The following is a 57,449-nucleotide window of genomic DNA, read 5'->3' as shown; positions in this document are numbered from 1 at the left end:
GGCGAGGCCGATCCGCCCTGGTTCTTCGTCCTGATGATGACCGCGGGCGGTCTCGCCTTCGCCGCCGTCACCGGGCTGGTGACCTACGCGGTGCGCCGCGACCGGCGCGAGCGGATCAGAGAGTCCAGCGAGAGGTAGGGCGCCCCGGCGAGGACCAGCGGGGTCCAGGCCATGAGGTAGATCAGGTCGTTGCCGTAGTAGTACGGGGTCACCGCCCAGGACACGGTGAGCCACAGGCTGAGCGAGATCAGGGCTCCGCCGACGGACGCGATCCGGGTGAGCAGTCCGGCCAGGACCCCGAGGCCGACGAGGAGTTCCCCGATGGCCAGGGCCACGGCGAAGCCGACGGGTGCCTTCAGGGCCATGTCCACCATGGCCGGGATCGCCGAGGTGTCGCGCACCCCGTTCATCAGTTCACCGATGGATCCGCTGCCGGTGGCGGAGAGGAACGCCGAGTCGGTCAGCTTGTCCAGGCCGGCGTAGACGAAGGTCACGCCGAGGAAGATCCGCAGGGGCAGGAGCGCGTGGCGGGCGGCGAGCTCGCGCAGACCGCTCGGTCCGGTAGGAGCGTCAGGGCCGCCGGAGGGGACGTCAGTTCGGGTCACGCGCTATGTGTACCCGCTTCACTCCGCCACGTCGATGGTGCACCGGTTGGATTCCACCCCCGCGGCGGTGACGACCTGGATCTCGATCCGCCCCGGCTCCACTTCCGCCGGGACCGGCACGGTCAGCACGGCGTCGGACGGGTTGGTGAAGCCCCCCGCCACCGGGACCAGCGGTACGTGCACATGGACCGCACCCACCCGGACCACCAGCCGGGCCAGCATCTCCGGCGTCTGCGCCCCGGGCGGGACGAAGCCGACCCCGCGGATCTCGATGTCGTCCCCGGGGCGGATCGCCGCGTCCAGGTCCCCGGGCTCGCGCCTGCGCACCACCGACAGGACCAGCGGGCGGCTGCCCTCCGCGTACTTCGCCGCCAGGTACACGGCCGCCGAGAGCGCCACCAGCAGCGCCAGTGCCCACGGCAGCGCCGGCAGCCGGTCCGGGAACCGGGCCAGGGAGACCGCCGCGAAGGCCAGCACCACCGTGGAGACCAGCACGTACTGGGCGTCCGCGAAGGAGCCCCGGCCCGCGTCGTCCGTCAGCAGGTCCGCCCCGGTCGGGCGGTCCGCCGGCAGCTTCTGCAGCCGCTGCCCCATGATCCGTACGGAGACCACCCGGCGCACCAGCACCGCGACCCCCGAGGTCAGCCCGAGCACCGCGAGCAGCGGCAGCGCCCGGTCGAAGGCGAGCCCCTCGTACAGCGCCTGGCGTTCGGGTCCCGGCGAGGAGGCGGCCAGCCGCAGCGCGGGCAGCAGCGTCGCGAAGGCGGTGAGCACCAGCCAGGCGCTCGGCACCGTCTTCGAGGTGGACAGCCGGTTGTCCTCACCGACGAGCGGGGCCAGCAGCCCGCCCCGGAGCGTCTGCGCGCGGGCCGCCATCGTCAGCAGCGCGGCCAGCACGAGCGCGGCCAGCAGCCCGGCGGTGCGCGCCGTGGACCAGCCGGTGCCGAGCGCGGTGCCGACCTGGACCAGGAGCAGCACCCCCGCGGCGATCCACACGGCGAGGACCGCCCGCCGGGAGAACAGGTGGAGCCAGGAGCTGCCCGCTTCCCGGCCCCGGTCGGCGACCGTCCGGGCCGACAGGGTCAGCTCGTCGGAGACCCACTGGCGGGAGGCTCCGAGGGAGTGGGCCACGGCGGCCGGCACTCCCTGCCCGGAGGCGAACTCGTCGCGCTTCTCCAGGAACGCCGCGACCGCGCGGCGGTGCCCCTCACGTGTGCAGTCCTCGCAGGCGCAGGCCGCGGTATGGGTGCTTCTGGACATCTCTTGGACAGCCACGAACGTGCCGCCTCTCTGAACTACGGTGCGATGCCAGCGAATTGTGCACCACTGCGGCAGTGTTCCGGATTGCGCACGATGTCAGAGCAGGTGATTAACCGTTCATGATGTTGACGCACCCGCTCAGGCGCCCTCCAGCAGCGGCTGGCAGTTCACCCAGGCCGCCAGATCGGAACCGAACCGCTCCCGGGTCGCGAGCGCACTGTGGTGGCTGATGAGCACCGCCTTCCCGGCCGCCCGCGCGATCAGCTGCACCTGCGCGGCCCGCTCCGCCGCGATGAACCACCAGGCGGCGGCCTCCACGGAGTCGCCGACCGTCAGCAGCCCGAGGTTCCGCAGGACCAGCGCCTTGTAGGGGCCGAGCGCGCTCGCGATCCGCCCGGCGTCCCCGCCGGCCGCGGCCCCGCCGCCCGCGGCCCCTCCGCCCGCAAACTCGTCGAGCAGTGCGTGGTCCTCGTAGAAGGCGCAGGCCTCCTGGGTGACGGGGGCGAGCAGTTCGCCGAGCGCGGCGAGCGCCCTGCCGTACGGGGCCTGCGTGCGGACGACGGCCACCACGCCGGGCCGGGCCCGGTGGACGGCCGCGTGCACGGCGAAGGCCAGCTGGTTGACCCGTCGCTCCCCCTGCCGGACCCGCCCCTCCCCGTCGACCAGCAGCAGGTCCTCGGGGCCGATCGCGCCGAAGGCCCGGCCGAAGGGGTTCACCCAGTAGCAGTCCTCGAACTCCGGGTCCCGGGCGCTGACGTGCCCGCCCACCCCGTCCTCGTAGCCGAGCCGGCCCAGCAGCCGCAGCACCCCGGCGAGCCGCTCCTTGCGGTGGGCCCGCTCCTCCTCGGGGGTGGCGAACACCGGCGGCATGTCGAAGCCCAGCCGCTCGGCGGGCACGGGTGCGGGTGGCTCGGTCATGGCCCCTCCTTCAAGGTCGCGGCGCAAAGTACCGGCGACCGGCCGAAGAGGCCATACACGCGGCGAGGCCGCCGCTCCCTGCGCGGGAGCGGCGGCCTCGTCACGTACGACTGCGACTGACGGGTGGGACTACTCCCACTCGATGGTGCCCGGGGGCTTGCTCGTGCAGTCCAGGACCACGCGGTTGACGTCCGGGACCTCGTTGGTGATGCGGGTGGAGATCCGCGCGAGCACCTCGTACGGCATGCGCGTCCAGTCCGCGGTCATGGCGTCCTCGGAGGAGACGGGGCGCAGCACGATCGGGTGGCCGTAGGTACGGCCGTCACCCTGGACGCCGACGCTGCGGACATCGGCCAGCAGGACGACCGGGCACTGCCAGATCTCCTTGTCCAGGCCGGCCGCCGTGAGCTCGTGGCGGGCGATGGCGTCGGCCTCGCGGAGCAGGTCCAGACGCTCCTTGGTGACCTCGCCGACGATGCGGATGCCGAGGCCGGGGCCGGGGAACGGCTGGCGCTGGACGATCTCGGCGGGCAGGCCGAGCTCCTGGCCGACCATCCGGACCTCGTCCTTGAACAGCTGGCGCAGCGGCTCGACGAGCTCGAACTCGATGTCGTCGGGGAGCCCGCCCACGTTGTGGTGGGACTTGATGTTGGCGGTGCCGGTGCCGCCGCCGGACTCGACGACGTCCGGGTACAGGGTGCCCTGGACCAGGAAGGCCACCGCCGGGCCGTCCTCCTGGAGGATCTCCAGCTGGGCCTGCTCGAAGACGCGGATGAACTCGCGCCCGATGATCTTGCGCTTGGTCTCCGGGTCGGAGACCCCGGCCAGCGCGTTCAGGAAGCGCTCCTGGGCGTCGACGACCTTCAGCTGCACGCCGGTGGCGGCGACGAAGTCCTTCTCGACCTGCTCGGTCTCGCCCTTGCGCATCAGTCCGTGGTCCACGTACACGCAGGTCAGCTGCGAGCCGATGGCCTTCTGCACGAGGGCCGCGGCGACCGCGGAGTCCACGCCGCCCGAGAGGCCGCAGATGGCGCGCTTGTCGCCGACCTGCTCGCGGATGAGGGCGACCTGCTCCTCGACGATGTTGCCGGGGGTCCAGGTGGGCTGGAGGCCCGCGCCGCGGTAGAGGAAGTGCTCCAGGATCTGCTGGCCGTGCGTGGAGTGCATCACCTCGGGGTGGTACTGCACGCCGTAGAGCTTCTTCTCGTCGTTCTCGAAGGCCGCGACCGGGACCACGTCGGTGGACGCGGTGACGGTGAAGCCCTCGGGAGCGGCGGAGCAGGCGTCGCCGTGGGACATCCACACCGACTGGTTCTCGGGGGTGCCCTCGAAGAGGGTGGAGCCGGTCTTGGAGACGGCCAGCGGGGTACGGCCGTACTCGCGCGAGCCGGTGTTGTCGACGGTGCCGCCGAGGGTGACCGCCATGAGCTGGAAGCCGTAGCACATGCCGAAGACGGGGACTCCGGCCTCGAAGATCGCGCCGTCGAGCTGGGGGGCGCCCTCCTCGTACACGGAGGACGGGCCGCCGGACAGGATGATCGCCTTCGGGTTCTTGGCGAGCATCTCGGCCACGGGCATCGTGCTGGGCACGACCTCGGAGTAGACCCGTGCCTCGCGGACGCGGCGGGCGATCAGCTGCGCGTACTGGGCGCCGAAGTCGACGACGAGAACCGTGTCCGGGGCGCTGTCGTGGGTGGCGAAGGTGGCTTCTGGCACGGGGCAGGCCTTCCGGCGGAAGAGGGGGTTGTTTTGTCGATTCTAACGGGGGACGGATACCCCTCTTCGTCTCAGTGTCCGAACCGGGTTGGCACGGAGCGGGACAGAGGGTCATAATCCCTCCATGCGCAAGCAGCTGAGCTTCCTCTTTACCTATGGCACCGGCCGGTCCGGTCGCCATGGGTCCTCGTGATGCTCGCTTGAGCCACTGACTTCCCAGAGCGCCCCGGTCCGACAGGACCGGGGCGCTCTGGCGTTCCCGCTCCTGCCGGGCCCACACCCCCAGGAGAACACCATGTCCGTCACCACCCCCGAGCAGCTCATCACCGACTCCCGCGACCGCATCGACGCCCTCGACGACCGGATCATCGGCCTGATCCAGGAGCGGATGGCCGTCTCGACCGTCATCCAGGAGGCCCGGATCGGCTCGGGCGGGCGCCGGGTGCACCTGTCGCGGGAGATGGAGGTCCTCAAGCACTGGAGCGACGCCCTCGGCAAGCCCGGCACCGCGCTCGCGATGACCGTGCTGGAGCTGTGCCGCGGCCGGGTCTGAGGCCGGGTCCGAGGCCGGCTCCGGGACCCGCCGCGGCGACCGTGACGCCTGTTCGTCACCCGTCCGGACCGTGACCGCCCCCACGGCCCTTCGTTGATGCCGATGACCGTGCCAGCCAGGTGCGGGACCGCAGCACCACGCGTGGCTCCGCTGGAGCGATGAGACGCACCCCCTGCCGGGCGTGCGTCGTGGGACCTCGCTCCTTCATGTGACCGGACGGCAGGGGACAGCAGCCCGGTCACCACACAGGGAACGGCCGGCCCGGGGGACGCCCCGGACCGGCCGTTCTTCTGCTGTCCTGCTGTTCTACGGTCCTTACGCGCGGCCGTTGGCCCGCCGGCGGAAGGCCAGGAACACCGCGCCACCGGCGGCGACGAGCGCGATACCGGCGATCAGCACCGGCCCGGTCGCGGCGCCGGTCTCGGCGAGTCCGCCCTGCGGCGACTTGCCGCCGGTACTGGCACCCGGGCTCGGAGTGGCGCTCGTACCCGGCGTGGCCCCCGGGCTCGTGGAAGCCGTCGGCGACGGGCTCGCGGTGGTCGGAGCCGGGGTCGGGGTGGGGACGGGGGCCTTGCCGTTGATCACGACGGCGGCCTTGTTGTTGGCGTGGTTCGGGTCCCAGGACTGCGGGTCGGCGCCCTCGGGGGTCCACTGCCCGACCGAGACGGAACCGGTGGCGTCCGCGATGACCTTCTCGATCTTCAGCTCGAACGGGAAGCCGTACTGCTGGTTCTCACCGATGACGTGCTTGGTCGAGCAGAAGTAGCGCGGGGCGCCCAGCTGCTGCTCGCGGTAGCCGCCCTCCGCCGTGACGCCCGTGCAGCGGTTCGGCTTCTTGGTGACCTTCGCGCCCGCCGGGATCACGATGTCCGCCATGGCCACGTCCTCGCCGGAGCGGAGGTAGGCGACCCAGGCCGGACCGTCGTTGCGGAAGCCGAGCTGCGCCTTGACCGTGTCGCCCGCCTTGCCCTTGAGGAAGGTGGGCGAAGCCACGAGGTCGGCGGTGTTCCTCACCTGGAAGTCGAACTCGTGCTGGTTGTTCCACGGGTCGAGGTCGGACGTCTGCGGCGCGGCCTTGGCCGAGCGCGTCTTGAGGCCCAGCTGCTTGCCCGTTCGGGGGGTGCTGGACTTCTGGACGGACTTCGCCTCGGAGCCCGCCTGGTGCACCCCGTAGATGAATCCCTCCATGAAGCCGTGCGGAGCGGCCTCGAGCGTCAGGGAGCCGGCGATCTCCCAGACCTCGCCCGGCTTGATCTCGTTGTCGAAGGTGCAGACCGTCGTGCCCCAGCCCACGTTCCAGGGCTGGTTCGCGCTGTCGTCCTGGCTGTAGGCGCAGTTGTCGTACTGCTCGACCAGTCCCAGGCCGTGCGTGGTGCGCAGTTCCAGCGCCACGCCCTTGACGGACTCGGTCCCCTTGTTGCCGAAGACGATCGGGACGGGCTGCCTCTCGCCCGGATCGACCTTCGCCTTGAGGCGGGCCTTCTCCATGGCCAGGTCGGGGCCACCGATCTTGACCTTGGTCGTGGCCGGCGTGAAGGTGGCGCCCTCCGCCGCGCCGGTCATCGTCAGGTCGACGACCGTGCCGGTCCTGCTGCCCTTGGCCGCGGTCAGGTCCAGGGACACGATCTGGCCCCCGGGCCAGATCCCCCAGTCCTTGCAGGTGACCGCCGTCGCGGCGAGGGTGCAGCCCTGGGCCTGCTCCCGCGTGAGCGCCACGTCGACGACGCCCTTGAGCGCGCTCAGGTCGATCGTGTAGGTGGCCTCGTTGTCGAAGGGCGCACCGCCCTTGTTCTCGACGCGGAAGTCGACCGTGGCCTTCTTCGGCTTCCCGGTGTCCCCGGGGTGCGGGAACAGGCCGACCTCCGCCGGGCTGGTCAGCGTGAGCACCGGGTCCGCGGCGTTCGCGGGGGTGGCGGCCAGCCCGACGGCCACCAGGCCGGCTGCCGCCAGCAGGGAGATGCGCTTTCTCATGCCGTGTTGACCAGCGAATGCCCCCCACGGTTGCCCCAGCCACCCTGTGACGGACGCCACACTTCCACGGCCGGATTTCGCTACAACCATCGGGGGCGGACGGCAGTCATCCATATCGTTCGGCGGGTAGCGCGCTCGGAGGGGGAGTGCGGTGCCCGCCGAAAGTCATTCCCCGGCGGACGCCTTGCGCGGCGGGACCTCCGGTACCGCCAGGAACGGCAGGCGCAGCGCCCCGAAGGCCTCCTTCGGCACGGCCGGGCGGGCCGGTTCCACGGCCGCCAGGCGGGTGTAGGCCGCCCCCTGCTCCGGGCGCGGGTCGCGCTCGCCGTTGTTCGGCCAGTAGGACATCGCCCGTTCCGCCTGCGCGGTGATCGTCAGCGACGGGTTGACCCCGAGGTTCGCGGAGACCGCCGAGCCGTCCACCACCGAGATGCCCGGGTGCCCGTAGAGCCGGTGGTACGGGTCGACCACGCCCTCCTCGGGCGAGGCGCCGATCGGGCAGCCGCCGAGGAAGTGGGCCGTCAGGGGGGTGCCCATGAGCTCGCCGATGTTGCTGCCCGGGAATCCGTTGATCTCCTCGGCGAGCAGGGTCGCCGCCTGCGTGGCCTCGGCGATCTGCACGGGGTTGGGGGCGCCGTGGCCCTGGCGGGCGGTGAGCAGGCCCTTCCCTATGCCGCCGGGCTTGCGGTAGGTGGTCAGGGAGTTGTCCAGGGACTGCATGACCAGGCCGATGATGGTCCGCTCCGACCAGCGCCGGTTGGACAGCGAGCGCAGCAGCTGCACGGGGTGCCGGGCGGTGCGCCCGAACCAGGCGCGGACCCGGTGGGTGGAGTACGGCACCTGGAGGATCGTCATGAACCCCATCGCGTTGGAGCCCTTGCCGTAGCGCACCGGCTCGATGTGCGTGTCGGCGTTGGGGTGCACGGAGGAGGTGATGGCCACGCCCCGCGTGAAGTCGGCGCGCTTGTCCTTGCCGTGCCGCTTGCGGTAGCGCCGGTCATCCGTCTGCGCGCCTACGAGGCCTTCGGAGTTGGTCCGGGTCAGATCGCCGAGCCGGTCCGAGAGGCGGGGCAGCTCGCCGAGGTCCTTCATCGTGTGCAGGAGGGTCTGGGTGCCGTAGGTGCCCGCGGCGACGACCACGTAGCGGGCGCGCAGCACCTTCGCCTTGCCCCGGCGCCTGCCGTCGGTGGGGACGGTGCGGACGCGGTAGCCGCCGTCGGGGTGCTCCGAGAGGGCGGTGACGGTGGTCATGGGGTGGATGACGGCCCCGGCCCGCTCCGCGAGGTGCAGGTAGTTCTCGTTCAGGGTGTTCTTCGCGCCGTGCCGGCAGCCGGTCATGCACTCGCCGCACTCGGTGCAGGCCTTGCGGGAGGGGCCGGCCCCGCCGAAGTACGGGTCGGCGACCTCCTCGCCCGGGCGGACCCTGCCCTGGCCCTCGGCATCGTCGCCGTCCCCGAAGAAGACGCCGACCGGGGCCATGTGGAAGGAGTCGGCGACGCCCATCCTGGCGGCGGCCGCCTTGAGGTGGACGTCGGAGGGGGTCGTCGTCGGGTTGAGCCGGACCCCGAGCATCCGCTTGGCCTGGTCGTAGTAGGGGGCGAGCTCGTCGTGCCAGTCCGTGATGGACGCCCACTGCCGGTCCTCGAAGAAGGCGGTGGGGGGCACGTAGAGGGTGTTGGCGTAGTTGAGGGAGCCGCCGCCGACCCCGGCGCCCGCGAGGACCATCACGTTGCCGAGGAGGTGGATGCGCTGGATCCCGTACAGGCCGAGGGCCGGGGCCCACAGGTAGTTGCGCAGGTCCCAGCTGTTCTTCGGCAGGCTCTCGCGGGTGAACCGGCGTCCTGCCTCCAGGACGCCGACCCGGTACCCCTTCTCGGTGAGCCGCAGCGCCGAGACCGACCCTCCGAAACCCGATCCGATGACGATGACGTCGTAGTCGTACGACACTGCGGTGCCTCCCGGGCGGAACGGACGCGGAACGGACTAGCGGAGTCGGAGCGCCTTCATGACCTGGAGGCTGCGGGTCATGAACGCCGCGTACTTCTCGTCGTCCATCCCGAACGAGGGCGCCATCGGCAGCAGCCTCTGGTGGGCGACGGTCTGCGCCTCGGTGTACTTGAGGATGCCCTCGGAGCCGTGGCGGCGGCCGAGGCCGGATTCCTTCATGCCGCCCATGGGCGCCTGGGCGCTGCCGTAGGCCGGGGCGTAGCCCTCGTTGATGTTGACGGTGCCGGTGCGCAGGCGGGCCGAGACGGCGTGGCCGCGGCGGGCGTCCTTCGTCCACACGCTGGAGTTCAGGCCGTAGGAGGTGCCGTTGGCCTCCTCGATGACCTGGTCCTCGTCGGTGAAGCGGTAGATGGAGACGACCGGGCCGAAGGTCTCCTCCCCGCACACCGCCATCGCCTCTTCGACGCCGTCCAGGATGGTCGGCTCGTAGAAGAGCGGGCCGATGTCGGGGCGGGCCGTGCCGCCGGTGACGAGGGTGGCGCCCTTGGCCACGGCGTCGTCCACGTGCCGCTGTACGGCGGCCAGCTGGCGCTCGCCGGCCAGGGAGCCCATGTCCGCGCCGTAGGCGAGGGAGGAGCCGAGGCGCATGGCCTTCGTACGGGCGGCGAAGCGGGCTACGAACTCGTCCGCGATCGAGGCGTGGACGTACAGCCGCTCGATGGAGATGCAGAGCTGGCCGGCGGAGGAGAAGCAGGCGCGGACGGCGCCGGCGGCGGCCTTCTCCACGTCGGCGTCGCGCAGGACGAGCATGGCGTTCTTGCCGCCGAGTTCGAGGGAGACCCCGACCAGGCGGGCGGCCGCGCCCTGGGCGACCTCGCGGCCGGTACGCGTGGAGCCGGTGAACGAAACGTAGTCGGCGTGCCGGACCACCTCGGGGCCGACGACCGGGCCCTCGCCGAGCACGATCTGGAACACCTCGGCCGGCAGCCCCGCCTCGATCATCAGGTCGCGGGCCCACAGCGCGGTGAGCGCGGTCTCGGTGTCGGGCTTCATCACGACGGCGTTGCCCGCGACGAAGGCGGGCAGGGCGTCGCCGATGGACAGTTCGAAGGGGTAGTTCCAGGGGGCGATCTGGCCGATGACCCCGCGCGGCTGGCGGAGCTCGGTGACCTTGGTGAGGGTGGGCATGGCGCCCGTGTGGCCCTTGGGGCGGAGGTACGAGGGGGCCTTGCGGCCGTAGTGCCGGGCCGCGATCGAGACGGCCTGCACCTCCTCGTGGGCGTGCAGGCGGGCCTTGCCCGTCTCCAGCTGGATCAGGTCGAGCACCTCGGTCTGGCGGGCCAGGACCAGGTCGTGGAAGCGCAGCAGTACGGCGGCCCGCGCGCGGACGGGTACGGCGGCCCAGGCGGGCTGCGCGGCACGGGCCGCGGCGAAGGCCGCCTCGACGTCCTGGGGGGTGGCCTCGGGCAGCTCCGCGAGCCGGTCCCCGGTGAAGGGGCTGTGGTTGGCGGTGCGGCCGGAGCCGGCCACCCCGCGGGTCAGCCGGGCGACCAGTGCGGGGGTCACCACGTCGGCGGCGCTCCGGGCGCCGGCCGGGGCGGGGGCGACCGGGTTGGTGGGCTGCGGGGCGCTGCGGAGGGGGGCCGGGGCCTGCGTGTCCGTCATGACCGTGAGCGTATTGCGCCCGGGGGCGCTTTGGGTACCCGCCGGTAACCGGATTTTGCCATTTCTGCCAGTGATCGCTGGCGGGATGGCGGAATCGGGGCGCCGGGGGCGCGTTTCCCGCGGGCCGGAGGCCCGGTTCCAGCGCGCCGGGAGGCGGGCCCGGAGGGCCGGGAGCCCGTTCTCAGCGCGCCGGGGCCGGCTGCCAGCCGCTGAGCACGATGTCGAACTGTGAGCGGGTCGTGTCCCAGTCCGCGACCGGTCCCGACATGTACACCGCGTACTCGGTGCCGTCCGGCGCGAAGTACATCTGCTCGATGGCCTTCCGGGGCCCGGTGAAGGCCCCGGACTTCTCCGTCCAGTCGAACTCCCACAGGGCGGCCTTGACCTGCCCCCGGAAGGTGTTCGGGTGCAGGGTCTGGCGCACGTAGTCGGAGCGCTTGGCGACCTGCTTCTCCAGGTCCAGCAGGTGCGCGTACGGATCCCTGAACTTGGGGGCGCGGTCCATCGCGATCCGGATGAAGTGCTTGCCGCCGTCCCCGGTGTAGTCGATCTGCGAGCCGTCCTCCCGGCGCTTCCAGCCGTCCGGGACGAAGAGGGCGAAGCCCTCCTTGTCGACCACCTTCGACCAGCCCGGCGGCGGAGCCTTCTCCTCCTGCGCCTTGGAGTCCCCGGTGCCGGACGAGGCACCGGCCGAGGAACCGGGCGACGCGTCCTGCGCACCGGTCGCCTTCCCGCCCCGGGTCCCGCCGTCCCCGTTCGAGTCGCCGGTGACCTTCAGGATCCCCAACACCCCGCCGCCGCCGAGCAGCGCCGCCACCACGGCCACGACCGCCGCCCGCCTGATCCGGCCGGGGGCTCCCGCGTCCCGGCCGCCCTGCGGGGCGGGTGCGCCGGGTCCTGCCTCGGACCGCGTGACGAGCGCCGGCTCGGGCTCCGGGGCCCGGTTCTGGTCCGCCCCCTGGTCCTGGCCCCGGCCCGGTCCCTGCTCTGCTCCGTCGGGCAGCTCGGTCGTGTCCGCCGGCTCGTTCCGGGCGGCGCCCAGCTCCTCGGAGCCCATCGCGCGCGTGGGTACGTACGCCTGCGCCGACTTCGGCTCCCGGCCCTCCATGGCCTGCAGGAGCATCTGCTCGACCTCGTCGGCCGACGGCCGCTGCGCCGGGTCCTTGCGCAGCAGCGCCGTGATGACCGGGGCCAGCGCGCCCGCGTGGGCCGGGGCGGGCGGCTCCTCGTTCACCACGGCCTGCAGGCTGGAGATGGGCGAGGTGCGGCGGAAGGGCGAGCGGGCCTCGACGGCCGTGTACAGCGTCGCGCCCAGCGACCACAGGTCGGAGGCGGGGTCGGGGGACCCGCCGGTGACCCGTTCGGGGGCCAGGTAGTCGATGGAGCCGATGAGTTCCCCGGTACGCGTGATGGAGGAGTCGCCCTCGATCGCGGCGATGCCGAAGTCGGCCAGCATCACCCGCCCGTCCTTGGCGAGCATCACGTTGCCCGGCTTCACGTCCCGGTGCAGTACCCCGACCGCGTGCGCGGCACGCAGGGCGCCGAGCACGTGCAGCCCGATCCGGGCCGCCTCCCGGGGTTCGATGCGGCCGGCCGTCTTCGCCGCGTCCGCGAGGGAGGGGCCGTCGATGTACTCCATGACGATCCAGGGCCGGTCGTCGTGTTCCAGGACGTCGTGGACCGTGACGACCGCCGGATGTTGGATCCGGGCCGCGGCCCGGGCCTCCTTCTGCGTCCGCTGGTGCAGAACGTCCCGGTCCGCCTGGGCGACGTACAGGCCGGCCGTCAGTTCCTTGACGGCGACCGTCCTGTGCAGCAGCTCATCGTGGGCGCGCCACACCTTGCCCATGCCGCCCCTGCCGATGGGCTCCACGAGCCGGTACCGGCCCGCGAGCACCGCACCCGCACCTGTCTGCTGTTCCACGAATCCCCGCCGCCGCTCTGAGCACTTCCGGTCAGACTACGGAGATCGCGGGCGGCGGCGGAACCACTAGGGGGCGGTTGGGCCGCACTGTGACGCAATTGCCGTACTGATGTCTCGTCAGCCGCCGCTCTTGTAGCTGGCCGTCGCCTGATCGAAGGTCTCGGTGACCTTGCCCTCCTGGTCCTGCGGGCCGGTGACCATGACCACGTGGTAGGAACCTCCGAGGGCGACCACGAAATTGCGGGCGACGACGGAACGGCCGTTGCCGTCGATCCAGGTGTACCGGCCGGTGACCCGGAGCTGGTTGCCGACCTTGGTGGACCTGATGTCGCTCACGCTGGACCAGGTGGAGGAGCGGTACGGAGCCAGCTCGGGCTCCTTGTCCTTCTGGTAGGTGGCCGGGTCGGGGTTGCCCTGGACCTTGTCCCGGCCGGGGACGACGATCAGGACGAAGTCCCCCTCCGTGAACCGGACCTGGCCGGCCTCGTTCATTCCGCGGCGCTCCCAGCCGTTCGGAACGTTGATCGAGAAGTGCTCGGCGTCCTGCTGGGTGGTGTACCCGGACGGGGCGGGGACGCCCGGCTGCGGGGCGGGCGTTGCCTCCGGGGCACTGGCCGAGGGGCTCGGCGCCTGGGCGGACCCGCTCGGCTTCGGGCTGGGGCTCTGGCCCTGGCCGGGACCGCGGCCCGGGGTCTGCGACTGGGTCGCGGCGGGCGGCTTCATCCCGGCGGCCTTCTGCCCGCCGCCCTGCGGATCGCCGGAGCGGGGCATGAAGAACAGGGCGTACGCGACGGCCCCCGACATCAGCACGAGGATCCCGAGCAGCAGGGAACGCCCCAGCGAACGCGGCTTGCGGGGGTGTTCGGCGCTGCGGTGGCGGCCGTGCAGGTCGGCGCGCCGCCGGGTGACGGGCAGCCGGCCCGGATCCGGATCCGCCGCCGGCGGCAGCATGGCGAAGCCGCCGTCGGGCTCCGGCGCGGACCGTACGAGGGAGCGCAGCCAGCCGCGCAGCTCCTCGAAGTCGGGCCGCTCGGTCGGGTCCTGGCGCAGCAGGGACTCCACGACCGGGCGCAGCGGGCCGCACTCCTCGGCGAAGGCGGGGGGCTCGGCGCAGACCATCTCCACGAGCTCGGCGACGCTGTCCTCGGGGTACGGGGCATGCCCCTGCACGGCCCGGTACAGCAACGCGCCGAGCCCCCAGAGGTCGGTGGCCGGCCCGACCGGAGCCGCCAACTGCCACGGCCCGTGCACGGCCTGCGCCTGCTCGGGCGCCCACCGCTCGGTAACGGCCCCGACGACAGCCATCCGCGTCTGCCGGGCCCGCTCGGCATCGAGCCCGCTCTGCGGCCCGCTCCCCCACCCACCGCCCGCCTGCGATCCACTGCGCACACTCGCCTGCGGGCCGACCTGCTGGCCGCTCTGCGAACCCGCCTGCGGGCCTGCCTGCCCGGGGGCCCGCCCCCCGGAAGCCACCCCGTACCCGGCACCGCCCTGCGGGCCCGACGGCCCGGGGCCTCGGGCCCCGGAAGCCGCCGCGTACCCGGCGTTGCTCTGCACCGCAGCCTGCCCATAACCACCGGACCCGGCGGCATCCCCGTACCCGGCACCGCTCTGCGGGCCCGACTGCCCGGGGCCACGGCCCCCGGAAGCCGCCGCGTACCCGGCACCGCCCTGCGGGCCCGACTGCCCGGGGCCTCGGGCCCCGGAAGCCGCCGCGTACCCGGCGTTGCTCTGCACCGCAGCCTGCCCGTAGCCACCGGACCCGGCGGCTTCCCCGTATCCGGTACCGCTCTGCGGACCGGGCTGCCGGCCACCCTGCCCGTACTCGTACTCGTACGCGTGGGCCGCGGGACCCGCCGCGTACCCGTCGGGGCCCTGCGGGCCGCCCTGTGCGGGGCCCGGCTGGTCCGGGCGGGCCGGTCCCGGCCGGGGGTGCCCGGCGTACCCGGTGCCGTCCGCGGCCTCCGGCCGGCCGGAGCCCTGCGAGGGCTGCCCGTAGCCCGGCGTCGGGCCGGACACCGCCCCGCGCTCCGCGCCGTCCTGCGCGGGCGCCTGGCCGTCGGCTCCACCGCCCGGGGTGTCCGCCTGGTGGTAGCCCTGGGGAAGGGCGAGTTGCGCCGGCAGCGCCGCGCGGGCCTGCGGCTCCGCTCCGGCCGGGGGCAGCGCCTGACGGCGCGGGGTGGCGCCGTGCCAGGTCGCACCGCTGTCCGGACCGCCGTACGGGTACGAGTACCCCTGCGGCAGCTTCGACCCCTCCGGCCTCGGCTCCGCGTCCGGCTCCGGCGCGGGCTCCGACCCGGCCCTGCGCTGCTCGGTGATCCGCGCGGCGGCCTGGGCCCCGGCCCGGTACGCGGCGATGGCCCCGGCCCGCGCGGCAGCCTTCAGATCGGGCCGCTCCCCGGCAGCACCCGCACTACCCACGCCCCCGGAACCGACAGCTCCACCGGCGCCACCGGCCGCTCCGGGAGAGCCGGGGACACCGGGGGCACCCAGAGCGCCAGGGATACCAGGAGCACCGGGGGCGCCAGGAGCACCAGGCGTGCCGGGAGCACCATGAACGCCCGGGGCACCCTGCGTGCCAGGAGCACCAGGTGCGCCAGCGGTACCAGGAGCGCCGAGGGACCCGGCAGTACCAGGTGTGCCAGGAGCCCCAGCGGTACCGGGTGCGCCGGAGGATCCGGGACCGCTTCCCGTGCCGGGGCTTATGTGGTCCCGGTACCGCGGCCCGGTGTCGTATCCCGGAGCCACGAGGGGGGCGTACTCCGCCGCGTTCCCGCCGCCCTGCGCGGCCGTACCCGCACCGCCGACCGCACCGTCCCGCCCGGAACGCTCCCCGGGCCCCTGCCCGTACCCGGTGTCCAGCCCCGCGTTCAGCCCCGCGTCCACTCCGGAATCCGCCGCCGGGCCACCCCAGGAGCCGCCGGGGGAACCGTCGCCGTACCCCGCACCCGCCCCCGGGACGGCCAGGCCGGCGCCACCGCCGTACCCCGCGTCCGCCCCCGGGACGGCCAAGGCGGCCCCGCCGCCACCCGGCGCAGATCCGTCACCGCCCGGCCAGGGCAAGGGCAACGCCGGGACCGGGTCGTAGCCGCACAGGGCGTCCTCCGCCGCCCCCGCCGCCAGGCCCGTCAGGACGACCCGGCCGTCCTCACAGATCAGCACCGTCCGCATGGTGATGTTGCGGTGCGTCCACCCGTGCGCGTGCAGCACCCGCAGAGCGGCCAGCACGTCCGCCGCCACCTCCGCCGCCCGGTACGGGGTCAGCGGTTCGTCGGCGATCAGCGCCGCCAGCGGTCTGGCCGGGACGAGCTCGCTCACTATCCACAGCGAACCGCCCTCCGCGAACACGTCGAAGACCTGGTCCAGCCGCGGATGGTCCGGCACGGCCGCCGCCGCCTGCGCCGCCTCGATCGCCCTGCGCACCGCGGGCAGTTCACCGTGGGGGACGCGCCGGCCCGCCGCCGCCGGCGGACCGCCCCGCGTGCCGTCCAGCAGCTCCGCGTCGACGACCTCCGGCAACGGCACCTGCCGTACGAGGACTTCCTGACCGCTGCGCGTGTCGAAGGCGCGGGTCTCGATCAGTTCGTAGGCGTCGGACGGAGGCAGGGGCAGACGGTAGCGCTCGGCCAGGATCCGGCCCGCGTAGTCCTCCACATCGCCTCCCCCGAGAGCTGTGGGCCCGTCCCCCAGGCCTCGCTGACACGATACGACGCCCGGGGCGCCCGCGTCCCGGCCCTGGCGAGGCTGACCCGAGCCCGCTCGGGACGCGTGTCAGCCCAGCGGCTGGAAGGTGTCGAACGCCGTGGTGCGCAGCTGCGTGCACTCCGCCGCGTCCCACTGGTCCGCGAGGCAGGTGATCATGATGGCGTAGCCGTGCGTCGCGTCCATCCGGAAGCCGCGGTCGAGCACCCGGACCCGTACCCCCTTCTGGTCCCGCTCGAACTCCCAGTCGGCGACGGTCGGGTAGCCGCGGTACTCGACCTTCTCGAGGCGCAGCAGCTTGTAGTTGGTGCTGCTGCCCGCCACGCCCGGGGCCAGTTCGAGCCACGCGGCGCGGGCATCGTCCTTCGGGGATTTGTTGAAGTCGACCTGGACGCGCGGGAATCCGCCGTCGCGGCTGTAGATGACCCCGTCGTTTTTGCCTATCACGCCGGTCTGCTTGAAGCCCTCGGGCAGACCCATGGCGAAGTGGAACCCGGGGTCGTTGACCTGGCCGTAGCCGGGCGGCAGCCCGGGCAGTGCGCCGCCGGGCGTGGATCCCTGGCCCTGGCCGGGGTTGGTGCCCGAACCGGGCGACTGGCCCGGGTCCGGGGACGCGGCCCCTCCGCCGGGCACCTCGCCGGTCTTCGGGGAGGGAGACGGAGAGGGGGACGGCGAAGCCGGCGGCGGGGTCGGGGAACCGGCTCCGGGGCTCGACGCGGCGGCGCTGCTGCCGCCCTTGCCGTCCTTCGGGGAGCCGCCCTTCTCGTCATCTCCGCTGAAGGCGTACGCGACGATCGAGCCGATGACGGCGAGCGCCATGACCACCCCGGCTATCGCGAGGGCGATGGTGCGGCGCGGCACGACGTCGGTGAGCGGGGCCGCGACGGGCGCCGGGCGCGGCGACCGGGACGGCGCCGGAGCCGGGGACTCCACGGCGCTCGCGGTCGCGGTGGCGGCCGTGGCCGCGGCGGCGCTGGCAGCCGCAGCCTTGCGGGCGGTCTTCAGAGCCGCGCGGGCACGCTCGCGCTGCTCGCGCTCACGGCGCTCGCGCTCCTTCTTCTCCGCCTTCTCCGCGGCCTTGGCCGCCTTGTCGGCCGCCGCCTTCTCCGCGGCGTCCTGGGCCTCGGCGAGCGATATCTGCCGGGTTTCCTCGGCGCTCGGGCCGGCCACGAGGGCCGGCGGCTCGGGTGCGTCGATCACGGCGGTGAGCAGCGCCCGCGCGCGGTCGTCGTCGAGCCGGTGGGCGGGGTCCTTGACGAGGAGGCCGTAGATGACCTCGGTCAGCGGGCCCGCGTTCTTCGGCGGTTCGACGGGCTCGGTCATCACGGCGGTGAGCGTCGCGAGGGCCGATCCCTTGTCGTACGGGGGCACCCCCTCGACGGCGGCGTACAGCAGGCCTCCGAGCGACCACATGTCCGCCGGCGGTCCGGGGCGCTGGCCTCGGGCCCGCTCGGGCGAGATGTACGAGGGCGCGCCGACGAGCATGCCGGTGGAGGTGACGGAGGGGTCGCCCTCCACCTGGGCGATGCCGAAGTCGGTGAGGACCACGCGGCCGTTGCCGTGATCGGCGAGGAGCACGTTGGAGGGCTTCACGTCCCGGTGCAGGATGCCCTGGCGGTGGGCGGCACGGAGTACGTCGAGCACGGCGAGGCCGACCTCGGCTGCGCGGCGGGGCGTCAGGGGGCCGCTCTCGCGGATGAACTCCGCGAGCGAGGGGCCCTCGATGAGCTCCATGACGATCCACGGCCGGCCGTCCTCGTCGACGACGTCGTAGACGGTGACCGCGCCGCCACTGCGGATCCGGGCGATGGCCTTCGCCTCGCGCAGGGTGCGGGTGATGAGGCGGCGCTTCTCGTCCTCGTCGACGCCGCTGCCGAAGCGGAGTTCCTTGACGGCGACGGTCCGGCCGAGGGTCTCGTCCTCGGCGCGCCAGACGGTGCCCATGCCGCCCTTGCCGAGGACGTCCCCGAGCCGGTACCGGCCCGCGAGCAGCCGGCCCTCGTCGTGGGCGCCCTCCCCCGCCTTGGCCGCGGCGGCCTTGACGGCGGCGGCCACCTCGTCGGCCTTGCTCATGGCGACGGGCTTCGCGTCCTCGACCCCGCCGTCCGCACGCCCGGCGGCAGCCTTCCGCGCCTCGGCCTTCCCACCCGAAGGCTCCGCCTCCGCGGGCTTCGCGTCCACAGGCTCGGCGCCGCCCGGCCCGACAGCCTTCGCATCCGCGGGCTTCACACCCGCGGGCTTCGCGTCCTCAGGCTTCGCGTCCTCGGGCTTCGCCTCCGCAGGCTTCGCGTCCTCAGGCTTCGCGTCCTCAGGCTTCGCGTCCTCAGGCTTCGCCTCCGCAGGCTTCGCGTCCTCGGGCCCGGAAGCCCCGTCAGCAACCGCGTCGGCAGACTTCACGGCAGCCTTCCCCGCCGCCTTCCCCGCGGCCTTCGCCGCAGCCGGCTTCCGCAGGTCCGCCTTGCCCGGCCCAGGCTCCGCCGCGGCAGCACCGGGCTTCGCGTCCTCGGGCTCGGCGTCAGCAGTCGGGGCAGCCTTCGCGGCCGCCCCCGCCGGGGTGTCCGCCACCGCGGCAGCGCGCTTCGCGGCTCCCGCCGCCGACGGCTCGGCGGGAGACTTCGGCTCCGTCGGGGGTGCAGCCGGAGGCACCGGCGATCCCGTCCCGACAGACGGATCCGGCGACTCGGTGTGCTCCGGCTTCGACATGCGTCCCCTCTGCGTTCGTGCCGCCTGCTCCGGTTGCCCTGGCAGCGGCCGGGGTGCCCGGTAACCCGCCCCGGCAGAACCCTCATTGTCCCTTACTCCGCAACGGACGGGAGCCCCGGGTCCACGGTTCCGCCCGCGAAGTGACGGAGTTACAACGGGACGATGTCCGGCGCCCCCAGCCTCGCCGCGTCCGCCGTCTGATCGTCCGGCTGGCGCTGCGATTCCCGTTCCGCCTGCACTCTCTTCTCGTAGTGTTCCACTTCCTTCTCGATCTGCTGCTCGTCCCAGCCCAGAACCGGAGCCATCAACTCCGCACACTCGCGCGCCGATCGCGTCCCCCGGTCGAAGGTCTCGATCGAGATCCGCGTCCGCCGGGTCAGTACGTCGTCCAGGTGCCGCGCGCCCTCGTGCGAGGCCGCGTAGACCACCTCGGCGCGGAGGTAGTCGTCGGCGCCCGTCAGCGGCTCCCCGAGCGAGGGGTCCTCCGCGATCAGCGACAGCAGTTCCTCCGTCAGCGAGCCGTACCGGTTCAAGAGGTGTTCCACCCGCACCACATGGAGCCCCGTCCGCGCGGCGATCCGCGCCCGGCCGTTCCACAGCGCCCGGTACCCCTCGGCCCCGACCAGCGGCACGTCCTCCGTCACGCACGGCGCGACCCGCTGGTCGAGCCCGTGCACCGCCTCGTCCACCGCGTCCTTGGCCATCACCCGGTACGTCGTGTACTTCCCGCCGGCCACCACCACCAGCCCCGGCACCGGATGCGCCACCGTGTGCTCGCGCGAGAGCTTGCTCGTCGCGTCCGACTCCCCGGCCAGCAGCGGCCGCAGGCCGGCGTAGACCCCCTGGACGTCGTCCCGGGTGAGGGGGACCGCAAGGACCGAGTTCACGTGCTCCAGCAGGTAGTCGATGTCCGCGCTCGATGCCGCCGGGTGCGCCTTGTCCAGGTCCCAGTCGGTGTCCGTGGTGCCCACGATCCAGTGCCGGCCCCACGGGATGACGAAGAGCACCGACTTCTCGGTCCGCAGGATCAGCCCGGTCGAGGAGTGGATGCGGTCCTTGGGGACGACCAGGTGGATGCCCTTCGAGGCCCGCACGTGGAACTGTCCGCGCTCCCCGATCAGCGCCTGCGTGTCGTCGGTCCACACCCCCGTGGCATTCACGATCTGCTTGGCCCGGATCTCGTACTCCCCGCCGCCCTCGACGTCCTGCACCCGGGCGCCGACCACCCGCTCGCCCTCCCGCAGGAAGCCGACGACCCTCGCCCGGTTGGCGCACTGCGCCCCGTACGCGGCGGCCGTCCGGACCAGGGTCGCCACGTACCGCGCGTCGTCCATCTGGGCGTCGTAGTACTGCAGGGCGCCCACCAGCGCGTCCTTGCGCAGCGCCGGCGCGATCCGCAGGGCCCGCTTGCGCGAGAGGTGGCGGTGCGTCGGGAGCCCGCGCCCGTGGCCGCTGGAGAGCGACATGGCGTCGTACAGCGCGACGCCGGAACCGGCGTAGAACCGCTCCCACCCCTTGTGCTGCAACGGATAGAGGAACGGCACCGGCTTCACCAGGTGCGGCGCGAGCCGCCCCAGCAGCAGCCCGCGCTCCTTGAGCGCCTCCCGCACCAGGGCGAAGTCGAGCATCTCGAGGTATCTGAGCCCGCCGTGGATGAGCTTGCTGGACCGGCTGGAGGTGCCCGAGGCCCAGTCCCTCGCCTCCACCAGCCCGGTCGCCAGGCCCCTGGTCACGGCGTCGAGGGCGGTACCGGCGCCCACCACGCCCGCCCCGACCACCAGCACGTCCAGCTCCCGGTCGGCCATCCCGGCGAGCGCCTCGGCCCGCTGCTCGGGCCCCAGCAGGGCCCGCCCACCGCCACGCCCCGTCCCTGCCCCTGTCCCAGTGCTCACGGCTGCCTGCCTCCCGTTGACGCGTACGCCGGTCACGCCGTGCGCCGCCCAGTGCGGTCATCCCACCCGTTGTGGGTGATCCCGCTCACATCGCCCGTTCATGATTCTCACCGTCCGCACCCACATCAGCCACCGCCTGTGGATAACACGAGGACGGCCATCACCCCCGAATGCGACATATCTGTCATATATACGCCTAGTCTGACATTGCGCCAGCTCTCCTCCTCCACAGGACTTGCGCGCTCCGCCCCCTCATGCAAGTCAGGGAAGGGAAGGGACGGCACCCCCATGCCCGCAGATCTCGCCGTCATCGGACTCGGCCATCTCGGCCTCCCGCTCGCCCAGGCAGCCGTGGCCGCCGGGATCGAGACGGTCGGCTACGACAGCGGTCCGGCGACGGACTCCACCCTCACCGCCGCCGAGATCCGCCGCATGTCGGCAGCCGGCTTCCGGGTCACCACCAACCCCGCCGAACTCGGCCGGGTCCGCACCGCCGTCATCTGCGCCCCCACCCAGCTCGGCGCGGACCGCGCACTCGACCTGTCCGCGGTCGGCGAGGCGGGCCGCACGCTCGCCGCCCGACTGCGCCCGCACACCACCGTGATCCTCGAATCGGCGGCCCACCCCGGGGTCACCGAGGACTACCTGCGCCCGATCCTCGAATCGGGCTCCCGCCTGCGCGCCGGCCGGGACTTCCACCTGGCCTACTCCCCCAGCCGCCTCGACCCCGGCAACCGCACGCACGGCATCTCCAACACCCCCAAGGTCATCGGCGGCCTCACCCCCGCCTGCACCGAGTCCGCGCACGCCTTCTACGCCCGCCTCACCGAGAAGGTGGTCCGCGCCCGCGGCCTACGCGAGGCGGAGACGGTCCAGCTCCTCGAGACGAACTACCGGCACGTCAACATCGCCCTCATGAACGAGATGGCCGTGCTCTGCCACGACCTCGGCGTGGACCTGTGGGACGTCATCCGGTGCGCCGAGACCAAGCCGTACGGGTTCCAGGCCTTCCGCCCCGGCCCCGGGGTCGGCGGCCACGGAGTCCCCCTCGACCCCAACTACCTCCCCCACACCACCCGCACCCCGGGCCACCCGCTGCGCATGGTCGGCCTGGCGCAGGAGATCAACGACCGGATGCCGCAGTACGTCATCCAGCGCAGCGCCACCCTGCTCAACGAGCACGGCAAGTCCGCGCGCGGCGCCCGCGTCCTCCTCCTGGGCGTCACCTACAAGCCGGACCTCGCCGACCAGGAGGGCTCCCCGGCCCGCGAGATCGCCAGCCGCCTCCTCGACCTCGGCGCCCTGATCAGCTACCACGACCCGTACATCGCCGGGTGGCGCGTCAGGGACCAGCCGGTCCCCCGCGCCGAATCGTTGTACGAGGCCGCCGCCAACGCCGATCTGACGATCCTGCTCCAGCACCACCGCACGTACGACCTGCAAGGCCTGGCGGTGAAGGCCCAGTTGCTCCTGGACACCCGGGGCGCCAGCCCGGCGGGCGCCGCGCACCGCCTCTGAAGAGCCCCCGCACGCACGGTCCGCCCGCCCGAAACCCCTCCATGGATGTCGCAGCCTGCTGCTAGCCTGCGGCGACTTATCTCGCGCATACACCCCCACGTCAGCCGTGCGGGCCCGTGTGCCCACGCATCCCTGGGGGGGATTTCTCCATGAGCCAGCAGTTCCAGCAGCCCGCGCCCGATTCCACGCCCGCCTCCGCGGCCCCGGCCCCCGGCCCGTCCGGGGCCGACTTCCTGACCCCGTACCCCGGCCCGTCCGGAGCCGACTTCCTCCAGGCGCAGGCCCCCGCCCCGGCGCGCCCCGCCAACGTGGGCCTCGGCATCGCCGCCGCCGTGGGCGCCGCCCTGGTCACCGCGGCCGTCTACGGCACGATCATCGGCCTGACCGAGTACCAGATCGGCTTCGCGGCCGTCGCCGTCGGCGCCGCTGTCGGCTTCGCCGCCGGCAAGCTCGGCGGCAGCAACCCGCTCCTGCCGGTGCTCAGCGCCCTGCTCTCACTGGCGGCCGTCTTCGCCGGCCAGCTCTTCGGCATCGCGATGATCGGCGCTGACCAGCTCGGCGTGAGCACCATGGACGTCGTCAGCCTCGGCACGTCCCTGCTCGTCGACGCCTGGAAGGAGACGTCGGGCCCGATGACGTACCTCTTCCTCGCCGTCGGCGGTTACACCGCCTTCCAGTCGGCCCGCAAGGCCGCCTGACCCCGTCGTACCCGGCACATGCCTGAGGCCCGGCTCCCCACAGGGGGAGCCGGGCCTCAGGCGGTGCGTGACGGGTGTCAGCGGCTGTGCTGCGAGTCCGCGATGGTGACCTCGACCCGCTGGAACTCCTTGAGCTCGCTGTAGCCGGTGGTGGCCATCGAGCGGCGCAGCGCGCCGAAGATGTTCATCGAGCCGTCCGGGGAGTGCGACGGGCCGGTGAGGATCTCCTCGGTGGTGCCGACCGTGCCGAGGTCGACCTTCTTGCCGCGCGGCACGTCCTCGTGGACGGCCTCCATGCCCCAGTGGTTGCCCTTGCCGGGCGCGTCCGTGGCACGGGCCAGCGGGGAGCCCATCATCACGGCGTCGGCGCCGCAGGCGACGGCCTTCGGGATGTCGCCGGACCAGCCCACGCCGCCGTCGGCGATGACGTGCACGTAGCGGCCGCCGGACTCGTCCATGTAGTCGCGGCGGGCCGCGGCCACGTCGGCGACGGCGGTGGCCATCGGGACCTGGATGCCGAGGACGTTGCGCGTGGTGTGCGCGGCGCCGCCGCCGAAGCCGACCAGGACACCGGCCGCGCCGGTGCGCATCAGGTGCAGGGCCGCGGTGTAGGTGGCGCAGCCGCCCACGATGACCGGGACGTCGAGCTCGTAGATGAACTGCTTGAGGTTCAGCGGCTCGGCGGCGCCGGAGACGTGCTCCGCCGACACGGTGGTGCCGCGGATCACGAAGATGTCCACGCCCGCGTCGACGACGGCCTTGGAGAACTCGGCCGTGCGCTGCGGGGAGAGCGCGGCGGCGGTGACGACACCGGAGTCGCGCACCTCCTTGATGCGCTGCCGGATCAGGTCCGCCTGGATCGGGGCGGAGTAGATCTCCTGGAGGCGGCGGGTGGCGGACGCCTCGTCCAGCTCCGCGATCTCGTCGAGCAGCGGCTGCGGGTCCTCGTAGCGGGTCCACAGGCCCTCGAGGTTCAGCACGCCGAGGCCGCCGAGCTCGCCGATGCGGATGGCGGTCTGCGGGGAGACGACCGAGTCCATGGGGGCGGCCAGGAACGGGAGCTCGAAGCGGTAGGCGTCGATCTGCCAGGCGATCGAGACCTCCTTCGGGTCCCGGGTACGGCGGCTGGGGACGATGGCGATGTCATCGAACGCGTACGCCCTGCGGCCGCGCTTGCCGCGCCCGATCTCGATCTCAGTCACGTGTGGTGGCCTTTCCTGTGGGTCTGCCCGTCCAGTATCCCCGAACCCCGGCGCGCCGCGTTCCGGTGACCGCTGTACGGACGCACGCACCGGGCACGCAGGAGGGGCGGACCCGTCCGGGCCCGCCCCTCTGAGCTGCTGGAAGCTGCCCCGATCAGCCCTTGCGGCTGTAGTTCGGCGCCTCGACCGTCATCTGGATGTCGTGCGGGTGGCTCTCCTTGAGCCCGGCCGAGGTGATCCGGACGAACCGGCCCCGGTCCTGGAGCTCCGGCACCGTGCGGCCGCCGACGTAGAACATCGACTGGCGCAGGCCGCCGACGAGCTGGTGCACGACCGCGGAGAGCGGGCCGCGGTACGGGACCTGGCCCTCGATGCCCTCGGGGATGAGCTTGTCGTCGCCGCCCACGCCCTCCTGGAAGTAGCGGTCCTTGGAGAAGGACTTGCGGTCGCCGCGGGACTGCATCGCGCCGAGCGAGCCCATGCCGCGGTACGACTTGAACTGCTTGCCGTTGATGAAGAGCAGCTCGCCCGGGGACTCCTCGCAGCCCGCGAGCAGCGAGCCGAGCATCACCGTGTCGGCGCCCGCGACGAGCGCCTTCGCGATGTCGCCGGAGTACTGCAGGCCGCCGTCGCCGATGACCGGGACGCCGGCCGCCTTGGCGGCGAGCGAGGCCTCGTAGATCGCGGTGACCTGCGGGACGCCGATGCCGGCGACCACGCGGGTGGTGCAGATGGAGCCGGGGCCGACGCCGACCTTGATGCCGTCGCAGCCGGCGTCGATGAGGGCCTGGGCGCCGTCGCGGGTGGCGATGTTGCCGCCGATGACGTCGACCGTCGAGTTCGACTTGATCTTGGAGACCATGTCACCGACGAGGCGGGAGTGGCCGTGGGCGGTGTCGACGACGATGAAGTCGGCGCCCGCCTCGATCAGGGCCTGGGCCCGCTCGTAGGCGTCGCCCGCGACACCGACGGCCGCGCCGACGAGCAGCCGGCCGTCCTTGTCCTTGGCGGCGTTCGGGTACTTCTCGGCCTTGACGAAGTCCTTGACCGTGATGAGGCCCTTGAGGATGCCGGACTCGTCGACGAGCGGCAGCTTCTCGATCTTGTGGCGGCGCAGCAGCTCCATGGCGTCCACGCCGGAGATGCCCACCTTGCCCGTGACCAGCGGCATCGGGGTCATGACCTCGCGCACCTGGCGGCTGCGGTCCGACTCGAAGGCCATGTCGCGGTTGGTGACGATGCCGAGCAGCTTGCCCGCCGGGTCGGTGACCGGCACGCCGGAGATCCGGAACTTGGCGCACAGCTCGTCGGCCTCGCGCAGGGTCGCGTCGGGGTGCACCGTGATCGGGTCGGTGACCATGCCGGACTCGGAGCGCTTGACCAGGTCCACCTGGTTGGCCTGGTCGGCGATGGAGAGGTTGCGGTGCAGGACGCCGACGCCGCCCTGGCGGGCCATCGCGATGGCCATCCGGGCCTCGGTGACCTTGTCCATGGCGGCGGAGAGCAGCGGGACGTTCACACGGACGTTGCGGGAGATGAGCGAGGACGTGTCGATGGCGTCCGGGGACATGTCCGACGAGCCCGGCAGCAGCAGCACATCGTCATAAGTGAGGCCGAGCGTGGCGAATTTGTCGGGCACTCCGTCGGCGTTCACAGTCATGACACCTTCCAAGATGGTCTTGCTCAGCGCGGATGTCCATGCTAACGGGATCCCGACGCCTCTCATTCCACGACGAAGATCGATGCCAAGATTCGTATCTTCCTACGGGAAAAACCGCCGTACGGGCCAACCGCTCGGCGTACGGCCTACTGCTCGGCGTACGGCCTACTGCTCGGCGAGCGCGCGGAGCCGGCTCAGCGCCCGGTGCTGGGCGACGCGCACCGCCCCGGGGGACATGCCGAGCATCTGCCCGGTCTCCTCGGCCGTCAGGCCGACGGCCACGCGCAGGACGAGGAGCTCGCGCTGGTTCTCCGGAAGGTTGGCGAGCAGCTTCTTGGCCCAGGCGGCGTCGCTGCTCAGCAGGGCGCGCTCCTCCGGACCCAGCGAGTCGTCGGGCCGCTCCGGCATCTCGTCGGAGGGCACGGCCGTACTGCCCGGATGGCGCATGGCGGCCCGCTGGAGATCGGCGACCTTGTGCGCGGCGATGGCGAAGACGAACGCCTCGAAGGGGCGCCCGGTGTCGCGGTAGCGCGGCAGGGCCATCAGGACGGCGACGCAGACCTCCTGCGCCAGGTCCTCCACGAAGTGACGAGCGTCACCCGGGAGCCTCGACAGGCGGGAGCGGCAGTAACGGATGGCGAGGGGGTGCACGAAGGCGAGCAGATCGTGGGTGGCCTGCTCGTCGCCTTCCACCGCACGGCGTACGAGCGCGCTGACGGTACCGTCCCCGCTGTTCCGGGAGGCGCCGCTGCCGCCTGTGGTCGCGGGTGACCCCGGGGCCTCGTCGTCGCGCATCAATCCATGGTGCCTTGGCGCCGGGGCATTCGTGGCACCGCGGCCCGTGTTGTACGTCGAAGCGTTATGCGTCGAGGCGTCGTGCGTCGACGGATTGTGCGGGGTGGGTGCACCGGAACTCATGCTCTGGCCCCTCCCCTCCCGCTCGGCCGAATCGTCCCCGCGGCGACATCTCAGGATGCGCCACACCCTCAAGCATGCGGCATCGCGCCCGAAGCGACACGTCCCCCGGATTGTGCACCGTCAATCCCCGGCGCGCACCAGGGTGCGGCGGATCGGGCGGCGGGAGATTCCGGAGGGCGGCACCGCCGGCCGGTGAGGGCCGGCGGTCGCGCGGTCAGCGGACCAGGCCCCAGCGGAACCCGAGCGCCACGGCGTGCGCCCGGTCGGACGCGCCCAGCTTCTTGAACAGCCGGCGGGCGTGCGTCTTGACCGTGTCCTCGGAGAGGAAGAGCTCGCGCCCGATCTCCGCATTGGACCGGCCGTGGCTCATGCCCTCCAGCACCTGGATCTCGCGCGCGGTGAGCGTGGGCGCGGCGCCCATCTCGGCCGAGCGGAGCCGGCGCGGGGCCAGCCTCCAGGTCGGGTCGGCGAGGGCCTGGGTGACCGTGGCCCGCAGTTCGGCGCGCGAGGCGTCCTTGTGCAGGTACCCGCGGGCGCCGGCGGCGACCGCGAGGGCCACGCCGTCCAGGTCCTCGGCGACCGTCAGCATGATGATGCGGGCGCCGGGGTCGGCCGAGAGCAGCCGGCGAACCGTCTCCACACCGCCGAGCCCGGGCATCCGTACATCCATCAGAATCAGATCGGAACGGTCGGCACCCCAGCGGCGGAGGACTTCCTCGCCGTTGGCAGCCGTCGTCACACGCTCGACGCCGGGCACGGTGGCAACCGCGCGACGGAGCGCCTCTCGGGCAAGCGGGGAGTCGTCGCAGACGAGGACGGATGTCATGACCGCCCTCCGCAGCTGCTGATGCGCGTCACCTTGAGCCTCCAGGCTGGTACGTATCGTCACCTGTGCGGTCGATGCCCCCGGACACCTGTCCGAGAACTTCTTGGTTCAACCGCCTTCGCACTCTCAACGATGGTCACTCGAAAGAGTTACGGGTCGGACGGACACCTTCGGCACTCTACGTGAGGAAGCGAACACGAGGCGGGTGCCACTCTTCGCGTGTCCTCCAGATGACGGTATGCCCTATTTGGCGGCTTTCCTTCCGTTTGGCGCATGTCTGAGGCTAGATTCCCAATGAGTCATATTTACATCTACTACGACAGTAGGTGTGGAGACATGGACCGTATCCGCCTCAGTACCGGCACCAAGAGGACTACCAATGGCAGATTTCTCCCGCCTCCCCGGACCGAACGCCGACCTCTGGGACTGGCAGCTGCTGGCTGCCTGTCGCGGGGTCGACAGCTCCCTCTTCTTCCACCCGGAAGGCGAGCGGGGCGCGGCCAGGAGCGCGCGCGAGACCTCGGCTAAAGAGGTCTGCATGCGATGCCCGGTGCGTTCTGAATGCGCCGCGCACGCACTCGCCGTCCGCGAGCCCTACGGGGTGTGGGGCGGCCTCACCGAGGACGAACGCGAAGAACTGATGGGCCGCGCACGCCATCGCCTGATCCCGGCGACGACCGCGATCGGGCCGAGCACGCCGATCGCTCCGCACTGAGCGGTCTGCGCACGAAACGACCGAAGGAACGTTTCTCCGCTGCTCGGGAGCACGCACAGCACCGGCACGCACGGGCGTGTCCCGTACCGGACCGGGCTGCCACCCGACCGGCCGTACCGCCGTACGGCCCTTCGCGTGGCGGCCCCGTCCGGCCGCGGGTCCGTCCGACCGCGGCCCCGTCCGGCCGCGGGTCCGTCCGACCGCGGCCCCGTCCGGCCGCGGGTCCGCCCGACCGCGGCCCCGTCCGGCCGCGGGGCGGCTCAGCGCCGGGCGGCCCGCTCCAGCTGGGCCAGGGTCGCGGCCACCGCCGGGACCCGGGCCAGGTCGGGCAGGGTCAGCGCGACGACCTCCCGCTCGACAGCCGGTTCCACGACGAGGGTGCTCACACCCTTGGCCCGTACGGACTCCACCGCGAGCTCCGGCAGCACCGCGACCCCGAGCCCGGCCCCGACCAGGCCGACCACGGCCGGGTAGTCGTCGGTGGCGAAGTCGATGCGCGGGGTGAAGCCGACGCCCTCGCACACCTCCACCAGATGGCGGCGGCAGCGCGGACAACCCGCGATCCAGGGCTCGTCGGCCAGCTCCGCCATGCCCACCCGCTCCGCGCCCGCCAGCCGGTGCCCCTCGGGAACCAGTCCGACGAGCCGGTCGGTGAGCAGCGGCCGGACCACGAGGTCCTCCCACTCGGCCACCGAATCGGCCGCCGATCCGGACGCGCCTCCGTAGCGGAAGGCCAGCGCGAGATCGCAGTCCCCCTCGCGCAGCATCTCCACCGAACGCGGCGGCTCCGCCTCGACCAGCGAGATCCGGGTCCCCGGATGCTCGGCGCGCATCGCCGCGAGCGCGGTCGGCACCAGCGTGGAACTGCCGCTGGGGAAGGAGACCAGCCGGACCCGGCCGGCCCGCAGCCCGGCGATCGCCGCGACCTCCTCCTCCGCGGCCGTCAGCCCGGCGAGGATCCCGGCGGCATGCCGGACCAGCGCCTCACCGGCCTGGGTGAGGCGCATCTCGCGCCCGGTGCGGATCAGCAGCGGGGTGCCGGCGGACTGTTCCAGCGCCTTCATCTGCTGGGAGACGGCCGGCTGCGTACAGCCGAGCTCGCGGGCGGCGGCGGAGAAGGACCCGGTTCCGGCGACAGCGCGCAGAACTCGGAGGTGGCGTGCCTCGATCACCCTTCGAGCATAAGGGACGCTTTGATGTCGGTGCCAATAATCCCCGACTCCTTTGAGGTGATTCCGCTAGCGTGATGCCATGCACCTGATCTCCGTGAACCTCGGCCGCGCGACGGCCGTCGACTACACCGACTCCCCGGACGGGCTGACCGGTCACGGCAAGATTCCGGCGCCGGGCCCCGTACGGGTCTTCGCGCCGGGCCCCAAGGGCGTCGGCGCGAGCGGCGTCGAAGGCGACGACGTCTGCCACCTGCGCCATCACGGCGGCGACCACCAGGCCGTGTACGCGTACGCCCGCGAGGACCTGGAGTGGTGGGAGCGCGAGCTCGGCCGCGAACTGCCCGGCGGGACCTTCGGCGAGAACTTCACCACCTCCGGCATCGACGTGAACGGCGCCCTGCTCGGCGAGCGCTGGCGGGTGGGCCCCGATCTGCTCCTGGAGGTGGCCTCGGCCCGCATCCCGTGCCGGACCTTCCAGGGGATCCTCGGCGAGAAGGCCTGGGTCAGGCGGTTCACCCAGGAGGCCCGCCCGGGCGCCTACCTGCGGGTCCTCCAGGAGGGTTCGGTCTCCCCCGGCGACACCATCGAGGTCGTGCACCGTCCGGACCACGAGGTGACGGTGGCGTTCTGGTTCCGCGCCTTCACCACCGAGCGCGGGCTGCTGCCGCGCACGCTGGCGGCGGGTGACGCACTGGAACCGGAGGCTCGGGACAAGGCGTTGGCCCATGTGGAGAAGTACGGGAACCAGGACGGCTAGGTTGCGCCTATGACGACTGCGTTGATTACGGGATCCACGGCGGGCATCGGCGCCGCCTTCGCCCGGCGGCTCGCCGCCGAGGGACACAACCTCGTCCTGGTGGCCCGGGACACGAAGCGGCTCGGGGAGCAGGCCACCGAACTGCACGACCGGCACGGCATCGAGGCCGAGGTGCTGACCGCGGACCTCTCCACCGAGGAGGGCATCTCGGCGGTCGAGGAACGGCTCGGCGACCGCAAGCACCCGGTGGACCTGCTGGTGAACAACGCGGGCTTCGGCAACAAGGGCCGCTACCTCGAAGTCTCCATGGCCGACGAGCTCACCATGCTGAAGGTCCACATCGAGGCCGTGCTGCGGCTGACCTCGGCGGCCGTGGAGCCGATGCGCTCGCGCGGGCGCGGCGGCGTGATCAACGTGGCCTCGGTGGCCGCCTTCCTGCCGCGCGGCACCTACGGGGCGAGCAAGGCCTGGGTCGTGCAGTTCACCCAGGGCGCGGCCAAGGACCTGGCCGGCTCGGGCGTACGGCTGATGGCGCTGTGCCCGGGCTTCGTGCGCACCGAGTTCCACCAGCGGGCGGGCATGGGCACGGACAACATCCCCGGCTGGATGTGGCTCGATGCCGACAAGCTGGTGGCGGCGGCCCTGGCCGATCTGGCGCGGGGCAGGACGGTGTCGATCCCGGACCCGCGGTACAAGGCGCTGATGGGCCTGGTGAAGGTGGCCCCGCGCGGGCTGCTGGGCGGGGTGTCCTCGCGGACGGGGCGCAAGTACGGGCCCCAGTGACCAACCACCGCCACCGACCGCAGTGACCAGCGGGTAAACGAGGCATATGGGTGAAATCTCCCTAGACTGAATGTGTCCCATCCAGCGCGGGAGACGCCATGACATTCGTACAGATAGTCGATTACGAAACCACCCAGCCCGAGGCGGTCAACGACCTCCTCGACCGCTACGTGGAGCAGACGCAGGGCAGGCGCACGGTGCTCGCCAGCCGCCTCGCACAGGACCGCGAATCCAAGACCCACTTCGTGGACGTCGTCGAGTTCGAGTCGTACGAAGCCGCCATGAAGAACTCTCAACTCCCGGAGACGGACCGGATGTTCCAGGAGATGGTGGCGCTCTGCGAAGGCATGCCCAAGTTCACCAACCTGGACGTCGTACGGGACGAGCACCTCAACACCCTGCTCGTGAACCGCATGTTCGACGACATCGCGATGAAGGGCGACATGTCCGTCGTCGACGAGATCTTCGCGGCCGACTACCACGACCACGACATCAGCAACCCCGTGGACAAGATCGGACGCGGAGCCATCCACGAGGACACCACGATGTGGCGCGCGGCCTTCGACTTCACCTTCACCCGCGACGCCCAGATGGCGCAGGACGACTACGTCACCACCCTGTGGACGATGACCGGCACGCACAAGGGCGAGTTCATGGGGATCGCCCCGACCGGGAAGACCTGCACGATGACCGGCACGACGGTCTTCCGGTGCGAGGACGGCATGATCAAGGAAGGCTGGTGGCACTACGACGCCATGCGCCTGATGAAGGAAATCGGCGCGATGCAGCCGTAGCCCTGCGGCGGGCAGCACAGGGCAAAGCCCCGGTCACCACCGCTTGGCAGCGGTGACCGGGGCTTTGCCGTGCTTCGTACCGACTGACGAGGTCAGTGGCTGTGGCCGTGACCGTGGCCGTGACCGGCGTCGGCCTCTTCGTCGGCCGGCTTCTCGACGACCAGGGTCTCGGTCGTGAGCAGCAGGGAGGCGATGGAAGCGGCGTTCTCCAGCGCGGAGCGGGTGACCTTGACCGGGTCGATGACGCCGGCCTTGACCAGGTCGCCGTACTCGCCGGTGGCGGCGTTGAAGCCCTGGCCCTTCTCGAGCTCGGCGACCTTCGAGGTGATGACGTAGCCCTCGAGGCCGGCGTTCTCGGCGATCCAGCGCAGCGGCTCGACGGCGGCGCGGCGCACGACCGCGACACCGGTGGCCTCGTCGCCCGACAGGCCGAGGTTGCCCTCGAGCACCTTCACGGCGTGGACGAGAGCGGAGCCACCGCCGGAGACGATGCCCTCCTCGACCGCGGCGCGGGTCGCCGAGATGGCGTCCTCGAGACGGTGCTTCTTCTCCTTGAGCTCCACCTCGGTGGCGGCGCCGACCTTGATGACGCAGACGCCGCCGGCGAGCTTCGCCAGGCGCTCCTGCAGCTTCTCGCGGTCCCAGTCCGAGTCGGTGGACTCGATCTCGGCCTTGATCTGGTTGACGCGGCCGAGGACCTCGTCGGAGGAGCCGCCACCGTCGACGATGGTGGTGCCGTCCTTGGAGATCGTGACGCGGCGGGCGGAGCCCAGGACGTCCAGACCGGCCTGGTCGAGCTTGAGGCCGACCTCCTCGGCGATGACGGTGGCACCGGTGAGGGTGGCCATGTCCTGCAGCATCGCCTTGCGGCGGTCACCGAAGCCGGGCGCCTTGACGGCGACGGCGTTGAAGGTGCCACGGATCTTGTTGACGACGAGGGTGGAGAGCGCCTCGCCCTCGACGTCCTCGGCGATGATCAGGAGCGGCTTGGAGGCGCCGGCCTGGATGACCTTCTCCAGCAGCGGCAGCAGGTCCTGGATGGAGGAGATCTTGCCCTGGTTGATCAGGATGTACGGGTCATCGAGGATGGCCTCCATACGCTCCTGGTCGGAGACCATGTACGGGGACAGGTAGCCCTTGTCGAAGGCCATGCCCTCGGTGAACTCGAGCTCCAGGCCGAAGGCGTTGGACTCCTCGACGGTGATGACACCGTCCTTGCCGACCTTGTCCATCGCCTCGGCGATGAGGTCACCGACCTGCTGGTCCTGCGCGGAGAGCGCGGCCACGGCGGCGATGTCGGACTTGTCCTCGATCGGACGGGCGGTCGCCAGGAGCTCGTCGGAGACGGCCTTGACGGCGGCGTCGATGCCCTTCTTCAGGGCGGCCGGGGAAGCACCCGCGGCGACGTTGCGCAGACCCTCGCGGACCAGCGCCTGCGCCAGGACGGTGGCGGTGGTGGTGCCGTCACCCGCGACGTCGTTGGTCTTGGTCGCGACCTCCTTGACGAGCTGCGCGCCAAGGTTCTCGTACGGGTCGTCGAGCTCGACCTCACGCGCGATGGTGACACCGTCGTTCGTGATGGTGGGAGCGCCGAACTTCTTGTCGATGACGACGTTGCGGCCCTTGGGACCGATCGTCACCTTGACGGTGTCGGCAAGCTTGTTGACGCCACGCTCAAGGGCGCGACGGGCGTCCTCGTCAAACTTGAGAATCTTCGGCATGGGAGCGGTTCAGCCCTCTCGTTGCTATCCCCGGCCGCTCACCGCGACCGCCTGTCAGATACGAACTACGCCCCTCGCCGCCCGGCATCAGCAGGGGTGACCAGGGGCGTAGCTCACAGCAAAACTGGAGAAGTGATTACTTCTCGACGATCGCGAGCACGTCGCGGGCCGAGAGGACGAGGTACTCCTCGCCGTTGTACTTCACTTCGGTGCCGCCGTACTTGGAGTACAGGACGACGTCGCCGACGGTGACGTCCAGCGGGAGACGCTGGCCGTCCTCGAAGCGACCCGGGCCCACCGCGAGGACGACGCCCTCCTGGGGCTTCTCCTTCGCGGTGTCCGGGATGACCAGGCCAGAGGCCGTGGTCTGCTCGGCGTCGAGCGGCTGGACCACAATGCGGTCCTCGAGCGGCTTGATGGCAACCTTGGAGCTGGTGGTCGTCACGATCTGACCTTCCGCTTCGGAGATCCGGAGTTAATTGTCTGGGTGGCGACTGTGTCGATCCGTCGTCGCGGGTGCCGGATCAACCTGTCGCAGGGTTGGCACTCACCAGGGGCGAGTGCCAGACGCGAGACTATTCCGGGGATTAGCACTCGGTCAAGCGGAGTGCCAATACGCGCCGCTGGTTTCGCAGCCGGGGCCGCCTCGGGGCGCCCCCGAAACCCCCGCGAACGCGCGGCACCACTGCCGGGGACCAGTCCCCGGACCCCTGCGCCTCAAACGCCGGCGAGGCTGGATTTGGCCGACCTCGGCCTGCCCGTGAACGCCGGCCGTCTGGACAATCCAGCCGTCCGGCGCTTGAGGACCGGGGTCCGGGCTGCGCCCGGGGACACACCCAGCCCCGCCGGCGTTTGAGGCGCGGGTCCGGGCAGCGCCCGGGGAACGGTGGAAGGGCGGGTAGGGGACCCAGCCCCGCAGGGCAGCCCACCCGCACCCGCCCACCGGGCCCGTGCCGGGACGGCGATGGCGGCAGCGCCGACCGGCCACCGCCGGACGGAGTCCGGCGCAGCGGTGCGAGCTCCGCGTCAAGAAGGCATGCCCGGTATGTGAGGCTTGGTGCATGCGGATCCTGGTCGTCGAAGACGAAGTCAGCCTCGCCGATTCACTGCGGCGCGGCCTCTCCGCCGACGGCCACTGGGTCGACCTCGCCCACGACGGCCACCGCGGACTGGACCTGGCCCTCACCGGAGGCCCGTACGACGTGGTCCTCCTGGACCTGATGCTCCCCGGCCTCTCGGGCTACGAGATCTGCACCCGGATGCGGTCCCACGGCTTCACCACCCCCGTCCTGATGCTGACCGCCAAGGACGGCGAGTACGACGAGGCCGAGGGGCTGGACTCGGGGGCGGACGACTACCTGACGAAGCCGTTCTCCTTCGTCGTCCTCGCCGCCCGCCTCCGCGCGCTCACCCGCCGCGCCGGCCCCGGCCAGAGCAGCGCCCGGCCGGGCGTCCTGCAGGCCGGTGACCTCGTGCTCGACGCCCAGGGCCGCCGCTGCCGCCGCGGCACGCACGAGATCGAGCTGACCGCCCGTGAGCTCGGCGTGCTGGGGTGCCTGATGGAGCAGCCCGGCCGGGCCGTCGCCAAGCAGGACATCCTCGACGAGGTCTGGGACACCCCGCACGGCATCGACCCGAACATCGTCGAGGTCTACGTCTCCTCGCTCCGCCGGAAGATCGACGCCCCCTTCGGCCGCCGCTCGATCCTCACCGTGCACGGCACCGGCTACCGGATGGCCCCGGACGGTGGCTGAGCCACCGACGGCGCGCGCCCCCCGGCCCCGCCGCCTGGGCAGCCTCCGCGCCCGCGCCGCCGCTGCCGCCGCCCTCGCGATGGCCGCCGTCCTCGCCGCCGGCGGGCTGTGGCTCTACGCCCTGCTGCGCACCAACCTCATCGAGAACACCACCGGCCGCACCGAGCTCGCCGCCCGCAAGGTGGCCGCCCAGTTCGACACCGGGAACCTCCCGGCCGGCGGCCGGCTACCCGCGCCCGAGGACGGCGTCGACCTGGTCCTCGTACGGGACGCGGCCGGTGCGGTCGTGGCCACCAGCGGGGACCTGAAGGACACTCCGGAGCTCGCGGAGCTGCGCCTCTCGCCCGGCGAGGACATGCGGTCGGCCGTCCTGCCGCCCGCGCGCCCCGGCGCGCAGCGGCGCGTGGCGGTCGCCGTGGGCGCGCCGGGCCCGCCGGGGGCGCACGACCCGCACACCGTCTACGCCGCGACCGTGCTCGGCGACGTGGACGACGCCAACCGGGCGGTCGCGCTCGGCCTGCTGGCCGGCGCTCCCCCGCTGGTCGCCTTCGCGGCGGCCCTGGCCTGGTGGGTGACGGGCCACGCGCTGCGCCCGGTCACCGCGATCCGCACCGGGCTCGCGGCGGTCACCGCGAGCGAGCTGGACCGGCGGGTCCCGGACCCGGGCGGCGCCGACGAGATCGCGGAGCTGGCCCGGACCGTCAACGCGACCCTCGACCGGCTGGAGCGCAGCGACGCCCTGCAGCGGCAGTTCACCGCCGACGCCTCGCACGAACTGCGCAACCCCCTCGCGGCCGTCCGGTCCCGGCTGGAGGTGGCGCTGCGGGAGCCCGACCGGGAGTCGGTGGCGGCCGCGCTGGCCGATACCGAGCGGCTCCAGCGGATCGCCGCCGATCTGCTCCTGCTGGCCCGCCTCGACGGCGGGCCCGCGCCGCGCAGCGAGCCGGTGGACCTCGCGCTGCTGGCCGCCGAGGACGCGGCCCGCCGCCCGGATCCCCGGGTTCCGCTACGGCTGGACGCGCGGGCTCCCGTACCGGCCGCCGGGGATCCGGCGCGGCTGGAGCGGGCGCTGGCCAACCTGGTGGACAACGCCCTGCGGTACGCCCGTACGGGGGTCGTGGTCCGGGCCTCGGCCGAGGACGGCTGGGCGCTGCTGGAGGTCACGGACGACGGGCCGGGCATTCCGGAGGCCGACCGGGACCGGGTCTTCGAGCGGTTCGTACGGCTGGACGCGGACCGCGGCCGGGCCGGCGGCGGCACCGGTCTGGGGCTGGCCATCGCCCGGGAGATCGCCCGGGCGCACGGCGGTGAGGTCCGCGCGCTCCCGGCGCCCGCCGGGGGCGCCCGGCTGGTGCTGCGCGTGCCGGGGCGCCCGGGCTCCTGAAGGTGCCTTCAGGACCCTCAGGTCTTCTTCAGCACCGCTCCCGCAGCATCGACAGGCATGAGCGCCCACCGCAGGAAGCCCAGTGAACCGAAGCCCCCGGTGTCCGCGTCCCACTGCAGACGGCGCTCCCGCCGGGCCCGGCTCACCCGGACCCTGCTGGCGTCCGGCTGCGCCCTGCTGGTGCTCGCGGGGGCGGCCGCCTGGTACCTGTACGACGACCTCGCCTCCAGCATCGGCAGCTCCAAGGCCCTGAAGGGTGCCGAGAAGTCGCAGCACGGCGATGTGAACATCCTGCTGATGGGCCTGGACAGCCGCCGGGACCAGAACGGCGAGGACCTCCCCCCGGCGGTCCTCGACAAGCTGCACGCGGGCGCGAGCTCCGACGTCGGCGGCTACAACACCAACACGCTGATCCTGCTGCACGTCCCGGGCGACGGGGGCAGGGCGCAGGCCTTCTCGGTGCCGCGCGACGACTTCGTGGAGCTGCGCGGGGTGCCCGGTTTCACCGGCAAGGCCAAGATCAAGGAGGCGTACGGGCGGGCCAAGGCCAAGACCGAGGAGCAGCTCTCGGCCCAGGGGGTCAAGGACCGGCGGCAGCTGGAGCGCGAGGGGCGCGAGGCGGGCCGCAGGGCGGAGCTCGATACGGTGCGCACCTTCCTGGGCGTCCCGATCGACCACTTCGCCGAGCTGAACCTGGCCGGTTTCTACCACCTCGCCGACGCGCTGGGCGGCGTACCGGTGTGCCTGAAGAAGCCGGCGAAGGACAGTTACTCGGGGGCCGACTTCCCGGCGGGGCGGCAGACCCTCGACGGGCAGCAGTCGCTGGCCTTCGTACGGCAGCGGCACGGCCTGACCATGGGCGACCTGGACCGGACGAAGCGGCAGCAAGCGTTCCTGGCGGGGGCCACGTACAAGCTGAACCAGGCGGGGACCTTCACCGATCCGGTGAAGCTGATGAAGCTGCTGGACACGGCGAAGCAGGACGTCGTCACCGACGAGGGATGGGACCTGCTGTCGTTCGTGAAGCAGGCGAAGAACCTGTCCGGGGGCAACGTGGAGTTTGTGACCCTTCCCATCGAGGGCTTCGACCGGAACCACGGCGCCGAGATAAACGTCGTAGACGATATGAAGATAAAGCGGTTCATAGGCGAGCGGATCGGGCCCGGGGCCTCTGCGAGCCCGAGCGCGCCTGGCGCCGCTCCCTCCTCACCGGGCGCGTCCGCACCGGCCGCGTCCGCACCGGCCGCGTCCACCCCCGGGTCGGCGCCCTCCCCCGCGCCCTCCCCCTCGGCAAGCAACGGCAGCGGAACCCCCGCCATCGACGGCGGCGGCGTCCCGTGCGTGGACTGAGACCCCTGACTTCGGCGGGCGCGCGCCGCCGCACGGAAGCACTGCTCCTCGTCCTCGTCCTCGCGGTGACCGTTTCCGGCCACATCTGCGCGGGCCTGGCGATGAACGACGCACTGCCGTCCGGCCTCACCGGCTTCGTGGTCAGCATGACCCTGCTCGCCCTGGTGGGGCACCTGGCCATCCGCCGGTTCGCGGCGTACGCGGATCCGCTGGTCTTCCCGCTGGCCCTGCTGCTGACCGGGCTGGGGCTGGTGCTGCTGCACCGCCTCGACCAGGGGTACCTGGAGCGGTACAACTCCCCGCCGACGGCTCCCGGCCAGCTGATGTGGTCGGTGATCGGCGTCGCGGCCTGCATCGCGGTGCTCGCGGTGCTGCGCGACCACCGGCTGCTGCAGCGGTTCATCTACATCACGATGGTCGTGGCGCTGGTGGCGCTGATCGCGCCCGCCTTCTTCGGCGCGGACACCTACGGGGCGAAGCGCTGGATCAAGTTCGGCGGGCTCTCGGTCCAGCCCGGCGAGTTCGTGAAGATCATGATCGCGGTCTTCTTCGCGGGCTACCTGGTGATCCACCGCGATGCGCTGGCCCTGTCGGGCCGCAAGTTCCTGGGCATGCGGCTGCCGCCGATGCGCCAGCTCGGCCCCCTCATCACGGTGTGGATCATCTCGCTGCTGGTGCTGGTCTTCGAGCGCGACCTCGGCACCTCGCTGCTCTTCTTCGGCGTCTTCGTGGTCATGCTCTACGTGGCCACGGAGCGCACGAGCTGGATCGTCTGCGGCCTGGTGCTCGCCTCGGCGGGCGCCTTCGTCGTGGGCACGACGGAACCGCACGTCAAGGCACGTGTGGCTGCCTGGCTGAATCCGCTGTCCTACTACTGGAAGGACCGGCCGCCGGGCATCGTCTCGGACCAGTCGGCGCAGGCGCTGTTCAGCTTCGGCACCGGCGGCATCTCCGGGACGGGCCTCGGCATGGGCCATCCCGAGCTGATCAAGTTCGCCGGCCGCAGCGACTTCATCCTGACGACGGTGGGCGAGGAGCTCGGCCTGGCCGGGGTCATGGCCGTCCTGATCCTCTACGCGCTCCTCGTGCAGCGCGGGCTGCGGATGGCCCTGGGCGCCCGCGACCCGTTCGGCAAACTGCTGGCGGTGGGCCTGTCGGCCGCCCTGGCCATCCAGGTCTTCATCGTGGCGGGCGGCGTGACGGGGCTGATCCCGCTGACCGGCAAGGCCCTGCCCTTCCTCGCGGCGGGCGGATCGTCCCTGCTGGCCAACTGGATCATGATCGCCCTGCTGCTGCGCATCTCCGACAGCACCGAACGACAACGCGAGGCGGACGCCCGGGGCCCGGCGGAGACGACGATCACCCCGGTGATGGCGGCGGCGGGCCCACAGGCTCTCTAGAGGTAGTCCTCCAGCCGCCCTATCCGGTACCCCTGCTCCTGTATCCGCTGGAGCATCCGGGTCGTCATCTGGATCTCCGACGCGCCCTTCAGCTCCGAGGGGCCGCGGAAGTGCGCCAGGATGATGTCACCCGGTTTGAGGGCCGAGCCCTCGGCGTACTGGAAGTTGTTGATCTGCATCGACACGCGCCACAGGAGGAGCTGGGACACCCCGCACTCGTGCGCGGCCCTGAGCGTGTCGTCGTTGTGGTTGCCGTACGGCGGGCGGAAGAACGGCGGCCGCTTGCCGAAGCGCTTCTCCAGGCGTTCCTGCTGCCCGCATATCTCCTTCTTCTGCGCCTCGAATGAGAGCGTCCGGAGGTTCGGGTGCGTCAGGGTGTGGTTGTTGATCGTGCTGCCGGAGCCGTTGTCGCGGAGCTTCTCGAAGTGGCCGTAGTCCGAGGAGGCGATGCTGTCCGTCAGGAACATGCTGATCGGCAGCTTCAGATCGGCGGCCATCTTCAGGAACTCGGGATCCTTCTCGGCACCGTCGTCGAAGGTCAGGAAGACGACCTTGTCGTCCGCCGGGACGGGTATTCGGTCGACGACCTGGACCCGCCCCTCCTTGGCCGGCGGGATCTGCGGTTTGACGGCCGGCTTGGGCGCGTACTGGAGGGGGCCGCTGAGGCCCCACTTCTTGTACGCCTCGTCCGCCGCCGCCACCGACCCCTCGCTGCCCCCGGCGGAGGGGGTGGCCGCCCCCGAGGGCGACGGGGTCGCCCTGGCCTCCGTGGTCTTGCGCCCCAGCCGCTCGATGGGGTCCACGCTGTCCCCGCACCCCGTCAGGGACAGCGCGAGCGCGCCGGCCGTCAGCGTTCCGGCTACCAACCGGCGCGCGTGCTTCATCTGATCTGGCCTGCTCTTTCGGTTGTTGTCAGTGGGTGGGACTAGCTTGCAGGGACGACGACAACGCCAATCGTGGCGACTGCCGGGCATGCCCGGTGGACTTTCCGCGTCCGCGTGTCGTCCACCGCACGCGCCGCCTTGGCGGGCGAGTGGGACCGGTGCCGGTGGATCTGGAACGAGTGCTGTGCGAAGTCGAAGCAGACGCGCCTGTGGAACAGGGACCGGCCCGAAGGTACGGACAAGCGGACCTGCGGCCCCGCGCAGCTCGACAAGATGCTGACCGAAGCCCGGACCGGCAACACCTGGCTGCGGGACGGGTCCTCGGTCGCGCAGCAGCAGGTGATCCGGGATTTCGGGAAGTCCCGCGCCAAGGCGCAGCAGGACATCAAGGACCGGCTGCCGGTGCGGCAGCGGGCCGGGATGCCGAAGTGGAAGAAGAAGCGCGAAGCCCTGCCCTCCCTCAATTACACCCAGCGCGGTTTCAGCTTGAAGGACGGCCGCCTGCACCTGGCGGGCGGCATCGTGCTGACGGTGGTGTGGTCGCGGAACCTTCCTGCCGACCCGTCCAGCGTGCGCGTGCATCAGGACAGCCTCGGGCACTGGTACTGCTCGTTCGTCGTCCCCGCCGAGGTCGAGCCACTGCCTGAGACGGGCGCGGTGATCGGGGTCGACTGGGGCGTGAGGGAAACCGCGACCACCACCAGCGACGACCACGACCTTCCTCACGCCGAGCACGGCAAGAAGGCCGCTGCTGGGCTTGCCCGCTATCAGCGGATGATGGCCCGCCGTCAACCGGCGAAGGGCAAGCCCGGGTCGAAGGGGTACCAGGCGGCGCGAAGGCACGTCGCGAAGCTGCACAGGAAAGTGGCCCGGCAACGCCAGGACACCGGCCGCAAATGGGCCAAGTCCGTCGTCCGCGACCACGACGCTCTCGCAGTGGAGGACTTCCGCCCGAAGTTCCTCGCCAAGTCCACCATGGCCCGCAAGGCCGCCGACGCGGCGATCGGCGCCGCCAAGACAGCCCTGATCGAGATGGCTCGCAAGCACGGCCGTGCCGTGCACCTTGTCCACCCCGCGCACACCACCATGGACTGCGCGCAGTGCGGAGCGAGAACCAAGCACGCACTACCCCTCTCCGAACGAACCTACGCCTGCACCGCGTGCGGAGCCGTGTCCCCCAGGGACAAGAACTCCGCACACGTGATGCTGGCCCGGGCTGGTCTCAACCCGGCCGGTGCCGATCGCGGAAGACCGGGCCAGGCGCCGCCTGGCCCGGCAGCGTGAGCCAGAAATCCCCGATCAACCCTGGAGAGTGAGGAACTCCTTCCTCTCCAAGGAGGGGAGGAATCAAAAGTAATCCTCCAAGCGAGCCACGGCGTACCCCTTGTCCGTGACGGTCTTCATGACGTGACGGATCATGTCAGTCATGCTGCCCTTCCAGTCATCCTTGCCCCGGAAGTGGGTGAGGATGATGTCACCGGGGTGCAGGTCCTTGTCCCACTCCCGCCAGTCCATCCGGTTCGGGAAGGCCTCCTCGTTCCACAGCGGAACGGCCTTGATCCCGCAGGACTTGGCCGCGCGCAGGGTGTCCTCGTTGTAGTTCCCGTACGGCGGCCTGAAGAGCGTCGGCCGCTTGCCGAACGTCTTCTCGATGGTGTCCTGCTGCCCGCAGATCTCCTGGCGCTGCTTCTCGTAGGAGAGCGCCGGCATGTAGCGGTGGTTGAGCGTGTGGTTGTTCAGCGTGACGCCCGCCGCCTGCATCTCCTTGAAGTACGGGTAGTTGTCCCGGACCAGGTAGTCGCTGAGGAAGGCGGTGTACGGGAGCTTCAGCTCCTGCATCATCTTCAGGAACTCGGGGTCCTTCTCGGCCCCGTCGTCGATCGTCAGGAAGACGACCTTCTCCTCCGTGGGGACGGTGGTGAAGACCGGGGGCAGCTCGTCCTGGCCCTCGACCTCGAAGCCGTCGCGGGTGGTGATCTCCGGCTTCTCCTTGGGCGCCTCGGGAGCGACGAGCGGCGGCTTGGCCAGCCCCCACTTCTTCGCGGCGACGATCCGCGCCTGCTGGAGTGCCTTCAGCCGCTCGGCGTAGGTGCCGAGCGCGCCGGCCGCTCCGGCCTTCTCGGCGGCGGCGCCGGCCGCGGCCTTCGCCTTCGCGGCCTTGTCCGGAGCCTCGGACCCGCCGGCGCCGCAGCCCGTACCCAGGGCGGCGACGAGCAGTGCGGCCATGGCGGCCGTACCCAACCGGCCGCGCGCGACTGCCGCGATCCGGTGACCGTGTTGCGTCTTATGTTCCTTTTGTCGTACGAGCTGCATAGTTGGGGATCTTTACACCAGTCAGGCGCGCGTCCCCGCCGACACCGCGAGGGGAATCCGACCTTCCTCCGAGTGGCCCACCGTGGCCGACAATGGACCCGTGACCCCCGAAGACTTCGCCGCGCTCCTCACCCCCGAGGGCCACGCCCTCCTCGACTCGCTCCGGGACTACGACCCCGCCCAGGAGCTGGCCGTCGCCACCCGGCTGCGCCGCGAGCACCCGGCCGCACTGGTCTCCGCCGCCCTCGGACAGGCCCGGCTGCGCCAGCGCGCGGTGGCGAAGTTCGGGGCGCAGGACGCCCACCGGATGTACTTCACCCCCGGCGGCGGGGAGATGGCCACCCGCGCCACCGTGGCCGCGTACCGCGCCGAGCGGCTCGCCGCCCTGGGCGTACGCAGCCTCGCGGACCTGTGCTGCGGGATCGGCGGCGACGCCCTCGCCCTGGCCCGGCTCGGCATCCGGGTCCTGGCGGTGGACCGGGACCCGCTGACCGTCGCCGTCGCGCGGGCCAATGCCGCGGCGCTGGGGCTGGCGGACCTGATCGAGGTCCGGGAGGCCGACGTGACGGAGGTCGACACCGCGGGGTACGACGCCGTCTTCATCGATCCGGCCCGCCGGGGCGGGCGCGGCCGGGTCTTCGACCCGGAGTCCTACTCGCCGCCGCTCTCCTGGGCGATCGCCACCGCCCGCTCCGCGAAGATCGCCGCCATCAAGATCGCCCCCGGGATCCCGCACGAGGCGGTGCCCGCCGAGGCCTGCGCCGAGTGGATCTCCGACCAGGGGGACGTGAAGGAGGCCGTCCTGTGGTTCGGGACGGACCCGGGCGAGATCCGCGCCACCCTGCTGCCCGGCCCGCGCGCACTGGCGACCGCCGACCCGCTGCCCGATCCCGAGGCCGGCCCCGTCGGCCGCTACCTCTACGAGCCCGACGGCGCCGTGATCCGGGCCCACCTCGTCGCCGAGGTCGCCGAGCAGCTGGGCGGCCGGCTGATCGACCCGACCATCGCGTACATCACCGCCGACGAGCTGCGCGAGACCCCGTACGCGACCTCGTACGAGATCACCGACGTGCTGCCGTTCGGGCTGAAGAAGCTCAAGGCGCTGCTGCGCGAGCGCGGGGTCGGCATCCTCACCGTGAAGAAGCGCGGCTCCGCGATCGAGCCGGAGGAGCTGCGCAAGAAGGTGAAGCCGCAGGGGCCGAACTCCGCCACGGTGTTCCTGACCCGGGTCGCCGGAGCCCCCTCGATGCTGATCGGGTCGCCGACGGACCGGCCCTGACGGCGCATCACTTCGACACCCCGGTCCGGGTCCACCGGATCGAGGACCGGGCGGTCGCGGTGTACTAGCCGGGCACTACTGCTGTCGACCCCCGCCCCCGAAGACCCGCAGCGCCCACCGGTAGTGCGCGCCCGCCTTGCCGAGGCCCAGCAGGGCGGTGATCCACAGGATCATGCCGAGGCCCATGGTGTACGCGACCTCCCCGTAGGTGTCGGCCCCGGGCCGGGCCGCGGCCGCCGTTCCGAAGGTCACCCAGAGTCCGAGCCCGCCCAGGGCGCAGGAGGCCAGCAGCCAGACCAGGCTGCGCCCGGGGGCCCGTACGGCGGCGTCCACGGGCGGGTCCCGGTCCAGCTCGGCCCAGGCGCAGAGCAGCCGGCGGACCTGCCGGTCCCGCTTGGCGCCCCAGGCGAACCAGAACCCGGCCGGTATCAGCACGCCCACGCCGAGCACGGCGAAGATCAGGCCGAAGAGGTACGCCAGCGGCTCGTGCGTCTCGATGGCCATCAGGGCCATGCCGACGAAGGACCAGCCCAGGGCGAAGACCGCCGAGACGGCCCAGAGGAGCAGGAGCCGGCCGAAGCCCAGACTGCGCCGCCCGAGCTCCCCCAGGAAACGGGCGCGGTCGGCCCGTACGGCGTGCTCGTCGAACCAGGCGCGCAGGTGTGCGGGAGGGGGCGGTGGCGGCAGGTCGCGGCGGGGCATGCGCATGACCATATCCGCACACCCCGGGGGCCGCGGGGCCGCCTGGTGGAGCGTCAGCTCCCGTCGGCCTCCCCGACCTCCACCGACTCGAAGCGCCAGCGGTGCACCGCCCGCGTGATCAAATCGGCCGCCGGCTCCGGAAGTTCGGGCAGTTCGGCGCCGATCCCCTCGGAGGTCTCCCACCAGGTGATGACGAGCACCCGGTCCTGCGGGGCGCTGAACACCTCGCGCCGCACCGGGTCTTGGGCCAGGATCCGCGAACGGGCCCATTCCAACAGCTCGTTGGAGCGCCCGGGCACGGCCCGGGCCTCCCACATCAGCGCGATGGTGCTCACGAGTACAGGTTGTCCTTGCTCAGCTCGTGCACGTGGTCGTGATCGTGCGCGTGGCCGTGGGAATGGCCGTGCGCGTGGCCGTGGGAATCCCCGTGGGAACGGCCGGGAACGTGCGGGTCGGTCACCGGCAGCGAGGAGTCCGCCGACAGGTCCCAGTCCGAGGGGGCCCTGTTCCGCTTGACCATCTCCGCGCCCAGCGCCGCCACCATCGCGCCGTTGTCCGTGCACAGCCCCGGCCGCGGCACCCGCAGGATGATCCCCGCGGCGTCGCACCGCTCCTGGGCCAGCGAGCGCAGCCGGGAGTTGGCGGCGACGCCGCCGCCGATCATCAGGTGGTCGACGCCCTCGTCCTTGCACGCACGGATCGCCTTGCGCGTCAGCACGTCCACCACGGCTTCCTGGAAGGAGGCCGCCACGTCGCGCACCGGCACGTCCTCGCCCGCCTTGCGCTTCGCCTCGATCCAGCGGGCGACCGAGGTCTTGAGCCCGGAGAAGGAGAAGTCGTACGGGGCGTCGCGCGGCCCGGTCAGCCCGCGCGGGAAGGCGATCGCCTTCGGGTCCCCCTCGCGTGCGAGCCGGTCGATGACCGGGCCGCCGGGGAAGCCCAGCTGCAGGACGCGCGCGATCTTGTCGAAGGCCTCGCCCGCCGCGTCGTCGATGGTCGCCCCGAGCGGCCGTACGTCGGAGGTGATGTCGGGGGCCAGCAGCAGCGAGGAGTGCCCGCCGGAGACCAGCAGCGCCATCGTCGGCTCGGGCAGCGGCCCGTGCTCCAGCTGGTCGACGCAGATGTGCGAGGCCAGGTGGTTCACCCCGTACAGCGGCTTGCCCAGCGCGTACGCGTAGGCCTTCGCGGCGGAGACGCCCACCAGCAGGGCCCCCGCGAGGCCGGGGCCGGCGGTGACGGCGATGCCGTCGAGGTCGCGGGCGCTGACCCCGGCCTCCTTCAGGGCGCGCTCGATGGTGGGGACCATCGCCTCCAGGTGCGCGCGGGAGGCCACCTCGGGCACGACCCCGCCGAAGCGGGCGTGCTCGTCGACGCTCGACGCGATGGCGTCCGCGAGCAGCGTGGTGCCGCGGACGACGCCGACGCCGGTCTCGTCGCAGGAGGTCTCGATGCCGAGGACGAGCGGTTCGTCAGCCATGGGTTTCACCTTGTACGGGTTCGTCTGCGGATCCGTCTACGGGTACGGAGCTTGCGGGATCGGAGAGCCGGCGCATCACCAGCGCGTCCACGTTGCCGGGCTGGTAGTAGCCGCGCCGGAAGCCGATGGGCTCGAAGCCGAAGCGGGCGTAGAGCTTCTGGGCCCGCACGTTGTCGACCCGCACCTCCAGCAGCACCTCGGCGCATTCGAAGGCGGTGGCGGCGCGCAGCAGTTCGGTCAGCAGCCGGGCGCCGAGCCCGGTGCCCCACTGGTCGCGGGCCGCGGCGATGGTCTGTACGTCGGCCAGGTCCCCGGCGGCGGCCAGCCCGGCGTAGCCGACCAGCCGGCCAGCCTCCTCCGCGACGACGTAGCGGCGGGTGGCGGCGGGTCCGCGGGCGTGGGCGAGCTCGGACCAGAACATCCCGGCGGACCAGGCGTCCTCGGGGAACAGTTCGTGCTCCAGTTCCAGCACCGGCTCGATGTCCCACCAGCGCATCTCGCGCAGGACGACGGCTGAGGTGGCTGTCACTGCGGGGTGACCACCTTGTAGTTCTTGGGCACCTCGGCGTCGGGCCGGCGCAGGTAGAGCGGGGCCGGGGGCAGGCCCCCGGCGTTCTCGAAGGGCTCCCCGGCCGCCAGCCGGTGCGCGGCCAGGGCGGCCAGCGCGCCGGCGCTCTGGTGCTCGGGGTCCCGGGCGTCGGTGAAGACATCGGGGTACAGCCGCGCGCCCTGCCCGACGGCGGGCAGTCCGGCGACGCGCTCGGCGATGTCGGCCGGCCGGTCCACCGCGGGCTCGCCGGTCCGGGTGAGGGGGTCCTCGTAGCGCGCCCAGTAGACCTCCTTGCGCCGGGCGTCGGTGGCCACGACGAAGGGGCCCTCGATCCCGGCCGCGCCGGCCGCGTAGGCCAGGCCGTCGAGGGTGCACAGCCCGTGGACGGGCACGCCGAGGACGGAGGCGAAGGTGGAGGCGGTCACGAGGCCGACGCGCAGTCCCGTGTAGGGGCCGGGGCCGGTGCCGACGACGATGCCGGTGACGGCTTCGAGCTTCACCCCCGCCTCGGCCAGGACCTTGTCCACGGAGGGCAGCAGGAGCTCCCCGTGGCGGCGGGCGTCGACCTGGTTCGACTCGGCGAGGACGGACTCGCCGTCGTGCAGGGCGACGGTGACGGCGGGCGTGGCGGTATCTACAGCGAGCAAGAGCACGCGAACAGCCTACGACTCCGGGGCCCCCGGCCCTTGCGGCCGGTCTGCGGGCGGCCCGGCTGCTACCTTCGGACCAGGTGTCAGGGTTCGATCGTCCGTCTGAGCCCGACCGGCCCTGACGGACCATGCGGAGAGGTGGAGCAAGGTGGCACGCAGCAGCTCGGGAATCGTGGCCGGGCTCACCGTCGGGGCGCTCGCCGTCGTCGGTTTCCTCGGCTACCAGGCCTCCGCCTCCGCTCCCGCGCTCCCCCCGAAGGCCGTCGCGCAGAGCCCGGCACCCGCCGCGAGCGATGCCGGGACCGGCAAGACGGACCCGGCGAAGCCGGTGGCCCTGCCGGCCGGCTCCGGCACCGGGGTGCGCGTCGTCTACTCGCTGAGCGCCAAGCGCGTCTGGCTGGTGGGACCCACCGGGGAGCCGAAGTCCTTCGCGGTCGTGCCGAGCACGGTGCATCCGGCGCCGGGCACGTACACGGTGGGCGGCCGCACGGGCGCGGTGACCGGTTCGGACGGGGTGCCGATCGAGCACGTCGTCCGCTTCGCCAGTCCGCAGGGGGTCACGGTCGGCTTCAGCGCCCGGGTGGACAACACCCTCCCGGCGCCCGATCCGGCCAAGAAGACCGGCGGTGTCCGCATGCTGCGCGCCGACGGGGACGCGATGTGGGCCTTCGCGACGATCGGCTCGAAGGTCGTCGTCGTTCCCTGAACCGGCGCGACACTCCAAGTTCACTCGTACGGGGAACCGCCGTCGGCGCGGCCGGTCCCTCTCCAGCCCTTCAGGCCGCTTCGGACTCCGGGGCGGCCTGTTCGCCGTCCTGCGCCCCGTCCCGTACGGGATCGGGCTCCGGCGCGTGTTCCCGTACCGGCGGCGTCGACACGGCGGTGGCGGCGGCGCCCGCGGCGAGCAGCGCCCCCATGGACACGGCGGACGGGCGGGGGGTGCCCGCTGCTCCTCTTGCCGACATGGCTGCCTCCTGGCCGGGGCCAGCCCGTACTTAGGTACGCCTAACCAGCCCTCCGTACCATGTGACCACGCGCCCCACCGCCCGCGCAATATCTTCCCGACGACTTGTCGGAACGTTTATGGCCGCGCCGCGCTACGCCTGCTCCGCCGACAGGACTCCCGCGAGGCTCTCCAGACCCGCCCCGGCCGACCAGCGCGCACCGATGCCGCGGACCACGACCTCGCGCACGTCGTCGAGGACCTCCTCGTGGCCCACCGCCCGGCGGATCACCACGTGCAGCCGGTCGTCGGACAGCTCCTCGACCTTGCCGTCGCCCCACTCCACGACCACCACGGACTCGGGCAGCGAGACGTCGAGGTCCAGGTCCTCCATCTCGTCCAGCCCGCCGCCCAGCCGGTACGCGTCCACGTGCACCAGCGCCGGACCGCCGGTCAGCGGCGGGTGGACCCGGGCGATCACGAAGGTCGGCGAGGTCACGGCCCCGCGCACGCCCAGGCCCTCGCCGAGGCCGCGGGTCAGGGTGGTCTTCCCGGCGCCGAGCTCCCCGGTCAGCAGGACGAGGTCGCCGGGGCGCAGCAGCCCGGCGATCCGGCGCCCGAGGTCCTGCATGGCGTCGGGCGAGCCGACGGTGACGTGCGTTTCCGAGTCAGGTACTTCTTCCATGCCCGCCAACGTTAGCCGCTGCGGGCACCGTCCCGGTGCGCGCGAGCAGCTCGGTCAGCAGCCGGGTCACGGTGTCCGGCTGCTCCAGCATCATCAGGTGCCCGGCGCTCTCCAGGACGACCAGCTCGGCGGCGGGCAGCGCTTCTTTGATGGTCCGGCTGTGGTCGGGCGGGGTGACCCTGTCGCGGTCCCCGGCGATGACGGTGACGGGGATGTCCGCGAACCGCTGGAGTGCCTCCGTCTTGTCGTGCGTCTGGAAGGCCGGGTAGAACTCGGCGACCACGTCGATGGGGGTGGACTCGATGAGCCGCTCGGCGAAGCGGGCGACGGCGGGATCGACCTCGCGCGAGGCGAAGGAGTACGCCCTGACCATCCCCGCGAACAGGTCGGCGGTGGCCCGGCGGCCCTTCTCCACCAGCTCCACCTGCGAGCCGAGCGCCTTGAGCACCCCGGGCAGCAGCCGCCGCACCGTGCTGAAGCCCAGGGCGGGCAGCCCGTACGTGACCTCGTCCAGCCGGCCGCTGGAGGTGCCGACCAGTGCCACACCGGCCACCCGGTCCCGGACGAGGCCGGGGAACTCCTGGGCCAGTCCCATGATGGTCATTCCGCCCATCGAGTGACCGACCAGGATCAGCGGGCCTTCGGGGGCGGCTGCTTCGATGACGGCCTTCAGATCCCTGCCGAGCTGTTCGAAGGTGACCGGCCCGCCGTCGGCCTGGGACAGGCCGCGCCCGCTGCGGCCGTGGCTGCGCTGGTCCCAGTAGACGGCGCGGACCACTCCGCGCAGGGCCGCGCGCTGGAAGTGCCAGGAGTCCTGGGCGAGGCAGTAGCCGTGACAGAACACCACGGTCGGCCGGACCGGGGCCTTGCGGCGCAGCCGGCGCAGCTTGCCGTCCTCGGGCAGCTCGTCCACCTCGTAGTAGAGCGCGGTGCCGTCCTCGGCCCACGCGGTACCGGGGGCTCCGCGCAGGGATCCGTAGTCCGCGGTCGCGTCGAGGGCGAGGCGCGCCCTCATGCGCATGCTCCGGTCGACGGTGATCCGTTCGACCGCGACCCCGGCCGCGGCGCCGGCGGCTATCACGCCGATGGCGGCGCCCGCCCAACCCGCCTTACGCCAGTTCTCGCCCACGCCGCCCGCCCCTCACTCAGCTGTTGAGGTACACCCGGGGAACCCGGCCCCCGATACGGGTGACGATCTCATAGGCGATCGTGTACGCCGCTTGAGCCCAGTCCTCGGCGGTGGGCTCGCCGCGCTCCGCGTCCCCGAAGAGGACGGCCTCGTCGCCGACGCGGGCCTCGTCCCCCTCCAGGTCGACCACGAACTGGTCCATGGCGACGCGCCCGGCGACGGTACGGACCCGGCCGCCGACGAGCACCGGGCCGCGCCCGGACGCCTGCCGCGGGACTCCGTCGGCGTAGCCCGCCGGGATCAGCGCGAGGCTGGTCTCGTGGTCGGTGACGTAGTGGTGCCCGTAGCTGACCCCGTGCCCGGCCGGCACGGTCTTGACCAGCGCGACGGAGGCCTTGAGCGCCATCGCGGGCCGCAGGCCCAGCTGGGCGGGGGTGCCGAGCTCGGGCGCGGGCGAGACCCCGTAGACGGCCAGGCCGCAGCGGACGAGGTCGAAGTGGGACTCGGGGAGGGTGAGGGTGGCCGGCGAGTTGGCGATGTGCCGGACCTCGGGCTCGACGCCCTCCTTCTCGGCGTACGCGAGCATGTCGCGGAAGGCGGACAGCTGGAGCTGGATGGACGGGTGTCCGGGCTCGTCGGCGCAGGCGAAGTGCGACCAGACGCCGGTGACGCGGACGGTCCCCTCGGACTGGGCGGCGACGGCCGCGGTGACCAGGGCCTCCCAGTCGGCGGGCTGGCAGCCGTTGCGGCCGAGGCCGGTGTCGGCCTTGAGCTGGATCCTGGCCGTCCGGCCGGCGGCGCGGGCAGCCGCCCGTACCTCGTCGAGGGCCCACATCGCGCTGACGGACACGTCGATACCGGCCTCCACGGCCTCCCGCCAGGGCCCGCCGGGGGTCCACAGCCAGCACAGGATCGGCCCTTCGAGCCCGGCGGCGCGCAGCGCGAGCGCCTCCTCGGGCGTGGCGGTCCCGAGCCAGCCCGCACCGGCCTCCTGCGCGGCCCTGGCGCAGGCCACGGCCCCGTGCCCGTAGGCGTCCGCCTTGACGACGGCCATCAGGGCGGAGCGGGGCGCCCGCTCGCGCAGGGCCCGTACGTTCGCCCGGACGGCGTCAAGATCGATCTCGGCGTACACGCGCGCGGCTGTCTCGTTCATCCCCCACAGTCTCTCAGAGCCCCACCCACCGGGCCGAACAGGCGGGGCCCGGCCGAATCCAGCCCCGCCGGCGTTTGAGGCGCAGGGGTCCGGGGGCGGCGCCCCCGGCAACGGCGCCGCGCCCAGTCCCGCCTAGCGGCGCCCCACCTCCCGCCACGCCGACGGCAGCGCCTTCGCCACCTGGTGGGCCAGCAGCGGGCCCCCCGTGAGGCGGGCCGCCAGGCCGTGCAGGTACGCCGCCACCGATCCGGCGTCCACGGCCGGAAGGCCAGCCGCCAGCAGGGACCCGGCCACCCCGGCCAGCACGTCCCCGCTCCCGGCGGTGGCCAGCCAGGGGGTCCCGGTCGGGTTCACCCGGACGGGTCCGGGCCCGGCCGGGGCGACCAGGGTCGTCGACCCCTTGAGCAGCGCCACCGCCCCGTACCGCTCGGAGAGTCCCGCCGCGGCCGCCAGCCGCCCCGCCTCGACCGTCTCCCGCGCGAGCCCCAGCAGCGCCGCCGCCTCCCCCGCGTGCGGGGTCAGCAGGGTCGGGGCCGACCGGGCCCGCAGCCCGGCGGGGTCCAGCCCGCGCAGCCCGTCCGCGTCCACCAGGACCGGTACCGGCTGCGACAGCGCCTCCCGCACCTCCGGGCCGCCCTCGTCGCCCAGCCCGGGCCCGACCACCCACGCCTGCACCCGGCCGGTCCCGATCAGGGTCTCCGGGTACCGGGCCAGTACGGCGTCCGCCACCGCCGGCGGCCCCACGTAGCGCACCGCGCCCGCGCCGCCCCGCAGCGCCCCCGCCACCGCGAGCACCGCCGCGCCGGGGTACCGCGCGGAGCCGGCCACGATCCCGACGACGCCCCGCCGGTACTTGTCGCTCGACGCCGTCGGCTCCGGCAGCAGCCCCGCCACGTCGGCGTGCTGCAGGGCCTCCAGTTCCGGGGGCCCGAAGGCCAGCCCGATGTCCACCAGGTGCACCACACCCGCCCGCGAGGCCCCGGGGTCGATCAGCAGCCCCGGCTTGTACGCCCCGAAGGTCACCGTCACGTCGGCCGCCACGGCCGCTCCGGCCACCTCCCCGGTGTCCGCGTCCACCCCGCTCGGCAGGTCCACCGCGACCACCACCGCGCCCGCCGGGATCCGCTCCACCAGGGCGGCCGCGGCCGGCCGCAGCGGGCCCCGGCCGCCGATGCCGACCAGCCCGTCCAGCACCAGGTCGGCCCGCTCGGGCACGGCCCCGGCGAGCCGTCCGCCGGCGGCCCGCAGCGCCGCCAGCCCGCCCGCGTGCACCCGGTCCGGATCCATGGCGACGGCCGTCACCCCGGCCCCGCGCCGGGCCAGCTTCGCGCCCGCGTAGAGGGTGTCGCCGCCGTTGTCCCCCGGGCCGACCAGGAGCACCACGCGGGCCCCGTACGCGCGGGGCAGCAGCCGGATGCAGACGGCGGCCAGTCCGCCCGCCGCCCTCCGCATCAGGGTGCCTTCGGGCAGCCGGGCCATCAGCTCGCGCTCGGCGGCCCGTACGGTCTCCACGCTGTAAGCAGTACGCATGCCACCAGCCTGCCCGAAGGGGACCCCCACCCCTCGGCTATCCCTCCGCGATCACCACGGCGGAGGCGATGCCCGCGTCGTGGCTCAGGGAGATGTGCCAGGACTTCACGCCCAGCTCCTTCGCCCGTGCCTCGACCGTCCCCGACACGCGCAGCCGCGGCTGCCCGCTGGCCTCGACGTACACCTCGGCGTCGGTCCACAGCAGCCCGGCGGGGGCGCCGAGCGCCTTGGCGAGCGCCTCCTTGGCGGCGAACCGGGCGGCGAGCGAGGCGGTACCGCGCCTCCCGCCGCCCGGCAGGGTCAACTCGGCGTCGACGAACAGCCGCTGCGCCAGGTTCGGCGTCCGCTCCAGCGCGGCGCCGAACCGCTCGATCTCGGCAACATCGATCCCCACACCGATAATCACAACTACAAACTCGCTTCGCTCACTCCACGGTCACCGACTTGGCGAGGTTACGCGGCTGGTCCACCTCGTTGCCGCGCGCCGTCGCCAGCTCGCACGCGAACACCTGCAGCGGCACCGTGGCCACGAGCGGCTGGAGCAGGGTCGGGGTGGCCGGGATGCGGATGAGGTGGTCGGCGTACGGGACCACCGCCTCGTCCCCCTCCTCGGCGATCACGATGGTCCGCGCCCCGCGCGCCCGGATCTCCTGGATGTTGGACACGATCTTGTCGTGCAGCACCGAGCGCCCGCGCGGCGACGGTACGACGACCACGACCGGCAGGTCCTTCTCGATGAGCGCGATCGGCCCGTGCTTGAGCTCGCCCGCCGCGAAGCCCTCGGCGTGCATGTACGCCAGCTCCTTGAGCTTGAGCGCGCCCTCCAGCGCCACCGGGTAGCCGACGTGCCGTCCCAGGAACAGCACGGTGTTCTTGTCGGCGAGCGACCGCGCCAGCTCCCGTACCGGCTCCATCGTCTCCAGTACGGTGTCCACCGCCGCGGCGATGTCCGACAACTCCCGGATCACGGACCGGATCTCGTCGCCCCACTTCGTGCCCCGGACCTGCCCGAGGTAGAGGGCGACCAGGTAGCAGGCCACGAGCTGGGTCAGGAACGCCTTCGTCGAGGCGACGGCCACCTCGGGTCCGGCGTGCGTGTACAGCACGGCGTCCGATTCCCGCGGGATCGTCGAGCCGTTGGTGTTGCAGATGGCCAGCACCTTGGCGCCCTGCTCGCGGGCGTGCCGCAGCGCCATCAGGGTGTCCATCGTCTCGCCGGACTGCGAGATCGCGATCACCAGCGTCCGCTGGTCCAGGATCGGGTCGCGGTAGCGGAACTCGCTGGCCAGCTCCGTCTCGCACGGGATGCGCGTCCAGTGCTCAATGGCCAGCTTCGCGATCATCCCCGCGTGGTACGCGGTACCGCACGCCACGATCACGACCTTGTCGACCTCGCGCAGCACCGAGTCGGGGATGCGCACCTCGTCGAGGGTCAGCAGGCCGTTCGCGTCGATCCGGCCGAGGAGGGTGTCGGCCACGGCCTTCGGCTGCTCGGCGATCTCCTTGAGCATGAAGTAGTCGTAGCCCCCCTTCTCGGCCGCCGAGGCGTCCCAGTCCACGTGGTACGCCCGCACGTTCGCGGCCGTACCGTCGAAGTTGGTCACCGTGACCCCGTCGCGGCGCAGCTCCACGACCTGGTCCTGCCCCAGCTCGATCGCGGACCGGGTGTGCGCGATGAAGGCGGCCACGTCGGAGGCGAGGAAGTTCTCGCCCTCCCCGACGCCCACCACGAGCGGCGAGTTCCGGCGCGCGCCGACCACCACGTCCGGCTGGTCCGCGTGCACGGCGACCAGCGTGAAGGCCCCGTCGAGCCGCCGGCACACCTGCCGCATCGCCTCCGCCAGGTCCCCGCCCGCGGCCTCGAACCGCTCGGCCAGCAGGTGCGCCACGACCTCGGTGTCCGTCTCGGACTCCAGCCGGTGGCCGCGCCCGGCCAGCTCGGCCCGCAGCGCGGCGAAGTTCTCGATGATCCCGTTGTGCACGACGGCCACGCGCCCCGAGTTGTCGAGGTGCGGATGGGCGTTGACGTCGGTGGGACCCCCGTGGGTCGCCCACCGGGTGTGTCCCAGCCCCGTGGAACCGGCCGGCAGCGGGTGCCCGACCAGCTCCTTCTCCAGATTGACCAGCTTGCCGGCCTTCTTGACGGCGGCCAGTTCCCCGTCGGCGAGCACGGCGACACCCGCCGAGTCGTAGCCGCGGTACTCCAGCCGCTTGAGCCCGGCAATGACCACATCGAGCGCCGACTGCGCTCCCACGTAACCCACGATTCCGCACATAAGCCGCAGGGTACGCCGTAGTTGGCTCCGCGCCCGGTACCTGAACCGGACGAAAAAACCGCCCCGGCGTGGACGCCGGGGCGGAGGTGACGCGTGGGCGAGGAGCCGTCAGCCGAGCTTCTTGAGCTGCGCCGCGACGAGGGCCGTCGGCTGCTCGGCCGTACCGGCCAGGCTGACGGCGGAGAAGGTGGCGAGGGTGTTGCCCTGGCGCACGACCACGAGCTGCGTCGTGAACGGCGAGCCGTCGGCGTCGCCCACGACCGTGTAGGCGAGCGCCTCGTCCCCACCGGTGACGGGGGTGCCGGCGGCGACCTTGGTGACCTTGCCGGTCTCGCCGGCCTGGGTCGCCGCGTAACCGGCGGCGCACGCCGCGCCCGCGCTCTTGAGCGAGGCGAAGGCCTCCGCCGCGCCCGTGCCCCCGAACGATTCCAGGGTGATGGCGGTGGCGGTCGAGCCGAGGGCCTCCATCGCGGCCTTCGCCTTCTCCTCGGGGCTCGCGCCCGCGGCCGCCTCCTTCGGCTTGGCCACGGCCTTGACCCGCGCGGTGCCGGTGCCGGCGCCCTGCGCGGCCATGGACTGGGCCTTGACCAGCGGAAGGCACGCGGGCTTGTCGCTGGTGGCCCCGGCGCCGGCCTGGGCCTCCTCCGGGGTGGAGCCCTTGAGGACGTGGTCCGGCAGGTCCGCCTGGGCCACGATCAGGCCGCCGAGCTCGGCGTCCGTCTTCGCCTTCGCCGCGGCCGCCGCCGGAGCGGATGCGGATGCGGACGGCTTGGTGTCGCCCTTCGCGTCGGTCGTGCCCGAGTCGCCGCACGCCGTGGCGAGCAGCGCCAGGGACAGGGCCGAGGCGGACAGGACGGTACGGCGGACGAGTGCGGTGCGCACGATGGTTCCCCCCACGGGACGATCAGCGAATGGGCAGCACACGACTGCGCCCCGAAAGCGGGGCGCGGTCCGGACTGCGGTGATCACCACCGTACGGGGACGCCGTCGCGGCCGCCGACCCATTACCCACGCGCCCGCGCATCGTGACCCCGCCGATACCGCAGATCCCTCCGATCGAGATCCGCCCCCGTACAACCCACCCACCCCGGGCCATAAGACCCGCACTCCACGTGACCGACCACACCACCCACGGCGGCCCGTCACCCGTGACAATGGCCCTGTGATCTCTTCGCCGCCACGAAGCACGCCGGACCGCGCAACGGAGCGCCCCGACGGATCGGAGCCCCCCACGCCGGCCCAGCAGCCCGAGCAGCCCCCGCAGCCCGAGCACCCCGAACACGCAGCGCACCCCACGCGCCGCCGGGGCCACGAGGCCTCCCCCTACGTCGACCTGACCAGGGCCGAGTGGAGCGCCCTGCGCGAGCGCACCCCGCTCCCGCTGACGGCCGACGAGGTCGAGCGGCTTCGCGGACTGGGCGATGTCATCGACCTCGACGAGGTCCGCGACGTCTACCTGCCGCTCTCCCGCCTGCTGAACCTGTACGTCGGCGCCACCAGCAACCTGCGCGGCACCCTCAACACCTTCCTCGGCGACGCGGGCAACGGCCACGGTGCCCAGCAGGGCACCCCCTTCGTCATAGGGGTCGCCGGCTCCGTGGCCGTGGGCAAGTCCACCGTGGCCCGTCTCCTCCAGGCCCTCCTGGCCCGCTGGCCGGAGCACCCGCGCGTGGAGCTGGTCACCACCGACGGCTTCCTCTACCCGATGAAGGAGCTGGAGCGGCGCGGCCTGACCGCCCGCAAGGGCTTCCCCGAGTCCTACGACCGCCGCGCGCTGACCCGCTTCGTCGCCGACATCAAGGCGGGCAAGGACGAGGTCACGGCCCCCGTCTACTCCCACCTGATCTACGACATCGTCCCCGACGAGCGGCTCGTCGTGCGCCGGCCCGACATCCTGATCGTCGAGGGGCTCAACGTCCTCCAGCCGGCCATGCCCGGCAAGGACGGCCGCACCCGGGTGGGCCTCGCCGACTACTTCGACTTCAGCGTGTACGTGGACGCCCGCCCCGAGGACATCGAGCGCTGGTACCTCAACCGGTTCCGCAAGCTGCGCGAGACGGCGTTCCAGAACCCCTTCTCCTACTTCCGCAAGTACACCCAGGTCTCCGAGGAGGAGGCGCTGGAGTACGCGCAGACGATGTGGCGGACCATCAACAAGCCCAACCTGCTGGAGAACGTGGCCCCGACCCGCGGCCGCGCCACCCTCGTCGTCCGCAAGGGCCCGGACCACAAGGTGCAGAAGCTGAGTCTGCGCAAGCTCTGAGCGCCACCGGGGACCACAGCCCTGCGGCGGCTAGACGAGTCATTCCGAATGCTGACGATGTGTTCGGGAACGCAGACAGGGCGTCCAAGATCGTTGTGTGACGAACA

49 protein-coding genes (1 of these 49 running past the window's edge) are annotated in these 57,449 nt (G+C 72.5%); 16 read left to right on the top strand and 33 right to left on the bottom strand.

Translation table 11 applies throughout. From position 1 onward, the window contains the following. A protein-coding gene (locus tag NLX94_RS10970) for a hypothetical protein (protein WP_254382471.1) crosses the window boundary here: on the top strand, nt 1–138 show its 3' portion. Its footprint begins 87 nt before the window's first position; only the last 138 of its 225 coding nucleotides appear in the window; its start codon lies off the left edge, out of view; it ends in the stop codon at nt 136–138. On the opposite strand, the gene NLX94_RS10965 is transcribed toward NLX94_RS10970, so the two are convergent. From NLX94_RS10965 to guaA, 4 genes are all read right to left on the bottom strand, one after another. After that, nucleotides 84–605 carry a DoxX family membrane protein gene (locus NLX94_RS10965; RefSeq protein ID WP_254382470.1) on the bottom strand — a complete coding sequence of 174 codons (522 nt, stop codon included), beginning with the start codon at nt 603–605 and terminating at the stop codon, nt 84–86. The two genes, NLX94_RS10970 and NLX94_RS10965, sit on opposite strands and share 55 nt — an antisense overlap. Nucleotides 606–623: 18 nt before the next feature. Next, on the bottom strand, nt 624–1,880 hold the full coding sequence (locus tag NLX94_RS10960) for a hypothetical protein (RefSeq protein WP_254382469.1): 1,257 nt from the start codon (nt 1,878–1,880) through the stop codon (nt 624–626). Between the two features lie 123 nt (nt 1,881–2,003). After that, nucleotides 2,004–2,783 carry a class II aldolase/adducin family protein gene (locus NLX94_RS10955; RefSeq protein ID WP_254382468.1) on the bottom strand — a complete coding sequence of 260 codons (780 nt, stop codon included), beginning with the start codon at nt 2,781–2,783 and terminating at the stop codon, nt 2,004–2,006. A gap of 129 nt (nt 2,784–2,912) precedes the next feature. After that, entirely contained in the window at nt 2,913–4,499 is a 1,587-nt protein-coding gene (guaA, locus tag NLX94_RS10950) for a glutamine-hydrolyzing GMP synthase (RefSeq protein WP_254382467.1), read from the bottom strand. Between the two features lie 295 nt (nt 4,500–4,794). On the opposite strand from guaA, the gene NLX94_RS10945 reads away from it, so the two are divergent. Continuing rightward, a complete protein-coding gene (locus NLX94_RS10945; protein WP_254382466.1) occupies nt 4,795–5,052 on the top strand; it encodes a chorismate mutase in 258 nt (85 codons plus the stop codon). Nucleotides 5,053–5,367: 315 nt separating this feature from the next. Here NLX94_RS10945 and NLX94_RS10940 read toward each other — a convergent pair whose 3' ends face one another. From NLX94_RS10940 to NLX94_RS10910, 7 genes are all read right to left on the bottom strand, one after another. Beyond that, nucleotides 5,368–7,023 carry an LPXTG cell wall anchor domain-containing protein gene (locus NLX94_RS10940; protein WP_254382465.1) on the bottom strand — a complete coding sequence of 552 codons (1,656 nt, stop codon included), beginning with the start codon at nt 7,021–7,023 and terminating at the stop codon, nt 5,368–5,370. A 165-nt stretch (nt 7,024–7,188) separates the two neighbouring features. Then, a complete protein-coding gene (locus NLX94_RS10935; RefSeq protein ID WP_254382464.1) occupies nt 7,189–8,970 on the bottom strand; it encodes a GMC family oxidoreductase in 1,782 nt (593 codons plus the stop codon). 36 nt (nt 8,971–9,006) lie between these two features. Then, on the bottom strand, nt 9,007–10,635 hold the full coding sequence (locus NLX94_RS10930; RefSeq protein WP_254382463.1) for a succinic semialdehyde dehydrogenase: 1,629 nt from the start codon (nt 10,633–10,635) through the stop codon (nt 9,007–9,009). Nucleotides 10,636–10,816: 181 nt separating this feature from the next. Beyond that, nucleotides 10,817–12,559: a serine/threonine-protein kinase gene (locus NLX94_RS10925; RefSeq protein ID WP_254382462.1), complete on the bottom strand. Its 1,743-nt coding sequence runs from the start codon at nt 12,557–12,559 to the stop codon at nt 10,817–10,819. A gap of 117 nt (nt 12,560–12,676) precedes the next feature. Beyond that, a complete protein-coding gene (locus NLX94_RS38890) occupies nt 12,677–16,213 on the bottom strand; it encodes a protein kinase (protein WP_308402411.1) in 3,537 nt (1,178 codons plus the stop codon). A 117-nt stretch (nt 16,214–16,330) separates the two neighbouring features. Beyond that, entirely contained in the window at nt 16,331–18,826 is a 2,496-nt protein-coding gene (locus NLX94_RS10915) for a protein kinase (RefSeq protein ID WP_308402410.1), read from the bottom strand. A gap of 287 nt (nt 18,827–19,113) precedes the next feature. After that, nucleotides 19,114–20,769 (bottom strand): glycerol-3-phosphate dehydrogenase/oxidase, encoded by a 1,656-nt coding sequence (locus tag NLX94_RS10910; protein WP_254382891.1) that lies wholly within the window; start codon nt 20,767–20,769, stop codon nt 19,114–19,116. 375 nt (nt 20,770–21,144) lie between these two features. Between NLX94_RS10910 and NLX94_RS10905 the strand changes: the two genes are divergently transcribed. Both NLX94_RS10905 and NLX94_RS10900 read left to right on the top strand, forming a co-directional pair. Continuing rightward, nucleotides 21,145–22,374, top strand: coding sequence for a nucleotide sugar dehydrogenase (locus NLX94_RS10905; protein ID WP_254382460.1), 1,230 nt, complete (start codon nt 21,145–21,147; stop codon nt 22,372–22,374). A 149-nt stretch (nt 22,375–22,523) separates the two neighbouring features. Further along, nucleotides 22,524–23,072 (top strand): hypothetical protein, encoded by a 549-nt coding sequence (locus tag NLX94_RS10900; RefSeq protein WP_254382459.1) that lies wholly within the window; start codon nt 22,524–22,526, stop codon nt 23,070–23,072. Between the two features lie 77 nt (nt 23,073–23,149). Here NLX94_RS10900 and NLX94_RS10895 read toward each other — a convergent pair whose 3' ends face one another. The 4 genes from NLX94_RS10895 to NLX94_RS10880 all read right to left on the bottom strand — a co-directional run bounded on the left by NLX94_RS10895 (nt 23,150) and on the right by NLX94_RS10880 (nt 27,678). Continuing rightward, nucleotides 23,150–24,274, bottom strand: coding sequence for a GuaB3 family IMP dehydrogenase-related protein (locus tag NLX94_RS10895; protein ID WP_254382458.1), 1,125 nt, complete (start codon nt 24,272–24,274; stop codon nt 23,150–23,152). Between the two features lie 154 nt (nt 24,275–24,428). Then, nucleotides 24,429–25,934 carry an IMP dehydrogenase gene (gene guaB, locus NLX94_RS10890; protein WP_254382457.1) on the bottom strand — a complete coding sequence of 502 codons (1,506 nt, stop codon included), beginning with the start codon at nt 25,932–25,934 and terminating at the stop codon, nt 24,429–24,431. A gap of 165 nt (nt 25,935–26,099) precedes the next feature. Then, nucleotides 26,100–26,729 carry a sigma-70 family RNA polymerase sigma factor gene (locus NLX94_RS10885; protein WP_254382456.1) on the bottom strand — a complete coding sequence of 210 codons (630 nt, stop codon included), beginning with the start codon at nt 26,727–26,729 and terminating at the stop codon, nt 26,100–26,102. A 337-nt stretch (nt 26,730–27,066) separates the two neighbouring features. After that, nucleotides 27,067–27,678, bottom strand: coding sequence for a response regulator transcription factor (locus NLX94_RS10880; RefSeq protein ID WP_003948568.1), 612 nt, complete (start codon nt 27,676–27,678; stop codon nt 27,067–27,069). Nucleotides 27,679–28,057: 379 nt separating this feature from the next. Here NLX94_RS10880 and NLX94_RS10875 point away from each other — a divergent pair, with 379 nt between their 5' ends. Continuing rightward, nucleotides 28,058–28,393: a WhiB family transcriptional regulator gene (locus tag NLX94_RS10875; RefSeq protein WP_250744119.1), complete on the top strand. Its 336-nt coding sequence runs from the start codon at nt 28,058–28,060 to the stop codon at nt 28,391–28,393. A 260-nt stretch (nt 28,394–28,653) separates the two neighbouring features. Here the strand turns inward: NLX94_RS10875 and NLX94_RS10870 are convergent, their stop codons facing one another. After that, nucleotides 28,654–29,565 (bottom strand): LysR family transcriptional regulator, encoded by a 912-nt coding sequence (locus tag NLX94_RS10870; RefSeq protein WP_254382455.1) that lies wholly within the window; start codon nt 29,563–29,565, stop codon nt 28,654–28,656. A 79-nt stretch (nt 29,566–29,644) separates the two neighbouring features. Here NLX94_RS10870 and NLX94_RS10865 point away from each other — a divergent pair, with 79 nt between their 5' ends. The 3 genes from NLX94_RS10865 (at nt 29,645) to NLX94_RS10855 (ending at nt 31,899) form a co-directional block, all read left to right on the top strand. Beyond that, nucleotides 29,645–30,322 (top strand): MOSC domain-containing protein, encoded by a 678-nt coding sequence (locus NLX94_RS10865; RefSeq protein ID WP_254382454.1) that lies wholly within the window; start codon nt 29,645–29,647, stop codon nt 30,320–30,322. 9 nt (nt 30,323–30,331) lie between these two features. Continuing rightward, nucleotides 30,332–31,105, top strand: coding sequence for an SDR family oxidoreductase (locus NLX94_RS10860; RefSeq protein WP_254382453.1), 774 nt, complete (start codon nt 30,332–30,334; stop codon nt 31,103–31,105). Between the two features lie 98 nt (nt 31,106–31,203). Next, nucleotides 31,204–31,899 carry an ester cyclase gene (locus NLX94_RS10855; protein ID WP_254382452.1) on the top strand — a complete coding sequence of 232 codons (696 nt, stop codon included), beginning with the start codon at nt 31,204–31,206 and terminating at the stop codon, nt 31,897–31,899. A gap of 92 nt (nt 31,900–31,991) precedes the next feature. Here NLX94_RS10855 and groL read toward each other — a convergent pair whose 3' ends face one another. Next, nucleotides 31,992–33,620, bottom strand: a complete 1,629-nt coding sequence (gene groL, locus NLX94_RS10850) for a chaperonin GroEL (protein ID WP_254382451.1) — start codon at nt 33,618–33,620, stop codon at nt 31,992–31,994. A gap of 136 nt (nt 33,621–33,756) precedes the next feature. After that, on the bottom strand, nt 33,757–34,065 hold the full coding sequence (gene groES, locus NLX94_RS10845; protein WP_008739621.1) for a co-chaperone GroES: 309 nt from the start codon (nt 34,063–34,065) through the stop codon (nt 33,757–33,759). Nucleotides 34,066–34,681: 616 nt separating this feature from the next. On the opposite strand from groES, the gene NLX94_RS10840 reads away from it, so the two are divergent. Genes NLX94_RS10840 through NLX94_RS10825 form a run of 4 tightly spaced genes read left to right on the top strand, consistent with a single transcriptional unit; the run spans nt 34,682 to nt 39,508 of the window. Beyond that, nucleotides 34,682–35,374, top strand: coding sequence for a response regulator transcription factor (locus NLX94_RS10840; protein WP_254382450.1), 693 nt, complete (start codon nt 34,682–34,684; stop codon nt 35,372–35,374). Further along, nucleotides 35,367–36,758: a HAMP domain-containing sensor histidine kinase gene (locus tag NLX94_RS10835; RefSeq protein WP_254382449.1), complete on the top strand. Its 1,392-nt coding sequence runs from the start codon at nt 35,367–35,369 to the stop codon at nt 36,756–36,758. Before NLX94_RS10840 ends, NLX94_RS10835 begins: the two co-directional genes overlap by 8 nt. Nucleotides 36,759–36,815: 57 nt before the next feature. Then, nucleotides 36,816–38,108 carry an LCP family protein gene (locus NLX94_RS10830; protein ID WP_254382448.1) on the top strand — a complete coding sequence of 431 codons (1,293 nt, stop codon included), beginning with the start codon at nt 36,816–36,818 and terminating at the stop codon, nt 38,106–38,108. Then, on the top strand, nt 38,096–39,508 hold the full coding sequence (locus tag NLX94_RS10825) for an FtsW/RodA/SpoVE family cell cycle protein (protein WP_254382447.1): 1,413 nt from the start codon (nt 38,096–38,098) through the stop codon (nt 39,506–39,508). Before NLX94_RS10830 ends, NLX94_RS10825 begins: the two co-directional genes overlap by 13 nt. Here NLX94_RS10825 and NLX94_RS10820 read toward each other — a convergent pair. Then, nucleotides 39,505–40,392 carry a polysaccharide deacetylase family protein gene (locus NLX94_RS10820; RefSeq protein WP_254382446.1) on the bottom strand — a complete coding sequence of 296 codons (888 nt, stop codon included), beginning with the start codon at nt 40,390–40,392 and terminating at the stop codon, nt 39,505–39,507. The genes NLX94_RS10825 and NLX94_RS10820 overlap by 4 nt on opposite strands. Nucleotides 40,393–40,506: 114 nt before the next feature. On the opposite strand from NLX94_RS10820, the gene NLX94_RS10815 reads away from it, so the two are divergent. Then, entirely contained in the window at nt 40,507–41,676 is a 1,170-nt protein-coding gene (locus NLX94_RS10815; protein ID WP_254382445.1) for a transposase, read from the top strand. 63 nt (nt 41,677–41,739) lie between these two features. Here the strand turns inward: NLX94_RS10815 and NLX94_RS10810 are convergent, their stop codons facing one another. Further along, on the bottom strand, nt 41,740–42,705 hold the full coding sequence (locus tag NLX94_RS10810; RefSeq protein WP_374683932.1) for a polysaccharide deacetylase family protein: 966 nt from the start codon (nt 42,703–42,705) through the stop codon (nt 41,740–41,742). Nucleotides 42,706–42,805: 100 nt separating this feature from the next. Between NLX94_RS10810 and NLX94_RS10805 the strand changes: the two genes are divergently transcribed. After that, complete coding sequence (locus NLX94_RS10805) at nt 42,806–43,984, top strand: methyltransferase domain-containing protein (protein ID WP_254382443.1); 1,179 nt, start codon at nt 42,806–42,808, stop codon at nt 43,982–43,984. 75 nt (nt 43,985–44,059) lie between these two features. Here the strand turns inward: NLX94_RS10805 and NLX94_RS10800 are convergent, their stop codons facing one another. Genes NLX94_RS10800 through tsaB form a run of 5 tightly spaced genes read right to left on the bottom strand, consistent with a single transcriptional unit; the run spans nt 44,060 to nt 47,366 of the window. Continuing rightward, complete coding sequence (locus NLX94_RS10800; RefSeq protein ID WP_254382442.1) at nt 44,060–44,686, bottom strand: hypothetical protein; 627 nt, start codon at nt 44,684–44,686, stop codon at nt 44,060–44,062. A gap of 53 nt (nt 44,687–44,739) precedes the next feature. Beyond that, nucleotides 44,740–45,021, bottom strand: coding sequence for a hypothetical protein (locus tag NLX94_RS10795; protein ID WP_254382441.1), 282 nt, complete (start codon nt 45,019–45,021; stop codon nt 44,740–44,742). Then, on the bottom strand, nt 45,018–46,163 hold the full coding sequence (tsaD, locus tag NLX94_RS10790) for a tRNA (adenosine(37)-N6)-threonylcarbamoyltransferase complex transferase subunit TsaD (protein WP_254382440.1): 1,146 nt from the start codon (nt 46,161–46,163) through the stop codon (nt 45,018–45,020). The genes NLX94_RS10795 and tsaD overlap by 4 nt, the downstream gene beginning before the upstream one ends. Further along, nucleotides 46,156–46,659, bottom strand: coding sequence for a ribosomal protein S18-alanine N-acetyltransferase (rimI, locus tag NLX94_RS10785; RefSeq protein WP_302169262.1), 504 nt, complete (start codon nt 46,657–46,659; stop codon nt 46,156–46,158). The genes tsaD and rimI overlap by 8 nt, the downstream gene beginning before the upstream one ends. A 29-nt stretch (nt 46,660–46,688) precedes the next feature. Next, nucleotides 46,689–47,366, bottom strand: coding sequence for a tRNA (adenosine(37)-N6)-threonylcarbamoyltransferase complex dimerization subunit type 1 TsaB (gene tsaB / locus NLX94_RS10780; protein ID WP_254382438.1), 678 nt, complete (start codon nt 47,364–47,366; stop codon nt 46,689–46,691). A 145-nt stretch (nt 47,367–47,511) separates the two neighbouring features. On the opposite strand from tsaB, the gene NLX94_RS10775 reads away from it, so the two are divergent. Next, nucleotides 47,512–48,069 carry a hypothetical protein gene (locus tag NLX94_RS10775; protein WP_254382437.1) on the top strand — a complete coding sequence of 186 codons (558 nt, stop codon included), beginning with the start codon at nt 47,512–47,514 and terminating at the stop codon, nt 48,067–48,069. Between the two features lie 70 nt (nt 48,070–48,139). Here the strand turns inward: NLX94_RS10775 and NLX94_RS10770 are convergent, their stop codons facing one another. From NLX94_RS10770 to NLX94_RS10735, 8 genes are all read right to left on the bottom strand, one after another. Beyond that, nucleotides 48,140–48,328, bottom strand: coding sequence for a hypothetical protein (locus NLX94_RS10770; protein ID WP_254382436.1), 189 nt, complete (start codon nt 48,326–48,328; stop codon nt 48,140–48,142). A gap of 132 nt (nt 48,329–48,460) precedes the next feature. Then, nucleotides 48,461–48,991: a tRNA (adenosine(37)-N6)-threonylcarbamoyltransferase complex ATPase subunit type 1 TsaE gene (tsaE, locus tag NLX94_RS10765; RefSeq protein ID WP_254382435.1), complete on the bottom strand. Its 531-nt coding sequence runs from the start codon at nt 48,989–48,991 to the stop codon at nt 48,461–48,463. Then, a complete protein-coding gene (locus NLX94_RS10760) occupies nt 48,975–50,120 on the bottom strand; it encodes an alpha/beta fold hydrolase (RefSeq protein WP_254382434.1) in 1,146 nt (381 codons plus the stop codon). The genes tsaE and NLX94_RS10760 overlap by 17 nt, the downstream gene beginning before the upstream one ends. Before the next feature lie 16 nt (nt 50,121–50,136). Then, nucleotides 50,137–51,273, bottom strand: a complete 1,137-nt coding sequence (gene alr / locus NLX94_RS10755) for an alanine racemase (RefSeq protein ID WP_254382433.1) — start codon at nt 51,271–51,273, stop codon at nt 50,137–50,139. A gap of 132 nt (nt 51,274–51,405) precedes the next feature. Continuing rightward, nucleotides 51,406–52,803, bottom strand: a complete 1,398-nt coding sequence (locus NLX94_RS10750; protein WP_254382432.1) for an NAD(P)H-hydrate dehydratase — start codon at nt 52,801–52,803, stop codon at nt 51,406–51,408. A gap of 37 nt (nt 52,804–52,840) precedes the next feature. Then, nucleotides 52,841–53,209, bottom strand: a complete 369-nt coding sequence (locus tag NLX94_RS10745) for a holo-ACP synthase (RefSeq protein WP_254382431.1) — start codon at nt 53,207–53,209, stop codon at nt 52,841–52,843. A 19-nt stretch (nt 53,210–53,228) separates the two neighbouring features. Further along, complete coding sequence (glmS, locus tag NLX94_RS10740) at nt 53,229–55,079, bottom strand: glutamine--fructose-6-phosphate transaminase (isomerizing) (protein ID WP_254382430.1); 1,851 nt, start codon at nt 55,077–55,079, stop codon at nt 53,229–53,231. A gap of 108 nt (nt 55,080–55,187) precedes the next feature. Beyond that, nucleotides 55,188–55,961, bottom strand: coding sequence for a hypothetical protein (locus tag NLX94_RS10735; RefSeq protein ID WP_254382429.1), 774 nt, complete (start codon nt 55,959–55,961; stop codon nt 55,188–55,190). Nucleotides 55,962–56,241: 280 nt separating this feature from the next. Here NLX94_RS10735 and coaA point away from each other — a divergent pair, with 280 nt between their 5' ends. Next, complete coding sequence (coaA, locus tag NLX94_RS10730; protein ID WP_308402409.1) at nt 56,242–57,342, top strand: type I pantothenate kinase; 1,101 nt, start codon at nt 56,242–56,244, stop codon at nt 57,340–57,342. The last annotated feature ends 107 nt before the right edge of the window (nt 57,343–57,449 follow it).

The organism is Streptomyces sp. TBY4 (assembly GCF_024213195.1).
In the GTDB taxonomy this organism is placed as follows: domain Bacteria; phylum Actinomycetota; class Actinomycetes; order Streptomycetales; family Streptomycetaceae; genus Streptomyces.
This window is presented reverse-complemented; position numbering and strand designations above follow the sequence as displayed.

Excerpts from the sequence above, each read along its gene's own strand:
- NLX94_RS10885 (WP_254382456.1), bottom strand. The coding sequence starts at position 26,729 with ATGCGCGACGACGAGGCCCCGGGGTCACCCGCGACCACAGGCGGCAGC.
- NLX94_RS10770 (WP_254382436.1), bottom strand. The coding sequence starts at position 48,328 with ATGTCGGCAAGAGGAGCAGCGGGCACCCCCCGCCCGTCCGCCGTGTCC.
- NLX94_RS10905 (WP_254382460.1), top strand. The coding sequence starts at position 21,145 with ATGCCCGCAGATCTCGCCGTCATCGGACTCGGCCATCTCGGCCTCCCG.
- NLX94_RS10875 (WP_250744119.1), top strand. The coding sequence starts at position 28,058 with ATGGCAGATTTCTCCCGCCTCCCCGGACCGAACGCCGACCTCTGGGAC.
- NLX94_RS10830 (WP_254382448.1), top strand. The coding sequence starts at position 36,816 with ATGAGCGCCCACCGCAGGAAGCCCAGTGAACCGAAGCCCCCGGTGTCC.
- NLX94_RS10810 (WP_374683932.1), bottom strand. The coding sequence starts at position 42,705 with ATGCAGCTCGTACGACAAAAGGAACATAAGACGCAACACGGTCACCGG.
- rimI (WP_302169262.1), bottom strand. The coding sequence starts at position 46,659 with ATGCGCTGGTGGGACATCGAGCCGGTGCTGGAACTGGAGCACGAACTG.
- NLX94_RS10900 (WP_254382459.1), top strand. The coding sequence starts at position 22,524 with ATGAGCCAGCAGTTCCAGCAGCCCGCGCCCGATTCCACGCCCGCCTCC.
- NLX94_RS10955 (WP_254382468.1), bottom strand. The coding sequence starts at position 2,783 with ATGACCGAGCCACCCGCACCCGTGCCCGCCGAGCGGCTGGGCTTCGAC.
- NLX94_RS10860 (WP_254382453.1), top strand. The coding sequence starts at position 30,332 with ATGACGACTGCGTTGATTACGGGATCCACGGCGGGCATCGGCGCCGCC.
- NLX94_RS10855 (WP_254382452.1), top strand. The coding sequence starts at position 31,204 with ATGACATTCGTACAGATAGTCGATTACGAAACCACCCAGCCCGAGGCG.
- NLX94_RS10945 (WP_254382466.1), top strand. The coding sequence starts at position 4,795 with ATGTCCGTCACCACCCCCGAGCAGCTCATCACCGACTCCCGCGACCGC.
- NLX94_RS10880 (WP_003948568.1), bottom strand. The coding sequence starts at position 27,678 with ATGACATCCGTCCTCGTCTGCGACGACTCCCCGCTTGCCCGAGAGGCG.
- NLX94_RS10750 (WP_254382432.1), bottom strand. The coding sequence starts at position 52,803 with ATGCGTACTGCTTACAGCGTGGAGACCGTACGGGCCGCCGAGCGCGAG.
- glmS (WP_254382430.1), bottom strand. The coding sequence starts at position 55,079 with ATGTGCGGAATCGTGGGTTACGTGGGAGCGCAGTCGGCGCTCGATGTG.
- tsaE (WP_254382435.1), bottom strand. The coding sequence starts at position 48,991 with ATGGAAGAAGTACCTGACTCGGAAACGCACGTCACCGTCGGCTCGCCC.
- NLX94_RS10800 (WP_254382442.1), bottom strand. The coding sequence starts at position 44,686 with ATGCCCCGCCGCGACCTGCCGCCACCGCCCCCTCCCGCACACCTGCGC.
- NLX94_RS10840 (WP_254382450.1), top strand. The coding sequence starts at position 34,682 with ATGCGGATCCTGGTCGTCGAAGACGAAGTCAGCCTCGCCGATTCACTG.
- groL (WP_254382451.1), bottom strand. The coding sequence starts at position 33,620 with ATGCCGAAGATTCTCAAGTTTGACGAGGACGCCCGTCGCGCCCTTGAG.
- NLX94_RS10930 (WP_254382463.1), bottom strand. The coding sequence starts at position 10,635 with ATGACGGACACGCAGGCCCCGGCCCCCCTCCGCAGCGCCCCGCAGCCC.
- NLX94_RS10940 (WP_254382465.1), bottom strand. The coding sequence starts at position 7,023 with ATGAGAAAGCGCATCTCCCTGCTGGCGGCAGCCGGCCTGGTGGCCGTC.
- guaB (WP_254382457.1), bottom strand. The coding sequence starts at position 25,934 with ATGACTGTGAACGCCGACGGAGTGCCCGACAAATTCGCCACGCTCGGC.
- NLX94_RS10865 (WP_254382454.1), top strand. The coding sequence starts at position 29,645 with ATGCACCTGATCTCCGTGAACCTCGGCCGCGCGACGGCCGTCGACTAC.
- NLX94_RS10820 (WP_254382446.1), bottom strand. The coding sequence starts at position 40,392 with ATGAAGCACGCGCGCCGGTTGGTAGCCGGAACGCTGACGGCCGGCGCG.
- alr (WP_254382433.1), bottom strand. The coding sequence starts at position 51,273 with ATGAACGAGACAGCCGCGCGCGTGTACGCCGAGATCGATCTTGACGCC.
- tsaD (WP_254382440.1), bottom strand. The coding sequence starts at position 46,163 with ATGGCTGACGAACCGCTCGTCCTCGGCATCGAGACCTCCTGCGACGAG.
- NLX94_RS10910 (WP_254382891.1), bottom strand. The coding sequence starts at position 20,769 with ATGGCCGACCGGGAGCTGGACGTGCTGGTGGTCGGGGCGGGCGTGGTG.